General features: G+C 61.1%; 49 protein-coding genes. 29 read left to right on the top strand and 20 right to left on the bottom strand.

From position 1 onward, the window contains the following. The first annotated feature begins 136 nt into the window (after positions 1-136). The 4 genes from QRN20_RS20465 to QRN20_RS20450 all read left to right on the top strand — a co-directional run bounded on the left by QRN20_RS20465 (position 137) and on the right by QRN20_RS20450 (position 4,632). On the top strand, positions 137-1,462 hold the full coding sequence (locus tag QRN20_RS20465; protein ID WP_285361083.1) for an MFS transporter: 1,326 nt from the start codon (positions 137-139) through the stop codon (positions 1,460-1,462). Positions 1,463-1,499: 37 nt separating this feature from the next. Beyond that, the gene (gene gudD, locus QRN20_RS20460) at positions 1,500-2,852 is read left to right on the top strand and encodes a glucarate dehydratase (protein WP_058430559.1); all 1,353 of its coding nucleotides are present in this window, start codon (positions 1,500-1,502) and stop codon (positions 2,850-2,852) included. Between the two features lie 133 nt (positions 2,853-2,985). Then, positions 2,986-3,639, top strand: coding sequence for a DUF1345 domain-containing protein (locus tag QRN20_RS20455; RefSeq protein WP_058430558.1), 654 nt, complete (start codon positions 2,986-2,988; stop codon positions 3,637-3,639). A 36-nt stretch (positions 3,640-3,675) separates the two neighbouring features. After that, complete coding sequence (locus QRN20_RS20450) at positions 3,676-4,632, top strand: D-2-hydroxyacid dehydrogenase family protein (protein WP_285361079.1); 957 nt, start codon at positions 3,676-3,678, stop codon at positions 4,630-4,632. Positions 4,633-4,647: 15 nt separating this feature from the next. Here the strand turns inward: QRN20_RS20450 and QRN20_RS20445 are convergent, their stop codons facing one another. Beyond that, positions 4,648-6,771 (bottom strand): TonB-dependent siderophore receptor, encoded by a 2,124-nt coding sequence (locus QRN20_RS20445; protein WP_285361078.1) that lies wholly within the window; start codon positions 6,769-6,771, stop codon positions 4,648-4,650. Positions 6,772-7,049: 278 nt separating this feature from the next. Between QRN20_RS20445 and QRN20_RS20440 the strand changes: the two genes are divergently transcribed. From QRN20_RS20440 to QRN20_RS20405, 8 genes are all read left to right on the top strand, one after another. After that, positions 7,050-7,985, top strand: a complete 936-nt coding sequence (locus tag QRN20_RS20440; RefSeq protein ID WP_004885205.1) for a formate/nitrite transporter family protein — start codon at positions 7,050-7,052, stop codon at positions 7,983-7,985. An 86-nt stretch (positions 7,986-8,071) separates the two neighbouring features. Beyond that, positions 8,072-8,755, top strand: a complete 684-nt coding sequence (locus QRN20_RS20435) for a response regulator transcription factor (RefSeq protein WP_029242861.1) — start codon at positions 8,072-8,074, stop codon at positions 8,753-8,755. After that, entirely contained in the window at positions 8,733-10,130 is a 1,398-nt protein-coding gene (locus QRN20_RS20430) for a sensor histidine kinase (protein ID WP_088235480.1), read from the top strand. Before QRN20_RS20435 ends, QRN20_RS20430 begins: the two co-directional genes overlap by 23 nt. Positions 10,131-10,539: 409 nt before the next feature. Continuing rightward, positions 10,540-11,469, top strand: a complete 930-nt coding sequence (locus tag QRN20_RS20425; RefSeq protein WP_029242862.1) for an alpha/beta fold hydrolase — start codon at positions 10,540-10,542, stop codon at positions 11,467-11,469. 76 nt (positions 11,470-11,545) lie between these two features. After that, positions 11,546-12,754: an efflux RND transporter periplasmic adaptor subunit gene (locus QRN20_RS20420; RefSeq protein WP_285361075.1), complete on the top strand. Its 1,209-nt coding sequence runs from the start codon at positions 11,546-11,548 to the stop codon at positions 12,752-12,754. After that, positions 12,751-13,851, top strand: a complete 1,101-nt coding sequence (locus QRN20_RS20415; RefSeq protein WP_285361073.1) for an efflux RND transporter periplasmic adaptor subunit — start codon at positions 12,751-12,753, stop codon at positions 13,849-13,851. The genes QRN20_RS20420 and QRN20_RS20415 overlap by 4 nt, the downstream gene beginning before the upstream one ends. After that, positions 13,848-16,895 (top strand): efflux RND transporter permease subunit, encoded by a 3,048-nt coding sequence (locus tag QRN20_RS20410; protein WP_285361072.1) that lies wholly within the window; start codon positions 13,848-13,850, stop codon positions 16,893-16,895. Before QRN20_RS20415 ends, QRN20_RS20410 begins: the two co-directional genes overlap by 4 nt. A gap of 181 nt (positions 16,896-17,076) precedes the next feature. After that, on the top strand, positions 17,077-18,291 hold the full coding sequence (locus QRN20_RS20405; RefSeq protein WP_096768479.1) for an MFS transporter: 1,215 nt from the start codon (positions 17,077-17,079) through the stop codon (positions 18,289-18,291). Between the two features lie 249 nt (positions 18,292-18,540). Here QRN20_RS20405 and QRN20_RS20400 read toward each other — a convergent pair whose 3' ends face one another. Beyond that, a complete protein-coding gene (locus tag QRN20_RS20400; protein WP_163018627.1) occupies positions 18,541-18,699 on the bottom strand; it encodes a hypothetical protein in 159 nt (52 codons plus the stop codon). 10 nt (positions 18,700-18,709) lie between these two features. Here QRN20_RS20400 and QRN20_RS20395 point away from each other — a divergent pair, with 10 nt between their 5' ends. Beyond that, on the top strand, positions 18,710-19,375 hold the full coding sequence (locus tag QRN20_RS20395; RefSeq protein ID WP_371306714.1) for a hypothetical protein: 666 nt from the start codon (positions 18,710-18,712) through the stop codon (positions 19,373-19,375). A 324-nt stretch (positions 19,376-19,699) separates the two neighbouring features. Here the strand turns inward: QRN20_RS20395 and QRN20_RS20390 are convergent, their stop codons facing one another. The 13 genes from QRN20_RS20390 to QRN20_RS20330 form a co-directional block, all read right to left on the bottom strand. Further along, complete coding sequence (locus QRN20_RS20390; RefSeq protein WP_088235484.1) at positions 19,700-20,419, bottom strand: alpha/beta hydrolase; 720 nt, start codon at positions 20,417-20,419, stop codon at positions 19,700-19,702. A 76-nt stretch (positions 20,420-20,495) separates the two neighbouring features. Further along, positions 20,496-22,826, bottom strand: a complete 2,331-nt coding sequence (gspD, locus tag QRN20_RS20385; protein WP_285361069.1) for a type II secretion system secretin GspD — start codon at positions 22,824-22,826, stop codon at positions 20,496-20,498. After that, entirely contained in the window at positions 22,826-23,356 is a 531-nt protein-coding gene (locus QRN20_RS20380) for a type II secretion system protein, XpsN-like (protein ID WP_122491296.1), read from the bottom strand. The genes gspD and QRN20_RS20380 overlap by 1 nt, the downstream gene beginning before the upstream one ends. After that, positions 23,353-23,964: a type II secretion system protein GspM gene (gene gspM, locus QRN20_RS20375; protein ID WP_004885193.1), complete on the bottom strand. Its 612-nt coding sequence runs from the start codon at positions 23,962-23,964 to the stop codon at positions 23,353-23,355. The genes QRN20_RS20380 and gspM overlap by 4 nt, the downstream gene beginning before the upstream one ends. Next, positions 23,945-25,045 carry a type II secretion system protein GspL gene (locus tag QRN20_RS20370; RefSeq protein WP_122509580.1) on the bottom strand — a complete coding sequence of 367 codons (1,101 nt, stop codon included), beginning with the start codon at positions 25,043-25,045 and terminating at the stop codon, positions 23,945-23,947. Before QRN20_RS20370 ends, gspM begins: the two co-directional genes overlap by 20 nt. Then, a complete protein-coding gene (locus tag QRN20_RS20365) occupies positions 25,042-25,776 on the bottom strand; it encodes a type II secretion system protein GspK (protein WP_043305833.1) in 735 nt (244 codons plus the stop codon). Before QRN20_RS20365 ends, QRN20_RS20370 begins: the two co-directional genes overlap by 4 nt. Continuing rightward, the gene (locus QRN20_RS20360; RefSeq protein WP_096767812.1) at positions 25,773-26,405 is read right to left on the bottom strand and encodes a type II secretion system protein GspJ; all 633 of its coding nucleotides are present in this window, start codon (positions 26,403-26,405) and stop codon (positions 25,773-25,775) included. Before QRN20_RS20360 ends, QRN20_RS20365 begins: the two co-directional genes overlap by 4 nt. After that, positions 26,402-26,773 (bottom strand): type II secretion system protein, encoded by a 372-nt coding sequence (locus QRN20_RS20355; RefSeq protein ID WP_285361064.1) that lies wholly within the window; start codon positions 26,771-26,773, stop codon positions 26,402-26,404. Before QRN20_RS20355 ends, QRN20_RS20360 begins: the two co-directional genes overlap by 4 nt. Beyond that, complete coding sequence (locus QRN20_RS20350; RefSeq protein WP_004885188.1) at positions 26,773-27,207, bottom strand: prepilin-type N-terminal cleavage/methylation domain-containing protein; 435 nt, start codon at positions 27,205-27,207, stop codon at positions 26,773-26,775. The genes QRN20_RS20355 and QRN20_RS20350 overlap by 1 nt, the downstream gene beginning before the upstream one ends. 8 nt (positions 27,208-27,215) lie before the next feature. After that, positions 27,216-27,647 (bottom strand): type II secretion system major pseudopilin GspG, encoded by a 432-nt coding sequence (gene gspG / locus QRN20_RS20345; RefSeq protein WP_004885187.1) that lies wholly within the window; start codon positions 27,645-27,647, stop codon positions 27,216-27,218. 25 nt (positions 27,648-27,672) lie between these two features. Then, the gene (gene gspF, locus QRN20_RS20340) at positions 27,673-28,875 is read right to left on the bottom strand and encodes a type II secretion system inner membrane protein GspF (protein ID WP_004885186.1); all 1,203 of its coding nucleotides are present in this window, start codon (positions 28,873-28,875) and stop codon (positions 27,673-27,675) included. Further along, complete coding sequence (gene gspE / locus QRN20_RS20335; protein ID WP_122413161.1) at positions 28,872-30,596, bottom strand: type II secretion system ATPase GspE; 1,725 nt, start codon at positions 30,594-30,596, stop codon at positions 28,872-28,874. Before gspE ends, gspF begins: the two co-directional genes overlap by 4 nt. Positions 30,597-30,690: 94 nt before the next feature. After that, on the bottom strand, positions 30,691-30,918 hold the full coding sequence (locus tag QRN20_RS20330) for a hypothetical protein (protein ID WP_162864903.1): 228 nt from the start codon (positions 30,916-30,918) through the stop codon (positions 30,691-30,693). Positions 30,919-31,400: 482 nt separating this feature from the next. On the opposite strand from QRN20_RS20330, the gene QRN20_RS20325 reads away from it, so the two are divergent. Then, a complete protein-coding gene (locus QRN20_RS20325; RefSeq protein ID WP_025994870.1) occupies positions 31,401-34,142 on the top strand; it encodes a beta-glucosidase in 2,742 nt (913 codons plus the stop codon). A 41-nt stretch (positions 34,143-34,183) separates the two neighbouring features. Here QRN20_RS20325 and QRN20_RS20320 read toward each other — a convergent pair whose 3' ends face one another. The 3 genes from QRN20_RS20320 to QRN20_RS20310 all read right to left on the bottom strand — a co-directional run bounded on the left by QRN20_RS20320 (position 34,184) and on the right by QRN20_RS20310 (position 36,634). Further along, a complete protein-coding gene (locus tag QRN20_RS20320; RefSeq protein ID WP_122559627.1) occupies positions 34,184-34,828 on the bottom strand; it encodes a TetR/AcrR family transcriptional regulator in 645 nt (214 codons plus the stop codon). Between the two features lie 79 nt (positions 34,829-34,907). Further along, positions 34,908-36,086: an MFS transporter gene (locus QRN20_RS20315; RefSeq protein ID WP_122413156.1), complete on the bottom strand. Its 1,179-nt coding sequence runs from the start codon at positions 36,084-36,086 to the stop codon at positions 34,908-34,910. 5 nt (positions 36,087-36,091) lie between these two features. Continuing rightward, entirely contained in the window at positions 36,092-36,634 is a 543-nt protein-coding gene (locus tag QRN20_RS20310) for a GNAT family N-acetyltransferase (protein WP_029242879.1), read from the bottom strand. A gap of 103 nt (positions 36,635-36,737) precedes the next feature. On the opposite strand from QRN20_RS20310, the gene QRN20_RS20305 reads away from it, so the two are divergent. Continuing rightward, positions 36,738-37,628 carry a LysR family transcriptional regulator gene (locus tag QRN20_RS20305; RefSeq protein ID WP_285361062.1) on the top strand — a complete coding sequence of 297 codons (891 nt, stop codon included), beginning with the start codon at positions 36,738-36,740 and terminating at the stop codon, positions 37,626-37,628. Between the two features lie 275 nt (positions 37,629-37,903). Then, positions 37,904-39,487, top strand: coding sequence for an aldehyde dehydrogenase (NADP(+)) (locus QRN20_RS20300; protein WP_285361061.1), 1,584 nt, complete (start codon positions 37,904-37,906; stop codon positions 39,485-39,487). Positions 39,488-39,605: 118 nt separating this feature from the next. On the opposite strand, the gene QRN20_RS20295 is transcribed toward QRN20_RS20300, so the two are convergent. Continuing rightward, on the bottom strand, positions 39,606-40,187 hold the full coding sequence (locus tag QRN20_RS20295; RefSeq protein WP_004885177.1) for a GNAT family N-acetyltransferase: 582 nt from the start codon (positions 40,185-40,187) through the stop codon (positions 39,606-39,608). Then, positions 40,187-40,741, bottom strand: a complete 555-nt coding sequence (locus tag QRN20_RS20290) for an RNA polymerase sigma factor (RefSeq protein ID WP_029242882.1) — start codon at positions 40,739-40,741, stop codon at positions 40,187-40,189. Before QRN20_RS20290 ends, QRN20_RS20295 begins: the two co-directional genes overlap by 1 nt. A gap of 261 nt (positions 40,742-41,002) precedes the next feature. Between QRN20_RS20290 and sctW the strand changes: the two genes are divergently transcribed. From sctW to QRN20_RS20225, 13 genes are all read left to right on the top strand, one after another. After that, positions 41,003-42,112: a type III secretion system gatekeeper subunit SctW gene (gene sctW, locus QRN20_RS20285; RefSeq protein WP_029242883.1), complete on the top strand. Its 1,110-nt coding sequence runs from the start codon at positions 41,003-41,005 to the stop codon at positions 42,110-42,112. Then, positions 42,109-44,199, top strand: a complete 2,091-nt coding sequence (gene sctV, locus QRN20_RS20280) for a type III secretion system export apparatus subunit SctV (protein WP_285361059.1) — start codon at positions 42,109-42,111, stop codon at positions 44,197-44,199. The genes sctW and sctV overlap by 4 nt, the downstream gene beginning before the upstream one ends. A gap of 10 nt (positions 44,200-44,209) precedes the next feature. Next, on the top strand, positions 44,210-45,139 hold the full coding sequence (locus QRN20_RS20275; protein ID WP_122518291.1) for an FHA domain-containing protein: 930 nt from the start codon (positions 44,210-44,212) through the stop codon (positions 45,137-45,139). Beyond that, positions 45,139-46,494, top strand: coding sequence for a FliI/YscN family ATPase (locus QRN20_RS20270; RefSeq protein ID WP_122518292.1), 1,356 nt, complete (start codon positions 45,139-45,141; stop codon positions 46,492-46,494). Before QRN20_RS20275 ends, QRN20_RS20270 begins: the two co-directional genes overlap by 1 nt. Further along, the gene (locus QRN20_RS20265; RefSeq protein ID WP_122413152.1) at positions 46,481-46,945 is read left to right on the top strand and encodes a type III secretion protein; all 465 of its coding nucleotides are present in this window, start codon (positions 46,481-46,483) and stop codon (positions 46,943-46,945) included. The genes QRN20_RS20270 and QRN20_RS20265 overlap by 14 nt, the downstream gene beginning before the upstream one ends. Continuing rightward, positions 46,942-47,502 (top strand): type III secretion system HrpP C-terminal domain-containing protein, encoded by a 561-nt coding sequence (locus QRN20_RS20260; protein WP_122414543.1) that lies wholly within the window; start codon positions 46,942-46,944, stop codon positions 47,500-47,502. The genes QRN20_RS20265 and QRN20_RS20260 overlap by 4 nt, the downstream gene beginning before the upstream one ends. 1 nt (position 47,503) lies before the next feature. Beyond that, positions 47,504-48,568, top strand: coding sequence for a type III secretion system cytoplasmic ring protein SctQ (gene sctQ, locus QRN20_RS20255; RefSeq protein ID WP_122518293.1), 1,065 nt, complete (start codon positions 47,504-47,506; stop codon positions 48,566-48,568). Then, a complete protein-coding gene (gene sctR / locus QRN20_RS20250; RefSeq protein ID WP_004885168.1) occupies positions 48,565-49,218 on the top strand; it encodes a type III secretion system export apparatus subunit SctR in 654 nt (217 codons plus the stop codon). The genes sctQ and sctR overlap by 4 nt, the downstream gene beginning before the upstream one ends. Positions 49,219-49,232: 14 nt before the next feature. After that, positions 49,233-49,493 (top strand): type III secretion system export apparatus subunit SctS, encoded by a 261-nt coding sequence (gene sctS, locus QRN20_RS20245; protein ID WP_004885167.1) that lies wholly within the window; start codon positions 49,233-49,235, stop codon positions 49,491-49,493. Position 49,494: 1 nt separating this feature from the next. Continuing rightward, entirely contained in the window at positions 49,495-50,292 is a 798-nt protein-coding gene (sctT, locus tag QRN20_RS20240; protein ID WP_004885166.1) for a type III secretion system export apparatus subunit SctT, read from the top strand. A gap of 25 nt (positions 50,293-50,317) precedes the next feature. Further along, positions 50,318-51,403 carry a type III secretion system export apparatus subunit SctU gene (gene sctU / locus QRN20_RS20235; RefSeq protein ID WP_004885165.1) on the top strand — a complete coding sequence of 362 codons (1,086 nt, stop codon included), beginning with the start codon at positions 50,318-50,320 and terminating at the stop codon, positions 51,401-51,403. 113 nt (positions 51,404-51,516) lie between these two features. Then, positions 51,517-56,676 (top strand): AvrE-family type 3 secretion system effector, encoded by a 5,160-nt coding sequence (locus QRN20_RS20230; RefSeq protein ID WP_122491316.1) that lies wholly within the window; start codon positions 51,517-51,519, stop codon positions 56,674-56,676. Between the two features lie 96 nt (positions 56,677-56,772). After that, positions 56,773-57,390 (top strand): aspartyl/asparaginyl beta-hydroxylase domain-containing protein, encoded by a 618-nt coding sequence (locus tag QRN20_RS20225; RefSeq protein WP_058430538.1) that lies wholly within the window; start codon positions 56,773-56,775, stop codon positions 57,388-57,390. The last annotated feature ends 281 nt before the right edge of the window (positions 57,391-57,671 follow it).

Here is a 57,671-nt window from a genome sequence, read left to right as displayed (position 1 = left end):
TGATCCGACCGTCGTGGGGGCTTGCGCAAGCGCATCCAACTTGTATGATGACCGACAATGCAAGGGACACACCTTGCACATACCCGCATAAAAACAACGAGTGGGAGATTCAATTGTGAGCACATCCAATTCCGGGATGGCCGCCGGCGCAGATTCGGTCCTGACTTCAGCCGTATCGAAAGTCAAACGTCATGTCCTGGCGCTTTTCGTCATCATGTTTATCGTCAACTACATCGACCGGGTGAACATCGGCTTCGTGCGCTCGCACATGGAGCACGATCTGGGCATCGGTGCTGCGGCCTACGGCCTGGGCGCCGGGCTGTTCTTCATCGGCTATGCGTTGTTCGAGGTCCCTTCCAACATCCTGCTGCAGAAAGTCGGCGCACGCATCTGGCTGACGCGGATCATGCTCACCTGGGGCCTGGTCGCGGCCTGCATGGCCTTCATCCAGAACGAAACCCACTTCTATATCCTGCGCTTTCTGCTGGGCGTGGCCGAAGCAGGCTTCTTTCCAGGCGTGATCTACTACTTCACCCGCTGGCTGCCAGGCGTTGAGCGTGGCAAGGCAATCGCCATCTTCCTCAGCGGCTCGGCCATCGCTTCGCTGATTTCCGGCCCGTTGTCCGGCCTGCTGCTGCAGATCACCGGGTTCGGCCTGAAAGGCTGGCAGTGGATGTACTTCATCGAAGGCATGTTCTCGGTGGGCCTGTGCTTCTTCGTCTGGTTCTGGCTGGACTCCAAACCGCACGATGCCAAGTGGCTGACCCGTGAGGAACAGGACGCACTGGTCAACGCTATCGACGCCGAACAGGCCGCTCGCGAAGCCGCAACGCCAGTCAAGGCGTCCATTGGCAAGCTACTCAAGGACGGCCAGATCATCCTGTTCTGCCTGATCTACTTCTTCATTCAGTTGACCATCTATGCGGCGACCTTCTGGCTGCCGAGCATCATCAGAAAAATGGGCAGCCTGACCGATTTCGAAGTCGGCATGTTCAACTCGATCCCATGGCTGCTGTCGATCATCGGCATGTACGCCTTCGCCACCCTGTCGGCCAAATGGAAACGCCAGCAGGCCTGGGTTGCTGCAGCGCTGCTGATTGCCGCGGCGGGCATGTTCATGTCCACCACGGGCAGCCCGATCTTCGCGTTCGTTGCCATCTGCTTTGCGGCACTGGGCTTCAAGTCGGCCTCATCACTGTTCTGGCCGATTCCCCAGGCTTATCTGGATGCCCGAATCGCCGCTGCGGTCATCGCGCTGATCAACTCGGTCGGCAACCTCGGCGGTTTCGTGGCACCGACCACCTTCGGCCTGCTGGAAGAGCACACCGGCTCGATTCAGGGCGGCCTTTATGGCCTGACCGCCACGTCGCTGATTGCCGCGGTCATTGTCTTCGCCGCCCGCAACACGCCAAAGCCAGGCGCGACGCCGGTCGCCGCTGTGCAGACGCCTGCGACTCACTGACGCTCATTCCAACAACAATTTCGCAAAGGATTTCACCATGAACGCTCAGCACTCCAACATCACTGCCAAGGCCCCTGTCATCACCGAGATGCAGGTCGTGCCGGTAGCGGGCCATGACGACATGCTGCTCAACCTCAGCGGCGCGCACGGCCCCTACTTCACTCGCAACATTGTGATTCTCAAGGACAACGCGGGAAACACCGGCGTCGGCGAAGTGCCGGGCGGCGACCTGATCCGCCAGACCCTGGAAGACGCACGCTCGCTGGTGGTCGGCAGCAGCATCGGTACGTACCAGAAGATCCTCAATGACGTGCGCAAGGCTTTTGCCGAACGCGACTCGGGCGGCCGTGGTCAGCAGACCTTCGACCTGCGTATCACCATCCACGCCGTCACCGCGCTGGAAGCCGCCCTGCTCGACCTGCTCGGCCAGCACCTGGACGTGCCCGTTGCCGCCTTGCTGGGTGAAGGCCAGCAGCGCGATCAGGTGGAGATGCTGGGTTATCTGTTCTATGTGGGCGATCAGCACAAGACCGATCTGGCCTATCGCAGCGAACCGGATGCCGACAACGACTGGTTCCGCCTGCGCCACGAAGTCGCTTTGACCCCTGAGGCGGTAGTGCGTCTGGCTGAAGCCGCGCACCAGCGTTATGGTTTTCAGGACTTCAAACTCAAGGGCGGCGTACTGCGTGGCGACGAGGAAATCGAAGCGGTCACAGCGCTGGCAGAACGCTTCCCCGACGCTCGCATTACCCTGGACCCGAACGGCGCCTGGTCGCTCAAGGAAGCCATCCGTCTGTGCCGCGACCAGCATCATGTGCTGGCCTACGCCGAAGACCCATGCGGAGCGGAAAACGGATTCTCCGGCCGCGAAGTAATGGCCGAGTTCCGCCGCGCCACAGGCCTGAAGACGGCCACCAACATGATCGCCACTGACTGGCGCGAGATGGGTCACGCGATTCAGTTGCAGTCGGTGGACATCCCGCTGGCCGATCCGCATTTCTGGACCATGCAGGGTTCGGTGCGGGTCGCGCAGATGTGCAACGAGTGGGGCCTGACCTGGGGCTCGCATTCCAACAACCACTTCGACATCTCGCTGGCGATGTTTACCCATGTGGCCGCCGCTGCGCCGGGCAATATCACCGCCATCGACACTCACTGGATCTGGCAGGACGGCCAGCGCCTGACCAAGGCCCCGCTGCAAATCGTCGGAGGCAAGGTCGAGGTGCCGAAAAAACCGGGACTGGGTGTCGAGCTGGACATGGATCAACTGGCCAAGGCACACGAGTTGTACAAAGGCATGGGCCTTGGCGCGCGCAACGACGCTGCGGCCATGCAGTTCCTGATCAAGGGCTGGACGTTCAACAACAAGCAGCCTTGCCTGGTGCGCTGAGCCACTTTCCTCTGCTTCAAGAACACTCGCCACACCGTTGGCACACGGCGCGCAACCCCCTTGCGCGCCGTTTTTTCTCGCTTCGCACTGCCGCGTGATACTGTCTTGCAACAATCAGTAACGACTAGCCCGCATGCGCCATCTCGTTCATACCCGTCCCCGCCTGACCATCGCTGCGCTCGTAGGACTGACGTCCGGCGTCGCCTCCGTCTGGGTGCTTCCCGACACCACCGTGACCCAGAATCTGCTCATTGGCTGGGATCTGGGCGTCTGGCTCTACCTGATCCTCATATTCATCCGCACCCTGCACAGCGACGCAAGCGATGTGCAGCGCATCGCCATGATGGAAGACGAGAATGCCGGTGCGATCCTGATGACCGTGTCCATCGCCGCACTGGCCAGCCTGGCCGCGATCATCGTTGAAATCGCAGGCACCAAAGGCCTTTCGCCGCATGCCCAACTGCTCCATCACGCATTCACCGGCATCACCGTCATTGGTTCATGGCTGATGATCGGCGTCGTGTTCAGCCTGCATTACGCCCGCCTGTTCTATACCTGGAAAGGCAAGGAGCCGGCACTGTCTTTCGCCGGTGGCGAGAAAAACCCGGATTACTGGGACTTTCTGTATTTCTCGTTCACCTTGAGCGTTGCGGTCCAGACCTCCGATGTCGGCGTGGCGACGCGCCAGATGCGCCGGATCGTGCTGGCCCAGTCGCTGATCTGTTTTGTGTTCAACACGGCTATTCTGGGGTTCTCGATCAATATCGCAGCCAGCCTGTTCGATTAGCCGCTTCCCCAAACCTGCCCAGGGAGACCACTGCTCATGACCCGATTGACCATTGCTGTGCTTGATGACTGGCAGAACGTGGCCAGCGATGTGGTGGACTGGTCGCCGCTGCACTCCATCGGCGAGGTCAGCTTCCTGCATGACTTCCCTGCCGACACCGCCACCATGGTCCAGCGCCTCCAGCACTTCGACGTGATCTGCGTGATGCGCGAACGAACCCTGTTCGACGACGCCCTGCTAACCCAGCTCCCGCGGCTGAAACTGTTGACCACCGGCGGCATGCGCAATGCGGCTATCGACGTCGCAGCGGCCAAACGGCTGAATATTACGGTGTGCGGCACCGACAGCTACAAGCAGGCAGCGCCGGAGCTGACCTGGGCGCTGATCATGGGCGTCACTCGCAATCTGGTGACCGAAGCCAATGCATTGCGCGCCGGTCACTGGCAAGTCGGGTTGGGCAGCGATCTGTACGGCAAGACACTCGGCATTCTGGGGTTGGGCAGTATCGGCAAGTGGATTGCCCGCTATGGTCAGGCGTTCGGCATGGAGGTCATCGCCTGGAGCCAGAATCTGACACCGGAGGCCGCCGTTGAATGTGGCGTCACTTATGTGAGCAAGCAGGCGCTGTTCGAGCAGGCCGATGTGCTGTCGGTGCATCTGGTGCTCAGCGATCGCAGCCGAGGGCTCGTGGATGCTGAAGCGCTGGGCTGGATGAAGCCCGGCGCGTTCATCGTCAATACCTCGCGCGGACCGATCATCGACGAAGCGGCGCTGATCGAAACCCTGCAACAACGCAGAATCGCCGGAGCCGCTCTGGACGTGTTCGATACCGAGCCGCTCCCGGAAAGCCACCCGTTCCGCACGCTGGACAACGTGCTGGCGACCCCGCATATCGGCTACGTCACCGAAAACAACTACCAGACCTTCTATGGCCTGATGATCGAGAACATCCAGGCTTGGCACGCGGGGACGCCGATCAGGGTGTTCGCCTGATCGCGGCCGTTGACGCTACAGGGTGTAGGCGATTCCGACCTGCACCGTACGCGGGGCGCCCGGATAGGCATACACGTTGCCGAACGCGCCTTCTTCGTAGTCCTTGTCGAAGACGTTCTTCACATCGAGATTGAGCTTCACGTGCTCGTTGACCTTATAGAAGGCCAGCAGATCGAACACGGTGTAGCTGTCCATCGAGAACGCGGTGTTCGCAGTCTGCCCGGCACGCTGATCGACATAGCGACCGCCCGCCCCCAGGCCCAGGCCACGCAGCGCGCCGTCCTGGAATTCGTAGACGTTCAACAGGCTGAATGTCTGCTCGGGGATGTTCAGCAGACGGGTACCGGAGCGCAGGGTGTTGTCCTTGGTGACCTCGGCATCGACGTAGGCATAGCTGCCCATCACACGCCACTCCGGGGTCAGATTGCCAACCACGTTCAAATCCAGACCGCGACTGCGCACTTCGCCCGCTGCCACGCTGAAGGTGGAGTCGACCGGGTCGGTGGTCAGCACGTTCTGTTTCTCGATCTGATACAGCGCAGCGTCGACGCTCAACTGACGGTCCAGCGCTTCCCACTTGACGCCCACTTCATAGGACTTGCCCTCCTCAGCCTTGAAGCCGCCACCCAGACGGCTCGCGCCTGTGTTGGGCTTGAACGAACGAGCCGTGTTGGCGTAGACCGCCACGGTGTCGGTCAGGTCGTAGGTCAGGCCGAGACGCGGGGTCACTGCGTTGTCGCTGTTGGTGAACGGCACGCCGACGCCGAAGGTGTCGTAGTCATGCTCGAAACGCTCGAAACGCACACCGGCCAGCAGTTTCATGCGCTCGGTCAGCGCTACCTGATCCTGCACAAAGGCGGCGTAGGTCTTGAGGTTTTCCTTGTCGTTGGTGGTAGTTCGCGTCAGCGCCGGACGGGCCTGTCCGTAAACCGGATCGAAAATGTCGATGGTGTAGGCGTTCACCGCACCACTGGAGCGTCGGATGATCGACTTGTAGTCGTAATCTTCGTATTCGACGCCTGCCAGCAGCGTATGGTCGAAGCCGCCAGTGGCGAAATGTCCGGTGACGTTCAGTTGCACGTCGCGATCAGTCCATTCCAGTTTGCGGTAATTGAAGTTGCGGCCCAGCGTGCGCCCGTCGGCTGCCAGGCCGTTGGCTTCAATGGCGTCACCCTTGAGCGAGCCGTCGAGCATCTGGATGCCGCCGCCCAGTTTCCAGTCGGCGTTCAGGTCGTGGTCGAAACGGATCTGCGCCATGTTGTTGTCATTGTGCAGCTTGCCCACGTCCTTTTCACCGAAGAACGTGTCCCGCGAAGCGGTGCGGGTCTGCGCGGGATAACGCGTCAGGCCACGGTCCAGCGGCGCGTTGTTGCGCATGAAGTCGCCTTCGAAGGTAATGCGCGTAGCGTCATCGACCTGCCAGCTCAAAACAGGTGTCACACCGTAGCGTTCGGTTTCGACGTGATCGCGAAAGGTATCGCCGCCCTCGCCCACCACGTTCAGGCGATAGGCAAATCGCCCGTCGTCATCCAGAGGACCGGATGCGTCCAGCGTGCCGCGCTTCATCCCTTGATCATTGAGCTGGCTGCCCAGCGTGACCGAACGCTCGGCCAACGGCTGTTTGGACACCACGTTGAACGTGCCGCCCGGATCTCCACGCCCGTAAAGCGTGGCGGCAGGACCGCGCAGCACTTCCAGACGCTCGATGGTGTTGGCGTCCGGCATGTTCGGGTAGCCGCGATTGATCGGGAAGCCGTTGCGATAGAACTCACCCGTGGTGAAGCCGCGTACGGTGAACGTGGTGAGACCCTGACCGCCGAAGTTGTTGGCACGCCCCACGCCGCCTGCGTAATCCAAAGCATCTTGCAGGCGCGTGGCACCGATGTCTTCGACGGCCTCGCGGGTCACGACACTGATCGACTGCGGCGTTTCGTGCAAAGACGTATCGGTACGGGTGGCACTGACAGACCGGGTCGCACGATAGCCCTGGACAGGGCCCTGGGCAGTCTCGATATCCGTGGCGCTCTGGATGTCGATGTTCTGCAGTTCGATCGAGGAATTATTGGCAGTCACCTGATCGGCCCAGGCTGATTGGGAGATTGCTTGAATGACACAAAGAGACAGAAAGGTACGACGCATCGAGGTGCAGCCCTTGGCAAGAAACCAAGCCTCATGGGACCCGGCGGGATTTTTTCGCGAATAGTACACATTCTTATTAGCACTTGATACAAATTACCAAAAAAGACATTCCATCCATTCAAGTGCATAAGCGCACGGGCTCTGTGAGAACTGGCTCATACATTTGCCGATACCGCGGGCAGGCGGCGAACGACGGCGTGCGACGCCTGTCTCAAGCATCGGACCGGCGCAGCCTGCGTCCTCATCTCCAGCGCATCAGCAACGCATCAGGAAACGGTATGGACCACGAAGTAGACGGCAAGACCCCCGGCCTGTCAGCCGAAGAAGAGCGCGAGATCGATGAGAACCAGCCGCCCCGCGCGGCGGTACTGCATGAAACCATCCGCATGCAGGGCGACCATGAGCTGGAACGCAGCGTCGCCGCCCTGTGGTGGTCAGCCCTTGCGGCCGGCCTGACCATGGGCCTGTCGCTGATGGCGATGGGGTTGCTCATGTCACGCCTTGAAGGCATATCCGGCAGCCACGTGATTACCAGCCTGGGTTATTCGGCGGGCTTCCTGGCGGTCATCCTGGCTCGCCAGCAACTGTTCACCGAAAACACCATCACTGCGGTATTGCCGATCATGAGCAAACCGAACCTGGCCAATATCTGGCGGCTGTTGCGCCTGTGGGGCGTGGTGCTGGGTGGCAACCTGATGGGCACTCTGCTGGTGGCCTACGTCATGCTCAACCTGCCGATCTTCGATGCCAAGACCGACCACGCGTTTCTGGAAATCGGCCGCAAGGTCATGGAAAACGATGTCAGCCAGATGTTCTCCAAGGGAATCGTGTCCGGCTGGATGATTGCGACCATGGTCTGGATGATCGCCTCGATGGAAAATGCCAAGATCGCGATCATCGTGCTGATCACCTACCTGATGGCACTCGGCGACTTCACGCACATCGTCGTGGGCTCGGCCGAAGTGTCATACCTGGTGTTCGCAGGCGAGCTGGGCTGGAAGGATTTCTGGTTCACCTTTGCGGGTCCCACGCTGGCGGGCAACATCATTGGCGGCAGTTTTATTTTCGCCCTGATCAGCCACGCGCAGATCCGCAGCGAGAAAGATACCAGCGCCAAACTTGAACGGGACAAGAAACGTCGGTCGGAAGAAAAACGCCTGGCCGACGCACAGAAGCTCAAGGACGGCGATGCCGGAATGCCGAAAGACATATGATCCCCGTCATTAAACTTTCTTTCAGGAACTTCGCCGCCATTTAGGGGCAAACTAGGTCTTTGAACGTACTTATTCAGGCAGGGACCATGACCCGAATTCTGGCAATCGAAGATGATGCCATCACCGCAAAGGAAATCGTCGCAGAGCTCAGCAGCCACGGACTTGAAGTGGACTGGGTGGACAACGGCCGTGACGGTCTGGCGCGTGCAGTGAGTGGCGATTACGACTTGATAACCTTGGACCGCATGCTGCCGGAGATCGATGGCCTGACCATCGTCACCCAGCTACGCGCCCAGGGCATCGCCACGCCGATCCTCATGATCAGCGCGCTGTCCGACGTGGACGAGCGCGTTCGTGGCCTGCGGGCCGGAGGCGATGATTACCTGCCCAAGCCGTTTGCATCCGATGAAATGGCGGCACGCGTCGAAGTGCTGCTGCGTCGCAGCAATCCGGTCAGCGCCGCGAAAACCGTTCTGCAGGTGGCCGACCTTGAGCTCAACCTGATTACCCGTGAAGCCTGTCGGGGTGGCGAGCCGCTTGTGCTGTTGCCGACCGAATTCAAGCTGCTCGAGTTTCTGATGCGCAACAGCGGACAGATCATCACCCGCATGATGATTTTCCAGGAAGTCTGGGGTTACCACTTCGACCCCGGCACCAACCTGATCGATGTACACATCGGTCGCCTTCGCAAAAAGATCGACCAGCCTGGCATCGCACCGCTGATACAAACCGTGCGAGGTTCAGGTTATGTCATTGCCGAACCCGTCTAACGGTTGGCGCTCCTCTTCCAGCAGACTGCTGGCGCTCTACAGCACACTGTTCGTGGCCTGGAGCGCCATCCTGCTGGGGGTTCTGTACTGGGAGGTCAACGGTTACCTGGACAGTCTGGCACGTCGTTCGCTGACCCATCGCCAGCAGTTGTTCACGCGCTTCGAGGGGCAGGCGCTGATCGACGCGCTGGCCACCAGCATGACCTTCGACACTCGTTCCGTAGACGCCTACGGCCTGTTTGATGACCAGTTCCGGCACATCGCCGGGCCGATCACGCACATCCCCAAAGTGCTGCCCATAGACGGTCAGATCCATGAACTGAGCAGTTGCATCGACTCCGAAGACCCGGGACTGCCCAAGGACAGCTGCGACGCGATTGTGTCGCACACCGTCGACGGGCGCTGGCTGGTACTGGTGCGCGAGAACGGTACATTGTTCGCGGTCAGCACGCTGATTCTGCACGCCCTGCTCTGGGGCATCTCGTTGACAATCATTCCCGGAGTCGCCGGTTGGCACTTGCTGCGGCAACGGCCTCTTCGGCGTATCCGCGCCATCCAGCTCAGCGCAGAGTCGATCATCGCCGGAGACATGGCCGGACGCCTGCCCGTTTCCAGCAGACGCGACGAACTGGACATGCTGGCGGTCATCGTCAACGCGATGCTCGACCGCATCGAAAAGCTCATGAACGAGGTCAAGGGTGTCTGCGACAACATCGCCCATGACCTGCGCACGCCACTGACCCGTCTGCGTGCCCAGTTGTATCGCATCCAGCAACAGGCCAAGTACGACTCGCCCTGCGCGTTGCAGATTGCGCAGGTGATCGGTGAAGCGGATACGCTGATGGCGCGTTTCCGAGGCCTGCTGCGCATCTCGGAACTGGAAGACCGGCAGAGGCGCTCTGCCTTTGTCGAACTTGAACTGCGTCCGCTGTTGCAGGAACTCCACGACTTTTACCTGCCGTTGGCCGAAGAAGACGAGATCACCCTGCTCCTGAAGATGGAAGACACGTTGCCGACGCTCGTCGGAGATCGCGCCTTGCTGTTCGAAGCCCTGGCCAATCTGCTGAGCAATGCCATCAAGTTCACGCCAGCGGGCGGAACAGTCATGGTCAGCGCCTACGCGGACAAGGAAGGCAAGAGCCCTTGCGTCGACATACAGGATTCAGGCCCCGGAATTCCGGTGACCGAACGGGCCGCCGTGTTTCAACGCTTTTACCGCAGTGAAGCGGGCAATCAGCACAGCGGTTTCGGTCTGGGCCTGTCAGTGGTAGCGGCCATCGTCAACCTACACGGTTTTACGCTGCAGATCGGCACCAGCCCATATGGCGGCGCTAGCCTGAAACTGACCTGTCGCACGGCACGTCCCCTGGTCTAGAAAAACGGCACGAACATCCATTCGTGCCTGCTTTTTGACGAGGTTAACGCCTCTGGCACAGGCCTTTCAGACGTTTCGATGATAATCTGGCGCGAGTTGCCAAGCGCTAAAGTGTAACATTATGTTTCATAAACAGGCTGTACTGGACCGTTTCAGCCCGCACAAGTTCCCTTCAATAGTTCCGCTTTTCCGCCTTGATCTGTCTCTTTTCCCCGAATAACCCTGTTTCGCTATCAAGTATTCCCACAGCGGCCCGATAGAAGAACGTGAACCAATCGGCATTTTTGTGGCGTCAGCATCTTGTCGGTATACCGACACTGCGTTATCTATGGTCACCGCAAGACGGACTAAAGATGCACCCAAAACAAGAACTCATCGGATTTCGTCCTGAACCGGGCGGGGCTTTGGCATGGTCGCCGAAGCAGAGAATGCTGGAATAAAATTTCGTAGGATCGACATCGGCTGGGAGGCTGTTATGGGCGCACAATCAACTATTTTAAGCGTGGGCGATTACAAGGTTTACACCGAAACCTACTGGAAAGGCAGCCATGTAAAGACCATCATGCTGGTCAACGGCGCATTGTCGACCACGGGCTCTTTCGGGCAGACCGTCAAGTACCTTCAACCGCACTACAACATTGTCCTGTTTGATCTTCCGTTTTCCGGCCAGTCGCGGGCACACAATGCCGACGACATGATCGTGACCAAGGAAGACGAAGTCGGCATCCTGCTTCAGCTCATTGACCGCTTTCAGGTCAACTACCTGCTTTCCGTGTCCTGGGGCGGTGTTTCGGCCCTCCTGGCGCTCTCGGAGTGCCCGGCTTCGGTCGAAAAAGCCATTATCAGTTCGTTCTCGCCTGTGCTGAATGAGCCCATGCTCGATTACATCGACAAGGCTCAGGTGTACCTCGCCGCTCGTGAAAAACGCAAGATTGGCTCCCTGCTCAACGACACGGTCGGCAAGTACTTGCCGCGCCTGTTCAAGTTGTACAACTACAAGCATCTGATCAGTCTCGCCGAGCACGAGTATGGCCAGATCGACTTTCACATCAGCCAGATTCGCCAACTAAGCGCCAGTAACTACGTCGAGCGTTTTTCCTCGATCAAGATCCCGGTATTGTTCGTCAATGGCGAGAAAGATGAATACACCACCGTTGACGATGCGCGCACTTTCGCCGACTACATCCCTCGCAGCACGTTCGACGTAGTTCCCGATACCGGGCACTTTCTCGACCTGGAAAGTAAAGCCGCCTGGCACCACTCGCAGCGCAACGTGCTTGCCTTTCTGGGTACAGAAGCCTGCAACGAGGCATGGCCCAGCGCGACTGCGATGGCCTGAGATCGCCCGCGCCGCGCCCCGTGGCGCAGTGGTTCATGGATGAACGTTTCTTTTTCCGGGCAGTGGCGACTCATTGATGATGTTTTTCTGTGCAAAGGATGTGCGTCGGCTCGGTCATGCGTATGAAAAACGCCGACCGGCACACATTCCCCCTTTTCAGCGCTGGCTGACCCTGAGCTGCACCTTCGCACTGACACTTTCACTGGGTGCCTGCTCTGCCGGCAAAGCCCCGGAAAAAGTGCCGGTCCGCGTTACGGTCCAGACGGTTCAGTCGCAGGAGATCGCCACCCATGTGGTGCTCAGTGGCGATATCCAGGCACGCAAGATCACTGACCAGTCCTTTCGAGTGTCGGGCAAGCTGGTGAAACGGTTCGTGGACGTAGGTGACAGAGTCCACGTCAATCAGGTGCTGGCCAGACTGGACCCGCGCGAGCAGCGCACGGGCCTCGAATCGGCCAGTGCCGACGTGGCAGTGAGAGAATCCCGCCTGCGTCTTGCCGAGCAGAATTATCAACGCCAGCAGCGTTTGCTACCCAAGGGCTACACCAATCTCAGCGAATACCAGCAGGCGCGTTCCAGTCTGGAAAGCGCCCGTGGTGATCTGGCTTCGTTCAAGGCGCAGCTGGCCACCGCCCGCGAGCAGGTCGGCTACACCGAACTGGTTGCCGTCGCCAACGGCGTGATCACTGCCAGGCAGGCCGAGGAAGGTCAGGTGGTGCAGGCCGCCGCGCCGGTGTTCAGCCTGGCGCACGATGGCGAACGCGAAGCAGTGTTCGCCGCCTACGAGTCACTGCTCGGCACTGACCGGATCGGCGAGCGGGTGACGATCAGCCCGGTGGGTCGGCCCGGTGTCGAACTGATCGGCAGGATTCGCGAAATCACCCCTATCGTTTCCGCCGCCAGCGGCACGTTACGCGTGCGGGTCGCCCTGCCAGAGACTTCCGACGCTCCGGGCCTCGGATCAGTGGTGAGCGCCCGCCTCGACAATCGCGTGCAACGCGCCTTCGTCCTGCCGTGGTCGGCGCTGACACGCACACAGGGGCAAGCCGCAGTCTGGCGGGTGGATGACAAGTCCCACGTCTCACTGCAACGAGTCAGGGTATTGCGTTACGAACAGGGTCAGGTGCTCGTCGCAGAAGGACTGTCCGAAGGCGACCAGGTTGTCTCTCAGGGTCTGCAGTTTCTCTACGCAGGGCAGAAGGTCGAAGTGGCCGGGCAGGCCCGTGACAAGGATGGCCTTGCAATCGCTACCTCAGAGATCACCGCCTCGGAACGACCGCGATGAGCGTCAACTCCCCTCAGCCTCGTATCCTGGCCTGCAGTTGGCTGGTCTGCGCAGTGCTGATCGCCCTGCCTGGCTGCCGCGACAAACCGGTTCGCGAAACAGTCGAGCGGCCGGTGCTGTTCACTGAGATTGTCGAGCCGCACAACGCCTTGCATGGCCGCTTCGCGGGCAGCATTCAACCGCAGTACGAAGTGCCGCTGGGGTTTCGCGTCGCCGGACGTATCGCCACTCGTCAGGCAGAAGTCGGCAAGGCCGTGCGCAAGGGCGATCTGCTGGCCACGCTGGAGCCCAGCGAGCAGCAGAATCAGCTGCATGCGCAGCAGGCGGAACTCAGCAAGGCACAGTCTTCATGGCGGCAGGTTCGTGACGAACAGTTGCGCTACCAGCAGCTGTTCGAGCGCGGCGTAGGTTCACGGGCGCGGCTTGATCAATTGAGCAGCGACCTGCGCAATCAGGAGGCGCTGCAGCAACGGGCCGGGATTGCCTTGCAGCAAGCCCGCGATCACCTGTCCTACACACGCCTGCTGGCTGAATTCGACGGTCTGGTGACCGAATGGCGTGCCGAGGTGGGTCAGGTGATGGCCGCCGGAGAGCCGGTGGTCAGCCTGGCGCGTCCGGAAAGCCGCGAAGCGGTGGTCGATCTGCCGGTCGGTCTGGTCGCCTCACTGGCCGACTCTGTACAGATCCGGGTGTTGTCACCCTTGAACGAGCAGATTTCGGTCAGGGCCAGGATTCGTCAAATGTCCCCGCAAATCGATCCCACCACACGCACTCAGCGGGTGCGGCTGGCCCTGAACGAAACGCCGGATTTGTTTCGGCTCGGCTCGACCATCAGTGTCGAGATCAGCGGCGCGGCGCCAGCGTCCCATCAACTGCCTGGCAGTGCTGTCGTGCAACGCGGCGGCAAGGCGCAAGTGTGGGTGATCGATCCGCTGACATCGACCCTGAGTCCGCGGGAGATTCAGGTATTGGCGCGCAATGGCTCAACGGTTCAGGTCGACGGCGAGTTGCACGTCGGCGACAAGGTCGTCACGGCGGGCGTCAACACGATGCAGCCCGGACAGAAAATTCGCGTGCAACGAGAGGTCGGTTTGTGAGGGAGCGCTTCAATCTGTCGGCCTGGGGCCTCAAACATCGCACGCTGGTCTGGTACATGATGTTCGTTTCGCTGCTGATGGGCAGTTGGTCGTTCCTGAATCTGGGTCGCGAGGAAGACCCGTCTTTCGCAATCAAGACCATGGTGATTCAGGCTCGCTGGCCTGGCGCAACCCTGAACGACACGCTGCAGCAGGTGACGGATCGCCTGGAGAAGAAGCTCGAGGAAATCGACGCGCTCGACTACGTGAAAAGCTACACGCTGGCCGGTGAGTCCACCCTGTTTGTGTTTCTCAAGAGCGAAACCCGCAGCGCCGACATTCCCGAGGCCTGGTATCAGGTGCGCAAGAAGATCAGCGACGTTCGTGGCGAACTGCCCGCCGGTATTCAGGGTCCGGCGTTCAATGACGAGTTCGGTGATGTGTTCGGCAGCATCTATGCCTTCACGACCGATGGCCTGTCGTTTCGCCAGTTGCGCGATTACGTCGAGCAGGTACGGGCCGATATCCGCAGCGTACCCAATCTGGGCAAGATCGAACTGCTGGGTGCGCAGCGCGAAGTCATCTACCTGAATTTCTCCATTCGCAAGCTGGCTGCTCTGGGGATCGACCAGCGTCAGGTGCTGCAAAGCCTGCAGGCCCAGAACTCGGTCACGCCGGCAGGCGTTATGGAAGCGGGTCCTGAGCGCATTGCCGTCCGGGCCAGCGGCCAGTTCACCAGCGAGGAAGATCTTCTGGCGGTCAATCTGCGCTTCGGCGACCGCTTCTTCCGCCTCAGCGATCTGGCCACGGTCGAGCGGCGCTACGCCGACCCGCCCTCTTCCCTGTTCCGCTTCAACGGTCAGCCTGCCATCGGTCTGGCGGTGGCCATGAGACAGGGCGGAAACATTCAGGCGTTCGGCACGCAGTTGCAGCAGCGCATCGAGGAACTGACCACCGAATTGCCGCTGGGCATTGATGTGCACTTGGTGTCGAGCCAGGCCGACGTGGTCGAAAAAGCCATCGGCGGCTTCACCCGCGCCCTGTTCGAAGCGATCCTGATCGTACTGGTGGTCAGTTTCATCAGCCTGGGCGTCCGCGCCGGGCTGGTTGTCGCCTGCTCGATCCCGCTGGTGCTGGCGCTGGTCTTCGTCTTCATGGAATACAGCGGCATCACCATGCAGCGCATTTCCCTCGGTGCCCTGATCATTGCCCTGGGACTGCTGGTGGATGACGCGATGATCACAGTGGAGATGATGGTGACCCGCCTGGAGCACGGCGACAGCCGGGAACAGGCCGCCACCTTCGCCTACACCTCGACCGCCTTTCCCATGCTGACCGGTACGCTGGTCACGGTTGCGGGTTTTGTACCGATCGGTCTAAACCATAGCTCGGCGGGCGAATACGTGTTCACCATGTTCGCCGTGATCGCGGTGGCGCTGCTGCTGTCGTGGCTGGTGGCGGTGCTGTTCGCGCCACTGATCGGCGTACACCTGCTCAAGGTCTCCGCCGTGCATGCGGCACCGGGACGCTGGATGCGGGGGTTCAGCCGGGCGCTGGTCAGGGCGCTGGAACACCGCTGGTGGGTGATCGGCATCACCACGCTGATCTTCATCGGCTCGCTGTTCGCCAGCAAGCTGCTGCAGAACCAGTTCTTCCCGGACTCGGACCGCCCGGAAATTCTGGTCGACTTCTACATGCCGCAGAACGGTTCGATCGAAGGCACTCGCCAGACCATGGACCGCTTCGAGTCCACCCTCAAAGACGACCCGGACGTACTGCGCTGGAGCTCCTACGTCGGCAAGGGCGCCGTGCGTTTTTATTTGCCGCTGGACCAGCAACTGAGCAACCCGTTCTACGGCCAGATGGTCATCGTCAGCCACGGTGGCGAAGCCCGCGACCGGCTGATCGAGCGTCTGCGCCAGCGCTTTCGTGATGATTATGTGGGCGTCGGCGGTTACGTGCAGCCGCTGAACATGGGGCCGCCCGTGGGCTGGCCGATTCAATACCGGGTCAGCGGACCGGACATCGAACAGGTCCGTAGCCAGGCTATGGCGCTGGCCGCCCTGCTCGACACCAATCCCAACATCGGCCAGGTGATCTACGATTGGAACGAACCGGGCAAGGTCCTGAAAATCGACATCGCGCAAGACAAGGTGCGTCAGTTTGGCCTGTCCTCCGAGGACGTGGCGCAGATTCTAAACAGCCTGGTCAGCGGCACCACCATCACCCAGTTGCGCGACAACACTTATCTGATCGATCTGGTAGGACGCGCTGAAAGTGATGAGCGCAGCTCGATCCAGACTCTCGGCAGCCTGCAGATCCCGACGCCGAATGGCTCGACCGTACCGCTGCTGTCATTCGCCACCCTCAGCTACGAACAGGAGCAACCGCTGGTATGGCGCCGCGACCGCCTGCCCACCATCACCCTGAAAGCCAGCGTGCTCGGCAAGCTGCAACCGGCGGCATTGGTCAAACAGCTCAAACCGGACGTCGATGCGTTCAGCGCAAGTCTGCCCGTGCGCTATTCGGTGGCCACCGGCGGTGCAGTCGAGGCCAGCGCCCGTTCACAGGGACCGATTCTCAAGGTCGTGCCGCTGATGCTGCTGATGGTGGTGAGCTTTCTGATGGTCCAGTTGCACAGCGTGAAAAAACTGCTGCTGGTGGTCAGTGTGGTGCCGCTGGGGCTGATCGGCGTTGTCGCCGCGCTGCTGATTTCCGGTTATCCGCTGGGCTTTGTGGCGATTCTAGGCGTGCTCGCGCTGATCGGCATCATCATCCGCAACTCGGTGATTCTGGTGACCCAGATCGACGAGTTCATGGCCGCTGGCGAAAGCCCCTGGGCATCCGTCATCAAGGCCACCGAACACCGTTGCCGACCGATCCTGCTCACCGCAGCCGCCGCCAGCCTGGGCATGATCCCCATTGCCCGCGAAGTGTTCTGGGGACCGATGGCCATCGCCATGATCGGCGGCATTGCAGTTGCGACCTTGCTGACGCTGTTCTTTCTGCCTGCGCTTTATCTGGTTTGTTATGGGATCAGGCCTACGGGACATGATCTTAAATAAAGCTTTGGATGGCAGGCGGCGCGAGAGCAGCCTCCAATCATCACTCACAGAAATATCTTGTATCACCTCGGCGTACCTACTTAATTGCGGTCAAAACCATTAGCCTGCTCAGCATTCCATCCTGAACGGCCCGCGCACGGTAAAGCGTGCGCGAAGCCCGATTGCACGAGCGAGATCCGTGATGCCCCACTCGACCCAAACCTCCCACGGCAGCGTGACCATGACCCGTGGTCTGGTGATGCTGTTTGCGTTCTGCTGCGGCGCTATCGTCGCCAATATCTACTACGCCCAGCCGATCATCGAACTGATCGCGCCGGACATTGGCCTGTCCAGTACGGCGGCGAGTCTGATCGTGTCGCTGACGCAGATTGGTTACGCGCTGGGTCTGTTCTTTCTGGTGCCGCTGGGTGACTTGCTGGAAAACCGCAAGCTGATGCTGCTGACCACAGCAGTCGCGACGCTGAGTCTGCTGGGAGCGGCCTTTGCCGAGCAGCCGAATCTGTTTCTGCTGGTCTCGCTACTGGTGGGCTTCAGTTCGGTGTCGGTGCAGATGCTGATCCCGCTGGCGGCGCATCTGGCACCTGAGGAATCGCGGGGCCGCGTGGTCGGCGGGATCATGGGGGGTCTGCTGTTGGGCATTCTGCTGGCAAGGCCCATCTCGAGTCTGGTCGCCGATCACTTCGGCTGGCGGGCGGTGTTCGGCTCGGCGGCTGTGGTGATGATCGGCATCAGCGTCGTTCTCGCGACCACCATGCCCAAACGCGTCCCTGACCACCGAGCCACGTACGGCCAGTTGCTGTTTTCGCTGTGGACCCTGTTGCGCACCCAGCCGGTGCTGCGCCAGCGCGCGTTCTATCAGGCCTGCATGTTCGCGACATTCAGCCTGTTCTGGACGGCCGTGCCGCTTGAGCTGTCGCGCAATCACGGGCTGTCGCAAACCCAGATCGCTATTTTCGCGCTGATCGGTGCCATCGGCGCCATTGCCGCGCCCATCAGTGGCCGACTGGCCGATGCAGGCCATACCCGGATTGTTTCGCTGGCCGCTTTGTTGCTAGGCGCGCTCAGCTTCCTGCCGGGGTTGGTCCACCCTATCTACAGCGTCATCGGACTGGCAGTGACCGGCGTGGTGCTGGATTACTGCGTGCAGACCAGCATGGTGCTGGGCCAGCGCACCGTCTACGCGCTGGACGCTGCCAGCCGCAGCCGACTCAACGCCTTGTACATGACCAGCATCTTTCTCGGCGGCGCGGTCGGTTCGGCAGTAGCCAGCCCGCTGTTCGATCATGGCGGATGGACCTGGGTGATGATCGTTGGCACAGCGCTGCCACTGATCGCATTGCTGGCATTTCTGAAGGATTCATCCGGCGCACGAGCGGCGCGGGTCAGCCAGGGCTGAGTTCAGCCACAGTTCTTTTCGCGGACAGAACAGTCTGTCCGCATCTCTTCCAGCCACGCCCTTGCGCCTGAAACGCTCTATCTCGTTGATTGCGCGACGCAACGCTGCACTTTGCACGAGAATTACCGGATAATCGCGCCGCGACGGCATGGTCCGATCGCCCTTCTGTTTCTTTCCCGCATCAAAAAGTTCGCACTTCCAGCAGCGCGATTGAACACGGACTGTACAAGCGCCTCATGAACAGGCCTTTTATCTGCCATGCAGTTGATCTGTCATCGGCACGCATTTCTCGACACTCGAACAAGGCAAAACAGCAATGGACGCAGCACCACCCGTACCCGCTCCCTCACCCGCCGCGCGCAAGATTTCAGCGATTTTTGCCAGGATATCCTTAGGTATCGGCAGCATGATCGGTGTCCTGTGGAGCATCTTTACCTACCTCTTTCCAGACCCGAGCGTTCTGGGCCTGAACGTCGACTCGATCAACTGGCAGACCCTGATCACCGTCGTCGCCAGCATGACGCTGTGCGGCGGACTGGGCATCGCTATCATGGCCAGAAAACTGCCCGGTTTCCTGAAGCTGGGCGTATGGCTGTTGCTGGCGCTGATCCTTTGCGGGGTGTTCTTCAAGCTGGGCGGCGAGTACGCCAAGCCCTCGGTAGAGTTTGCCCGCAGTCAGAAACTGTTCGTTGAAAACGACAACGCCAATGTGTTCGGCAAGCGTGCCGAGACCGTCGACAACCTGACGCTGGAACTGCTGGAGTGTGATCAGAACGGTCAGGCGCCGACCTGTACACTGGAGTTGCTGAACAAGAGTCCGGACCGTGACTTTCGCTTCCTGAACCCGGTCAGCCTGTTCGACGAAACGGGCGGCGCGCTGAACATGATCCAGATGCGTGTCGGTGATACAAAATTCGATCGCTGGGATTCATTCCAGCTGATTCGTAACGTTCCGACCCGCGTGACGCTGACCTTCGAGGCAGCCAAGGGCCGACTCAAACTGTCTCCCGCGCTCAAGCTCACGTTCCGCGATCGAGAAAGCAAGGAAAACGTGCTCAAGTTCAAGGATGTGAAGGTCAACTGATCATTGGGTACTGGTTGCATCCCTTGCAGCGCGTCAGGGAGGTTGCTGTCGGTGCCCGGCAGATCGCCGGCAAGCCGCCTCTTATCAAACTACCTGTAACTTACTGAAGAAACTGGATTTTGTGGGAGCGGACCGGGCGGCGTTCCGTTTGTCCGCGAATACTGTATTTCAGGCGATGAATATTCGTCGGATGTACTGGCCTTTTCGCGGACAAGTCCGCTCCCACTGAGTTTGCTGCGCGACAGCGCTACGTCGAAGACGTGGTGGGGCCTCCCACAGTCCGGTGTTTGATGAGCGGCAGCACTACGTCAATGAGACAGCCTGTCAGCGGGCCGACCTTTCGAGCCACTCGGCGAGGTTGGCAACTTCGGCGCCACTCAGGCTGTGCCCTACCCCTTTATAGCCATGGAACTCCGGCTTCAGGCCGAGCGCTTTCAAGGCAGAATCCGCATCAGGACCACTCGCGTAGGACACTTGAGGATCTTCCTCGCCGTGACCGATGAAGACCTTCAGACGCTTGAGTGCGTCACTGGGTTTGACTTCCGATTTCACCACCGGCAACAAGCGCCCGCTCAACGCCGCAAAGCCGCCCACCAGCGCTGGCTGACGCAGAGCAACTTCGTAACTCATCATCGCGCCCTGACTGAAACCGATCAGAAAGACCTTGTCCGGTTGAGTCTTGTACGTGGCTGTCGCCTGGCGAATGAATGCCGTGAGTCGCTCGGTACTGCTTTTAAGCTCTTCGGTCACGCCGTCGTACTCGGCAGAGCCGGGCTTGCGGGTAAACCATTTGTAGCTGTCGGATTGCAGCTCGACCGGGGCTTGAACCGACAGGTAATTGTAATCGGCAGGCAGGCGATCCTTGAGGCTGAACAGGTCGGCCGCGTTACTGCCGTAGCCGTGGATGAAAATCACCAGCGGCTTGTCAGGCTTATCCGTGGTGGCCTGGGCCAAGTAATCCAGCGGCAGGTCGGTGTGTAACGTGTCTTGCGCCTGAACCAGCCCAGAACAGACAAACAGCAAAGCGGCGAAAAATTTCAGCATCAGTCAATGACCTCTGGTTGCACGCTGCCCGCAGGCAGCGTCTTCGGTGGACGATGAAACAGAAACTAACACAGCCTCAATTCTGCAGGCTGCCTCGCGAGGCTTCGGGCTTGAGCAATTGCATCTGCTGTCGGTAGTCATCGGTAACCTGACGTGCCTGGCTGCTGCTGGTGATCACGCGCGGGGTAATAAGTACGATCAACTCGGTGCGGTCCTTGGCCCTGCTGGTTCTGCCGAACAGCCATTTCAGGCCCGGAATCCGGCCCAGATAAGGCACGGAGCTGACCGACTCGGCATTGTCCTGTTTGATCAGGCCACCGAGCAGCACGGTCTGTCCACTTTGGGCGGCCACCTGAGTGGCAACCGAGCGTGTCGAAATGCGCGGGTTGCCGTTAAGGTCGGTGGAACCGGTGTCGGCGTCGCTGACCTGCTGCTGGATGTCCATGTACACCAGGCCACCCGGATTGATACGCGGTACTACGTCGAGAATCACACCGGTCTGTACGTATTCCACGCTGCTCAGCGTCGTGGCTGACGCGTTGGTGTTGACCGTGGTCTGGCTGATCGGGATATTGTCGCCGACCTGAATTTGCGCTTGCTGATTGTTCATCACCACCAGCGACGGCGCTGACAGCACCTGGGTGCGGCCGTTGGTTTCCAACGCACGCAGGGCGATCTGCAGGTTATTGCTGACGAACGAATAGAACAGCGAATCGGTGCCTGCCAGCACCGCACCGCCAGCGCCCAGAGCGCCCTGACTGCCTGCGGTGTTGGTGACGTTGCCGGAAGTCCCGGCATTGCCCGCCAGGCGACCGAGATACCACTGCACGCCCATGTCCAGGTCGCCGGTCAGTTTGACCTCAAGAATCCGTGTCTCGATCTGCACCTGAAGCGGCGGGTTGTCGAGGCGCTTGATCGCTGACTCGATTTCCTTCCACTGCGCAGGACGCGTGCGAACCAGCAACTGGTTGCTGCTCTTCTGCGCGGTGATGCGCGTGCTGGCGTCCAGGGATTTGCTATTGCCAGCCGAACCGCCCCCCTCTTCACCGGCCGAATCGGATTCTGCGCCGCCCTGCTCTTCATCGGATTCGCTGACAGTACCGTTCTGGCTGTTCATGCCCTGGCTGTTGCCGAAACCACCCCCACTGCCGTTCATGCCGTTGCCCATGCCACCGCCGCTGCTGATGCCGCCGCTGCCCATGCCATTGGAACTGCTCATGCCATTGCTGCCGGTGCCGTTGAGCGACGACAGACTGGTCGTGCGCAGGCCGGGAGCGACCTTGGCGGCCGAATCGTCCTTGATCGCGCCGGTGCCGTAGATCTGCCGCAGGTATTTGGCCAGATCGGTGGCTTTCATGTTACGCACATCATAGACGTACATCTGCGGCTCATTGCCGCCGCCTTCGTCTATCGTGTGAATCCACTCGCCGACTTCGCGCAGGTACTCAGGCTGCGAGGAGATCGCAACCACCGAATTGGTCCGCTCGATGGGCAGAAAACGCACCATGCCTGCGAGCGGCATGCCGCTGTCGGGGCCGAACATTTTCTGCAGCTCGGGCATCAGCTCGCCGACCGAGGCGCGCTGCAGGCCGAACACGCCCACCGACATGCCCTTGAGCCAGTCCACGTCGAAGGTATCGATGGTGTCCTGATAGTTGGCCAGCTCTTCCGGTGTGCCCGCCATGCTCAACACATTGCGCGCCGGATCAACCAGCAGGAAGGCATTTTCCCGGGCAAACGGCTTGAGCAGTTTCTGCATTTCGTTGGCGGAGATGTAGCGCAACGGGAACAGCCGCGCCGACATGCCGGCCGACGGCTGAGCGACGCGCATTTCCGGCACCAGCTTGCCTGCAACGGCCTGGTTGGACGGCAGGATCACGTAGCGGTTGCCCTGCTTGATCATGGCGTTGTCGGTCCAGGACAGCAGGGTTTCGAGAATCGACAATGCCTGCTGCTTGTTGACCGGCTTGGAGGTCGAGAAGCTCACCTCGCCCTTCACACCCTGGGCGATGCTGTAGTTCTCGTGCAGCAGGTCACCCATGATGCTGTTGATCACCGCCTGAATCGGCTGATTGGTGAAGTTGAAGACGATGTCGCCCGTCTCCCCGGCTTTCGCTGCGGGAGCCGCGGCAGGCTGGCGAATGAACCGCTGGTTGCCCTGAATGATCTGGCGTTGCGGCGAGGCCGTTGGCGACTGAGGCTGTGCCTGCACCGGCAGCTGTTCGCTACGCGGATCTATTGGCGGACGTTGTGAACCGGTTCCCTGGAGCGCTTCCTGCAGCATGCCATTGTCGGGGTCGAGGGTGTCCTGCCGGGACGCGCAGCCGCCAAGGGCGACAGCGGTGGCGAGACAAAGCAAGGGGGTGCGCAAGGTAGCGATGGCGGAAACTCCAGAAAAGGTACCCATCACAGGGTGGAATCGTTGGTAAGGGAAATCGGGGGTGTCGTCGACGGCGGCGGCAGACGCGGCGCAGGCAGGCGCAAGGTCTGCGTGCGGCCGTCGAGACTGAAGGTGGCCTGCATCGGATCGAGCTGTTCCAGGGTCCAGCCGTTGCCCAGCTTGTCACCCTGCTTCACTTTGAGTGCCGGACCGCTGGCCTGCTTGAGCAGCGCCACGCGCAACGTACCGTCGAGAACGACACCGGTCAGCGTCAGGCCGGAAAGGCTGGCGACCTGCACATCGCTCTTGCCCACGGCCTTGTCAGGGCTGCGGTCGGTGCTGAACAGCGGGGTTTCCCAGGTATTGGCCAGACTGTCCAGCGTCGCAGTGGGCGCGCTGTGGGTCTGAGCCGCACGGTCAACCGGGTTGCGCGGTGCCTGCTCGGGCAGCCAGCCCGGCGAATGCGCGGCGCCACTGATAATCAGGGCTGCCAGCGCGGCCAGCAAGGCGGTGATGCCGACCAGGGTCAATTCCAGAGGACGCAATGAACGAATCATTGTTCGGCCTCCCCGGCAGAAGCCGGTTGCAGGTAGCCGCGTACCAGCAGGTGCACCACCAGTTTGCCAGCACCGCCAGTGGCCGGAGCATCGGTGTCGCGACGCAGGCTCATTTCATCGACGAACAGGAACGGACGCTGGTATTCCAGTGCATGCAGAATGGCCGTCAGCGGCTCGATGGCGCAGTCCAGTGTCAGGCTGACCTTCACCTGCCGATAAGGCTCGGAGCTGTCCTGCTCCGGCGTGATCGGCATGCGCTGGGTCAACGCGCAACCACCACCGGTATCGGCCTGATCGCTGATCAGGTCGGCGACACGCTGCATCAGGTCAGCGGCGACTGCGCTTGGATCATCGCCCGGCAGCAGACTGGTGCTGCTGGCCGGGTCACTGCGGGCCTGCTCCAGTTGCTCGCGCAAGCTGTCACCCTGTTTCAGCAACCCGGCATAGCGTTGCTGCTGTTCGCGCAGTTGTTCGGTCTGTTCGCTGATGTCACGCAGAGGGCCGGCGAACCAGCTGTCGATCAGCAGCCAGTAGGCCAGATAAAGGACCAGCGCCAGAATGATCAGCGCCGCACCCCGCCGCTCACGGCTATTGAGTGGACGACGCATCGGCGCTCTCCTGCGAATCTGATTGATCGGACTGCTCGGACTGATCCTGCGGCGGGCTCTGATGCAGATGAGCACGCAACGAGTACTGGTCCTTGCCAGTCTTGCTGTCCGGCTGGATCACACCCTGAAACTGGGCGTTGTCCAGGCTGCGGCAATCCTTGACGCGGGCGATCAGCGCGCTGGCCTTGGCGCTCTGACCGGCAAAGGCCACCTCGGCGCTGTCGCTGATTTCCAGATGGTCGATCCAGGTGTCGGACGGCAGGCAGGCAGTCAGTTCGCTGAGCAGCGCCGACAGGGGCGGTTGGGCAGCCTTGCGTCGCAGCAGGTAATTGGCCGCGCCTCGGGTGTTGGTCAGTTGCTGACGCAATTGCTGCACCTCGCTGACCTGGGCTTTCTGCGCCTTGACCTCGGCCTGCATCTCTTCCAGCAATTGCTGACGGTCGTTGAGCCACAGCAGCATGGTGCCCAGCAAAAGCCCGGCGCATATCCACAGCAGCCAGCGTTGCAGGCGATGGCCTGAATGCGATTGCTGCGGACGCAGCGGTGCTGGCAACAGGTCAACACTCAGGCGTTCATCCGGCGTGCCGACATCCACGGAGTCGGGGCGCAGGCCAAGCGCGACGCATTCTTCCAGAATGGCATCCAGGCGCTTGCGCAGCACGGCCACCAGCCGGACCTGAATGAAGCCGGCATTGCGACTTTCCTGACGGGCAACAAAATACAACTGCCCGGCATCGAACGGCGTAAAACGGTCCAGCTCGTAGCCGACCACTGTCGACAGATTGCGCGCCGCTGCGACCGGCAGTTGCAGGCTCTGCACCAGCACCAGGGAAGAGGGCAACAACAGGATTTTCTGTGCATTGGCGCCGGTTGCGGCAACCGGTTCGACCAGCGGCCAGACATACATCTGTTCGACGGTTTCGCGAACCAGCCATCGACGGACACGCGGCGGCAGGCAGGCGCGCAGTTCTGCGCTCCACCATTGCCAGGCCTGTTGCCCCAGACTGCCACGCCATTGCTGGACGACCCGGTCGCGTAGCGCGATCACCGGTGCCAGACGTGCTGAAACGGATGCATTCATTCTTGCCAACGCAATACCCGATAGGGCTGTGCGCCTCCCTCCGATGGGCTCAATAACACAATGGTCTGTAACAGGGCGACTACGCCGCCCGGTCGTTCTGCGCGACTGTCGATGGCCAGTACCTCACCGGCATCGGCTCCCACCGCGCTCTGGGTCGGCAAGTTCAGCGCCCGGCGCAGCAGCGCCGAGGCAAAAGCGGGATCGGGCCGGTCCAGCCCGCTCCATAACGTCACCTCCGGCAACAGCCGGGTGTACAGCGCCTGCGTCATGCCCGGCAACTGTCGTATTTCTTCAACCACACGCAGTGGCGCCTGACCGTCATCACGTTGTGCTTCAACGGTCTGGGCAATACTGCTGGCCAGATTGCGGTTCGCGCCGCAGGCCTGCAGCAAGCGGGCGATGTCAGCCGCTGGCGCGCTGTTGAGATCCAGCTTGCCACGCTCGCTGCGAATGCTGACCAGCAACTGCGTGTCGTCCATGCGCAACGCCACTGGCCGTCCATCGGCCACCCAGCGTTTGCGCTGTGCAGGGTCCAGCAAACCCTGCACCGCCATGTTCAAGCCGCCCTCCGCTGCCAGCAGCGCGTGAGTGTTCTGGCGCAACCAGAGCGCCTGACGGCTTTCCAGTTGCACCCACCCGGCCAGTCCGCCCAGCAGCAGGCTCAACACCGCCAGGACCCACAGCACCACCAGTAACGCCACGCCCTGCTGGCGCTTGTGAAAATCCTTCACTGGCCGCCCGCCCCACCCGAAAGGTCCAGACGCAGGGCGACCACTTCGCTGACCCAGGGAATCGAGCCCTTGACCTGCGCATCGATGCGCACTGCACCCGGCAGGCGCGTCGGCCAGGGCCATTCGTTCAGCCATCCCGTGGGCTTGCCTTTCGGCGTCAGGCCACGGTAACTGAAATTCAACGACTGCACGTTGTGCAATAACACCTGAGGCTCGCCCCAGGGTTCTAGCGTGATGCCATTGGACGTGGTTCTGATCCGGGAGAACGCCACCTGCAGATCACGATCACCCTCAGGCCCTTTCAGCCCGAGGGTATGCAACTGGATGCCTCCGCCCAACTCGCCCGGCAACGTGGCCACGAACCTGAGATCCTGAGCCGTGCCCTCGAAAAAACCGCTCTTGGCGTCATCTTCGGCGGAGGTGTCCAGCGGCAGTGCCTGACTGATGGACGAGCGCAGAAACGCCTGTGCCGCGCGCATCTCATCCAGTCCCACGGTATAGCGCTCAGCCTTGAGCACCGCGCGATTGCCCCCCAGCAAGGCACCGGCCACCAACACCAGCAACACACCCAGAAGACTGATCACCAGCAGGACTTCCAGCAGGGTGAAACCTCGCTGAGCGCCCTTCAAGACCCGGCACCGGTCACGGCGCCGCGCAGCCGCAACGTACTGAACTGCACGCGCCGCTGATGCTCCAGCAACGTCAGGTCCAGACGAAACAGCCTGGCCTGTTCGTTACCGCCCGAGACCTGGCGGATTTCCAGATTCCAGTCGATACCCGCCATCCGCCCCTTGCGCGTTCCGTTTTCAAGCGGACCGCCGCTTTCCTGATCGAACACCGTACGCGCCGCGTGGCTAAGACGATCGCTGTGCGACACCTGTTGCAAGGAGCGTGCGCTCTGCCCGAAAGCGACCAGCAGCACGCCACTGCACACCGCCATCACAGTCAGCGCGGCAAGCATCTCCAGCAGAGTGAACCCGGACTGCGACGCTTTCATTAAAGGGGACGCACCTGGACGCTGCCGGTGAGCCAGCCGATGTCGATGCGCCAGCGACGATCGCCGTCGGCGACCATCAGGTTGCCGCCGCTGGAACCGCCATCCGGGTAAAACTCCACCGCCGACCCGAGATCGGACGCTGTCTGCATCGTCACCTGCAAATGCGCGGGCCAGTGCTGTTCTCGCTTGCCCGGCGCCTTGAAGGTCAGGTGACGCAGGTCGAATTCGGTGCGTGCCGGTTGACCGGTCACGATGGCCCGGACCCGCGTGGCCCGCAACGCCTCGACCATGTCACCGACCGCACGACGCTCACTGGCAGTGCTCAACCCTTGTTGCAGACCGAAACCCACGAGGCCGACAGCGATGCTCATCAACACGAGCACCACCAGCATTTCCATCAGGGTAAAACCACGGCTTGCAACAGGCGATTTCATACCGGCATCTACTCCCAGTTGCCCAGGTCGGCGCTGTAACCTTCGCCGCCGGGTTGGCCGTCCTGTCCGTAGAAGATCAGGTCGAAGCTGCCATGCTGACCGGGGAAGCGATAGCCGAACGCGTGACCGAACGGGTCTTTCAGGTCCGAAGGCTTGGCGTACGGGCCATTCCAGCCTGCGGCATTGCCGGGTTTGTCGGTTAACTGCTGCAAGGTCTTCGGTGGCGAACCGACGTCCAGCGCATAGCTTTCGATCTTCATGCCCAGGCTAGCCAGCTGCGCCTTGCCTGCGCCGTATTTGCCCTTGTCGACGTTGCCGCCCACCTGGCGCACAACGATGGTCGCCACGATGCCCAGCAGCACGATGACCGCGAGCATTTCCAGCAAGGTGAAGCCGCTTTGTCGGCGTGCAGGGGTAAAGCGTGTACGGCTAAGGTTCATCGGGATGGTTTCCTCGTTCATGAATTCAGATATTGCTGGTCAGGCTCATCAGCGGCAGCATGATCGCCAGCATGATCACAGCTACCATGCCAGCCATGACAACCGTGAGCGCCGGGACCAGTGCGGCGAGCATGCGGTCGATGCCGCGCTTGGCTTCGACGTCGAACACGTCGGCCACTTTGAGCAGCATGCTGTCCAGTTCGCCGGCCTGTTCGCCGACTTCGATCATTTGCAGGGCCAGATCAGGCAGCAGCGGTTGCGCACCAAACGCTGCGGCCAGCGTACCGCCTCCTTTTACCGACTCGGCGGCCTGCTCCACCTGGGCCTGCAGTGCGCGGTTGGTGCAGACCTGACGGGCAATCACCAGCGCCTGCAACAGGGCGACGCCGTTGCTCAACAACGTGCCCAGCGTGCGGGTCAGCCGTGCGGCCTCGATACGTTGCAGCAGCGGGCCGATGACCCGGATGCCCAGCACCCGGCGATCATGACGTTCGCGGCGCTGCGGATCACGCATGCTGATCACCAGCCCCCAGATCAGCACAATCAGACCGGCGAACACCGCCAGCCCGTAACTGCCGAGAAATTGTCCGAGGTTCAGGATCACTTCGGTGATCAACGGGATGGGCACCCCGAGATCCTTGAAAATAGGCACGAACTGCGGCACCACGTACGCCAGCAGCAAGGCCAGCGAACCGAGCACGCCGACCACCAGAAACGCCGGATAGATCAGTGCGTTGATGACTTCGCCGCGCAGCAACTGACTGCGCTCCAGATAATCGCTCAACTGCCGCAGAGTGCTTTCCAACGCGCCACCGGCCTCGCCTGCACGCACCATGCTGATATAGAGCGGCGAGAACTGACTGCCCTCTTCTTCCAGCGCAACGGACAACGGCTTGCCGGCCTTGACCTGTTCGCGAATCCGCTCGATCAACGCACGGGTCTGGGGCTGGCCGGGCTGTTTGAGCAGAATGCCAAGCGAGCGTTCCAGCGGTTGCCCTGCGCCGAGCAAGGTCGCCAGTTGCTGGGTGAAGCTGACCAGCGCTGCACCGTTGAGCATGCCGCTGCCCAGAGCACGACGCAGTCCGCCAAGACCTGCACTGTCGACCTGCAAGACCATCAGGCCGCGCTTTTGCAGGGCAGCGACTGCAGCATTCTGATCCCTGGCTTCCAGGGTGCCGTTCTGCGGCGCGCCCTGCGCGTCCAGCGCGCGGTACTTGAACAGACTCATGAGCCTTCACCCCGTGTGACGCGCAGCACTTCTTCCAGCGAGGTGACCCCGGCCACCGCCTGACGCAGGCCTTCTTCATGCAGCGTGCGCAAACCACCGCGACGGGCCGCCTCTTCCAGCGTGGACGCATCAGCATGGCGCATGAGCAGGCTGCGCAGCTCTTCATTCATGACCAGCAGTTCGGTGATCGCACTGCGGCCGCGATAGCCGCCGCCCGGCGCATCGGATCGCGGCCGGTACAGGCGGATCGGGCGTTCGTCGGTGAACCGTTCGAGGCCATGCTCGGCAATCAGCTCAGGCGGCGCTTCGAAGGCTTCGCGGGTTTCCGGGTCAAGGCGACGCACCAGACGCTGCGCCAGAATGCCGTTGACGGTTGAAGCAATCAGGTAGCTTTCGACGCCCATGTCAAGCAGGCGGGTGATACTCGCCGCCGCACTGTTGGTGTGCAGGGTGGAAAGCACCAGGTGACCGGTCAGCGACGACTGAATGGCGATGCGGCAGGTTTCCAGGTCGCGCATCTCACCAATCATGATCACGTCCGGGTCCTGACGCACGATGGAGCGTAGCGCTCCGGCAAAGTCCAGACCGATGGCCGGTTTGACCTGAATCTGATTGATGCCTTCAAGCTGGTATTCCACCGGATCTTCAACGGTGATGATCTTGCGCTCGGAGGTATTGAGCCGTGACAGCGCGGTGTAGAGCGTGGTGGTCTTGCCGGAGCCGGTGGGGCCGGTAACCAGCAGAATGCCGTGGGGCCGTTCGAGCACATCGAGAAAGTGGTCGAGGCGCTCGCCGTCGAAGCCCAGGCTGGGGAAATCGAAATCGATGGTCTGGCGATCAAGCAGACGCATGACCACGGATTCGCCAAAACTGGTCGGCACGGTCGAGACCCGCAGGTCCAGTTCCTTGCCTTGAATACGCAGCATGATCCGCCCGTCCTGCGGCAGACGGCGCTCGGCGATGTCGAGCCGGGCCATGATCTTCACGCGGGAAATCACTGCCGCAGACGAACTGGACGGCGGCGCTTCGGCTTCGTGAAGCACGCCATCGATGCGGTAACGTACCTTGAGCTGACTTTCGAACGGTTCGATATGAATGTCAGACGCACGCTGCTCGACAGCGCGTTGCAGAATCAGGTTGACCAGGCGAATGACCGGCGCTTCGGACGCCAGGTCCTTTAGGTGCTCGATGTCCTCCAGCGAGCCGCCTTCGTCGTCGAGGTTCTCGATCAGCGTGCCCATCGCCGAGCGGCCCTGGCCGTAATAACGTTCGATCAGGGTTTCCACTTCGTTGCGTGGACCGACTGCCACCTGTACCGGCACTTCACAGGCATAGGCAATTGCTTCAAACGGATACAACACGCTGGGGTTGGCGCTCAGCACTTGCACACCGTCCTCGCTCCAGCCGACCGGCACCACCTGATACTGGCGCATGAATCGTTCAGTCAGCGGTGGCAGCGGATCCAGCATCGGCGGCAGCGCTTCGGCCATTAATAAAGGCGCGTTCAACAGTGCGGCCCAGGCCCGTGCAAGCTCGAACTCGGACACCAGTCCAAGGCGTGTCAGCAATCCCAGCAGCTCAGTGCCTTCGGACTCCTGCTGCAAACGCTGTGCACGTTCCAGATCCTGAGGCTTGAGGCCGGCATTTTCCGTCAGCCAGGCACACACCTGCCCTGCATCGGGGATCAGTATTCGAGTGGCATCGACGGGAATTGGCTGCATGGGCAAGAACATCTACTACTCGGAGGGACAGGTTCACGACCCTCACCCGCCTTGAAAAGGCACCGAGAGAGTCGTGGTCAGAAGCATCAAACGGTCAGTTTGACTGTTTCTGAGGCGTTGCGTTCTGTGGACGACCACCTTTTGTGGTTTGAGTCTTCTGCTGCTGCGCCTTTTGCGCCGCTTTTGCATCGGTGGTCTGGGTCATTACGGTCGAATCAGTGGCACCCGACGCTGCATCGGTATCAGTCGCTTCGGCTGCGAAAACAGCACCACTCAATGCCAGACCCGCAATCACACCTGCTGCCATGTTGGACAACTTCATAACAATTACTCCACTGGATAAAACAATAAGCCCTCCAACAGGAAGGGCCATTAACGATAAAGGTCAGAAAGAACACCACAGTGCCACTACTGGAAACATAACAGAGACCCGAGCGCACCTGAAAAATCTTAAACCCATCGACCAGTAGGTTTAAGAAGAGTTCCTGAAGTGTAAGAAAAAAACCACAAAAGCAAGAAAAATACGCTTTTGTTTGACATTAACGCCTGAATTTCGACTTAATTGTAACGCTTTGCGAATTCAAAGTGCCATCAATGATAGCTCAATGATATCACTCGCCGCAATATAAAACATAATAACTAAAACGTGAAACTTGATTGAAAAAGTCCACGAATCGCACGCTGCAATAACAGCGTAAGTCGCGATTACGGGTCACTGTTGCCTAAAGAAAAGAACACAGCCAGACGCTTAATAGTGCGGCTGTCTGTGGGAAACTTTTAATTGAAATGTCGTTGGAGAGCTGTATGAATAAGCGAAAGATGATGGGTGCGCATTCCGCACTGGCCTTGCTGGCGCTGGCTGTGTCGCAGGTGCATGCTGCTGACGCTTCGACGCTGCAGGCACGGGAAGCCCGTGCTGAAAAAGCGGCACAGAAGACGCTGGACAAGATGACCCAGGAAGAAAAGCTGGCCTATATCGGTGGTACGGGCGGCTGGGATGTGAAACCCCTCTCCAACTACGGCGTGCCGCAGATTCACGGCGCCGACGGCGGTGTCGGTGTGCGTTACACCAGCGAAGGCAACGCGCAGGGCGTGGTTTATCCGTCCGGCCCCAACCTTGCAGCCACCTGGAACCCACGTCGCGCCATCGACCTGGGCCGTGCGCTGGGCTATGACACTGCAGTCGGCGGCTATCAGTTCGTCACCGGCCCTGGCGTCAACCTGTACCGCATGCCCTACGGCGGCCGTGCGTTCGAATACCTGTCGGGTGAAGATCCGTTCCTCGGCGCCAGCCTGGCGCCAGGCGTGATCAACGGTATCCAGTCCCGTGGTGTGTGGGCCAACGCCAAGCACTACGCGGCCAACGACCAGGAAAGCAACCGCTTCAACCTCGACCAGATCATGAGCGAGCGTGTACTGCGCGAAATGTCGCTGCCTGCGTTCGAATCGGCGTCCAAGAACGGCAACGTCGCGATGATGATGTGCGCGTTCCAGAAAGTGAACGGCGAATTCGCCTGCGAAAACGATCACCTGATCAGCCAGATCCTGAAGAAGGAATGGGGCTACAAGGGCTTCGTGCAGAGCGACTACAACGCTGTGGTTCATGGTCTGGACGCCGCTCAGGCGGGCACCGACCTGGACATGATGGGCTTCCAGATGAACAGCAATGTTCTCAAGCCTTACCTGGACAGCGGTGAGCTGAGCGCGGCAACCATCGACGACAAGGTCCGTCGCATCCTCAAGCAGATCTACCTGTACAAGTTCGACAGCAAGACCCCGTCGACCCTGCACAACATGAACAGCGCAACCAGCAACAAGGTCGCCCTGAACGCTGCCCGTGAAGGCATCGTGCTGCTCAAGAACCAGAACAACCTGCTGCCGCTGGACAAGCAGAAAGCCAAGCGCATCGCCGTGGTCGGCAACCTGGCCAAGTACGCGCCGCCTACCGGTTTCGGCAGCGCCAATGTCATGGCCAGCCATTACATCAGCGAGCTGAGCGGTCTGCAGCAGATGGCGCCAAACGCCAAGGTTGAATTCATCGACGGCCTGTCGCTGGACCCGACCACCACCACCTGGAGCAGCACTGACCAGGCGGGCAAAGACATCCAGGGCATGAAGGCCGAGTACTTCAGCAATGCCAACTGGTCCGGCGATGCTGCCGTGACCCGTACCGAGCAGCATGTCGATCTGGATTGGGCCAACGACAAGGACCTGCCGTTCGAAAGCAACCTGTCCGGTTCCGACCCGTACACCAGCAAAGGCTCGACCGCAGGCTCGCTCAACGGCGACACCTCTTCGACCTCGATCCGCTACACCGGCAAGATCACCCCGACCGAAAGCGGCGAGCAGGTCTTCAAGGTCCGTGCTGACGGCGCCGTGCGCCTGTGGGTCAACGGCAAGCTGATCATCGACAACGGTGACGGCAAGCCACTGCCGGGCAACAGCATTCCGCCAACCATCCCGGAATTCGCCAAGATCAGCCTGCAGGCGGGTCAGTCCTACGACGTGAAGCTTGAATACTCGCGCCGTGCCGGCTACCTGTCGACCATGGGCGGCCTGGTGGGCGTACAGATGAGCTGGGCGTCGCTGAACGCGCCTCAGGATCTGTCGGCCTACGACGCAGTCGTGGTGGCAGTGGGTAACAGCAGCGAATACGAAGGTGAAGGTTTCGACCACAGCTTCGATCTGCCTGAGTACCAGAGCCAGCTGATCCAGAGCATCGCCAAGGTCAACCCGAACACCGTGGTGACCATGTTCGGTGGTACCGGTCTGAAGATGAGCGACTGGATCGAACAGGTTCCGGTAGCGCTGCACGCGTTCTACCCGGGTCAGAACGGCGGCCAGGCACTGGCTGAAATTCTGTTCGGCAAGGTCAACCCGTCGGGCAAGCTGCCGATCAGTATCGAACGCAACATCGAAGACAACCCGATTTTCGAGACTTTCCCGAAATTCGACAACCAGAACTCGCTGGCCGAAATGAGCTACAAGGATGACCTGATGCTGGGTTATCGCGGCTACGAGAAGAAAGGCATCAAGCCGCTGTATCCGTTCGGCTATGGCCTGTCGTACACCACCTTCGGCTACAGCAACATCAGCGTGACGCCTGGCGTTGCGGTGGGCAACACGCCGATCAAGGTGTCGTTCGACCTGACCAACACCGGTAAGGTGGGCGGTTCGGAAGTGGCGCAGCTCTATGTCGGTCAGCAGAACCCGAAAGTCGAGCGTCCGATCAAGGAACTCAAAGGCTACAAGAAGGTGTTCCTCAAGCCGGGTGAAAGCAAGCGCGTGACCATCGAGCTCAACGATCGCTCGCTGGCCTACTTCGACACCAAGACCAACCAGTGGGTGGTCGATGCCGACACCTTCAACCTGTCGCTGGGTGCTTCGTCGCAGGACATTCGCCTGAATGCCAAGCTGACCAACTCGTTCCGTCAGGAACTCTCGACCACCACCAGCAATCCGCTGCCACGTTCGGCGCTGAACTCGGTGAACGTCGAGAAGCCACCGGTGAAGACCGGCGGCGTGTTCGATCAGACTGTCGAGTAAGCGTTAAGCAGTGACTGAGTGAATCAGGGACAGAACAAGGCTCAAGGACGAGCCCTTACTGCTGCATCGACCTGCGCAATGTAGGCATCGAACGTCTTGACCAGATCCACCCGTTCTGGAAAACGCAGCCACTGAATCTGCAACCCGTCCATCATCGACAGGATCTGCTGGATCAGCATGTCCAGATCCACATCCGCCCTCACCTCCCCACGCTCCACCAACGCCTTGAACTGCGCCAGCAGGTGCGCATGTATGCGCGCGTAACGGGTCTGGAACCACTCATAGGCAGGCTGGTTGTCCAGCAGACTTTCGGCATTGAGAATCGAGAACGCCCGCACCACGCCGGGTGCAGTCGAGTTGGATTGATTGATCGCACGCAGACCGCCCAGCAGACCGGTCAGGCTGTCGTCCGTACGCACTTGCGCGGCGATGCGCCCGTTGACTTCGTCGCGTCGTTCCAGCACGCCCATCAGCAGGGAAATCTTGCTCGGAAAGTGATGCAGCAATCCGGCAACCGAAATGCCGACGATGGCCGCCACCTTGGCCACCGACGCACCGGTGTAGCCCTCCAGCGAGAACACCTGCAAGGCGGCATCGAGCAATTCTTCGCGTCTTTTTTCTCCCTTCGGCGCACGTCGTTGCCGAGGTGCCGTGGCAACCGTTTCCCTGGGGTCATGCTGGGTCATATCAGGTTCCTTCTTGAACAGTCGCGTACCCTAACCATTCAGGCAAAAGCTGGCAACGGTATTGACCATGAAGGGTATTTCACACCGGCACGGACAGCCCGGACCGGCAGTGCCGCTGCAGAATCAGCGCCATCAGCAGCGCCACACCACTGATGCCGAGCGACAGCCATAACAGGCCGCGATCACCGGTCGCCTCCTGAACCCGGGCATAGACCCAGGGCGCCGCCGCAGAAAGAAGAAAACCGGGGGCCAGCAGGCGTCCCTGCAAGCGTGCATAGTGATGATGTGCAAAGAGCTCGAACGGCAGACTGGCCCGTAACAACGTGCCCAGCCCGTTCATGGCGCCATAGCCGAAGACAAACAGACAGGCCAGCACCGCCAGCCCCTGGCTGTGCAAGGCCATGACGAAACATAGCGCCATCCCGGCCGCGACCCAGACGTTCAGGCGCAAGGCAGACAGGTTCTGGCCCAAGACGCGGCTCATCAGCCGCGCGCAGGTCTGGCCGATGCCCCACAACGCCACCCAGGCCACCGGCACACCGAGACCTGCCAGCAAGGCCGGCAAATGGGCGGACAGCCCGGCTGACAGGAAACCGATCAACATCATGCACAGCGCGTAACCCGACTGGCGCAGCCAGCTCGCGGTCGTCGATTGCGCTTCCGACGGCTCATTGATCGGCCTGACAGCTGGAGCCGCTGCATCGGGCAGTCCGCTCATCAGCACACCCCCCAGCAGCGCGAAACATCCGTAGACCGCCACCGCGCCGCGCCAGCCGAGCGTCTCCAGCAACACATGGCCCAGCGGCCAGAACACGGCTGACGACAGACCGCCCAGCAAGGTGATCTGCACCATCAACGGACGTGAGCGCGCACCGATCAACCCGGCCAGCGCAGCAAACAGCGCGTCGTAAAGCGACAGACGCATGCCGACGCCCAGCACGGCCCAGCCGAGAAACCAGACCGGCACGGTTTCGCACAACGCCAGCACGCAGCACCCTGCAGCCGCCAGCACGCTGCCCAGTTGCAGCACCTGTCGAGCCCCGAGACGCAGGATCAGCCACGAGACTGCGGGCGATACAAAACCCATGACCAGCAACGCCACCGACAGGCCGGAAAACACCCGCTGTCCGCTCCAGCCCAGATCTGCAGCAATGGCATTACCGAACGCACCCGGCAGATAAAACGTGGTGCCCCAGATGATCAACTGCGCCAGTCCCAGCCTGAAAACGGCGAACCGGGACAGGTCGGGACTGTGCATGTCAGTCAGACCGTGCGATCAACGGGGAGCGTCGAAGCGCCATCGCCCAGCGCACACTGCATCAGTACGGTGTCCACCCAGCGCCCATGCTTGAACCCCACCGACTCGAACACGCCGACGCGGCGGAATCCGAAGCTTTCGTGCAGGCCGATGGATGCGGCGTTTTCGCTGTTGCCGATCACCGCCACCATCTGCCGCCAGCCACCCTGTTCGCAGTGCCAGATCAGATCACCCAGCAGCGCCCGGCCGATGCCCATGCCGCCCATTCCATCGCGGACATAAACAGAGTCTTCCGCGGTAAAGCGATACGCAGGACGAGGCCGGTAAGGCGTGGCATAGCCATAACCGACCACTTCCCCGGCATGCTCGGCCACCCGGTACGGCAAGCCGTTCTCAAGGACCAGCGCGCGGCGACGCATCAGCTCCTCAACGCTGGGCGGTTCCAGTTCGAAGCTGGAGATGCCATGCAACACGTGGTCGGCATAAATTGCCTGAATGACGGGCATGTCGTCTTCGCGGGCGTCGCGCAGTGTAAATATCAGGCTCATGGCAGGCTCTTGGCGGGTGTCTGGAGGTGGCTGTAATGATGCGTTCGTCTTAATCATTAAAAAAGCTATGATTAATCATCCACAGCATAAGAAATACTTTGCCATGCGCCGCCTCAACCTCAATCATCTGCACACCTTCTCACTGGTCATCGCTCATGGCAGCTTCTCCGCCGCCGCCGAGCGGCTTCACCTGACGCAACCTGCAGTGAGTCTGCAAGTGCGGCAATTGGAAGATCAGTTAAACCTGCGCCTGATCGAGCGGGTGGGCAAACGTTTGAAACCCACCTCGGCGGGCGAGACCCTGTTGCAGCACATTTCGCGCATCGATGCCGTGGTCGAGGACGCGCTGCTTGACCTGTCCAGCCACGCCGACGGCATCGCCGGACAAGTCGCCATCGGCACTGGCGCCACGGCGTGCATTCATTTGCTGCCGCCGTTGCTGCAGACCTTGCGCCGGCGTTTCGCACAGCTGGACGTGCGGGTCAGCACCGGCAACACCGACGGCATTCTCAAGGCCGTGGAAGAAAACCGCCTGGACCTGGGGCTCGTCACCCTGCCTGCCTCGGGCCGCAGCCTTGATGTCACCCCATTGCTGGATGACGAGTTCGTGGCCATTTTCGCCAGCAGCTATCAGCCCCTGCCCGGCGCAATGACGCCCGAGCATCTGAGTGAACTGCCGCTGGTGGTGTTCGAAGCCGGAAGCAGCACGCGCCTGCTGATCAATGAGTGGTATCTACAGGCTGGGATTCGTGTCAAGCCGGTGATGGAGCTGGGCAGCATCGAAGCGATCAAGGAAATGGTCGCGGCCGGGCTGGGCTACAGCATCGTGCCACGCATGTCGGTGGCCGCGGTGCATCATCGGCGCGGTCTACAGGTTCACGCGCTGACGCCCGGATTGAGCCGTACTCTGGGCATCGTGCTGCGTCAGGACAAGCCGGTCAGCAAGGCACTTCGTCAGGTGCTTGAAGCATTGCATGCCCTGAAAGGGTCATAAACACGGCTCATGATGACGGGAACAGGGTGCTCCTGCTTTATATACCGCCGCAGCCCTGCGGGCAGTTGTCGTACCGTCACAAACGCTGCCCGGCAGTTGCATCGGCAGCGACTCAAGTTGTACGATGACTGCCGACTTTCCAGAGACTGGATGGCTGGCCTGCTCGACGAATGCCCGCCAACCCCGAACACCGTAAAGCAACTCGGCAACCCATAAGGAGTGCAAGGCCCCGTAACCGGCGCCCGCCTCCACCTTCAAAACAACAGGAGATACCGATGCCTAACATTCTCGGCCAGAACTTCATCGCTGGCGGCCGCAGCGCTCTGGGCCAAAGCCTGCAAAAAAGTCTGGATGCCACCACCGGCGAAGAACTGCCCTACAGCTTTCATCAAGCCACCGACGGCGAGATCGACGCTGCGGCCCTGGCTGCCAAAAACGCCTTCCCTGAATACCGTCAACTGAGCCCGGCCCGCCGCGCCGAGTTCCTCGACGCCATTGCCGACGAGCTGGACAAGCTGGGTGATGATTTCGTCGCCATCGTCTGCCAGGAAACCGCCCTGCCGCAAATGCGCATCCAGGGTGAACGCGGCCGTACCAGCGGCCAGATGCGTCTGTTCGCCAAAGTCCTGCGCCATGGTGACTTCGTCGGTGCGCGCATCGACCAGGCGCTGCCGGACCGCAAGCCGCTGCCGCGTGTCGACCTGCGTCAGTACCGCATCGGCGTCGGCCCGGTCGCCGTATTCGGTGCCAGCAACTTCCCGCTGGCCTTCTCCACCGCTGGCGGCGACACCGCTGCCGCACTGGCCGCCGGTTGCCCAGTGGTGTTCAAGGCCCACAGCGGTCACATGGCCACAGCCGATCTGGTTGCCAGCGCAATCATTCGTGCCGCCGAAGCCACCGGCATGCCGAAAGGCGTGTTCAACATGATCTTCGGCAACGGCGTGGGCGAAGGCCTGGTCAAGCACCCGGCCATCCAGGCTGTCGGCTTCACCGGCTCGCTGAACGGCGGCAACGCCCTGTGCAAAATGGCTGCCGAGCGTCCACAACCGATCCCGGTCTTCGCCGAGATGTCGAGCATCAACCCGGTCATCCTGCTGCCGGGCGCTCTGACCGCGCGTGGCGAAACCGTGGCCAAGGAACTCGCGGCGTCCGTTGTGATGGGTGCCGGCCAGTTCTGCACCAACCCTGGCGTGGTCATTGGTCTGCGCTCCCCGGCCTTCTCTTCGTTCCTCGAGCAACTGACCGAACAGATGGGCAGCCAGGCACCACAGACCATGCTCAACGCGGGCGGTCTGCGCAGCTACAGCAAGGGCGTCGAGCACCTGCTGTCGCACCCGGGCGTCACCCATTTGGCCGGCAAGCCGCAGGAAGGCAAACAGGCTCAGGCACAGCTGTTCAAGGCTGACGTCAGTCTGCTGCTCAATGGCGATCAACTGTTGCAGGAAGAAGTCTTCGGTCCGACCACACTGGTCATCGAAGTCGCTGACGATGCGCAGCTGAAAGACGCGTTGCAGGCCCTGCGCGGTCAACTGACGGCCACCCTGATCGGCGAACCTGCCGACCTGAGCCAATACAGCTGGCTGCAACCGCTGCTGGAGGAGAAAGTCGGCCGTATTCTGTACAACGGCTACCCGACTGGCGTTGAGGTGTGCGAAGCAATGGTTCACGGCGGCCCATACCCGGCCACTTCGGATGCACGCGGTACGTCGGTGGGCACGCTGGCCATCGACCGTTTCCTGCGTCCGGTCTGCTACCAGAACCTGGCTGACAACCTGTTGCCGCCTGCGCTGCAGAACGCCAACCCACTGGGTCTGCGTCGCCTGGTCAACGGCGAATGGAGTGATCAGCCGATCGCCTGATCGCTGACAGCTCACTGAAACAAAAAGCGGCGCGACCCGAAAGGGTGGCGCCGTTCTTTTTCATGCGGGGTCTGCACGCCGACCATCAGCGGTGCAGACCCTTGCGTCGCTCAGCGGATCAGACAGCCTCCGAAACGTGAACCTGTACCGGCACATTGTGCGATCCGGTCAGGGGCAGCCCGAACAGCAGCACGTCCGCACGCTGCTCGCCGAAACGGGCGATGTTCGGCAGGCGCGCCCACAGGTGCGCACCAATGGCCGTCACGATCTTCTGACTCGGCAGGTTGGCTGCCATGATCCACGCCACCAGATTCTCAAGCCCCACCTGTCGCCCCAGCAGCACGGTCGCTTTGCCCAGCACCACACCGATGCCACTGCCATAGTGATCGCCGCGCACGTAGATCGCGGTCTCGCCGGTCTGAAAACACGCCTGCGTCCCCCAACTGAACCGGTTGATCGACAGCCAGCCCAGCACTTCACCCCGCCGTTCATAGACATACACCGGCAGGCCATCGCGCTTGTAGAGATTGACGTAGAACTTCACCTCTTCGTACGTCATGGGCCGGGTTACGGGAGAATTGGCACCGCTGGCCGCGGTCTCGTTGAAGATACTCATCATTGCCGGCAGATCATCGTCGGTCGATTCACGAATGCCGCGTGGCAGGCGTTGCAGTGAGTGCCGGTCGACAAAACTGTTCATCAGTGAACCTCCTTGGAATACACGCTGGACTTGAGCTGTCCCCGGGCACGCGCCAGGCGCGAGCGAATGGTGCCGATCGGGACGGCCAGGTGCCTTGCTGCGTCCTGATAACTGACGTCGGCATCGACGACCAGGTCCAGTACCGCGCGCATGTCCACCGACAGCTCCTCGATGGCCGCCAGGGTTCGTCCCAATGTGCGTTGATGGTCGCTCAGCATGCTCGGGTCATGACCGTGCTCGAAACTCTCCATTTCGGTATCGGTCAGTTCCATGCGCTGAGGCTGGTTGTAGAACGTCTTGAAGTGGTTCCTGACCAGGTTCGCTGCAATGCCGAACAGCCAGGTTTCAGGTCGTGAGGTGCCCATGAACTTGTGCTGATTGCGCCAGGCTTCCAGATACGTCATCTGCATCAGGTCATCCACGTCGGCCTGATTGAACACGCGTTTGCCGATGAATCCCCTGAGTTTCTTCTCGCTTGTCCTCGCGAGCCCACCCAGATCCAGCGCAATTACTCCAATAACAGTTCCGTCTCGCTGAATGTCTTTCCCTTCCACGTTTATCTCCTGATACGCAGTTGTGATGCCACCAATGGCCACTAAGGGAGAGCAGCGAACGTACCAACCTTTTAGTATTTTTAAATTATTGATAAATAACGTTTTTATCTCGGCGAAAACCCCGTTTTGTGCCAGATATGGCATTCCCGACATAAATGCTGTGCCAGTTGTTGCACAACTTTTTACGGTTCCGCTGCGCAGGAACCAGTTGCCCGCAATCGCCACTCAGGACACACCTGTTCCGAGGCGATTGCGCTGCCCATGAAGATCAATTCCTATATCGACATCCGCCCCGAGCCTGACCTGATCCCGCGCCCGCCGGTGCCTGAAACCAAATCGCTGGTTCCGAAAAATCCTTTGCAGGACTCAATGGAAGAAGTGGCGATGAAATTCAGCGAAAGCGTGGAACGCCACAGCAAGGGGCTCGATGAGCGGCATGTGCGTGAAAGCACGAGTTCTCAGCGGGTCGAGCGGGTCGAAAAACTCGCCGAGCTCTACCGCCTGCTCGACAACGCCGACCAGCCCAGCCTGGAACAACAGGCCAGGCGTCTGCAGGGTCAGTTGCAGCAGCAGGGTTCGCTCAAGGACGTGCTTGCCCAGGCCGGCGGTGACCCGACGCGGGCCGACTTGCTGTTGCAACAGGTGGTGCGCATGTCCGCCACCGAAGGCAAGGAGGACACTCACGATCAGGCCATGGCGCTGATCGACGAACTGCGCCTGAGCCACGGCGACAAGATCCGTGCGGGCCTTAACACCGCCAGCGCCATCGCCCTGTTCAGCAGCGATCCCCAGCAACGCAGCGCCATGCGCCTGTTGTATTACAAGGCCATCGTCGGTCAGCAACCGCTGGCCAGCCTGCTGGAGTCGCTGCTGGAGCGCTTCAACGAGGATCAGTTCGCACGCGGCCTGCGCACCCTGCAAAGGGCGCTGGCCGATGACATCGCCGCCCTCGCCCCGTCGATACCCGGCGCCGCATTGCGCGCCATGCTGCGCGGGCTGGGCGCCAGCGGTCAGTTGAACAACCTGATCAAGACATGTCTGGCGCTGTTGCAGCGTCTGGCGCACAAGGCGCCCGACAGCAACATGACCCCGCTGGCCATGAGCAAGCGGGTGCTGCGTTTCTGCGGCAACGGTTTCTTCGCCCGCGACCTGACGCTGCTGGCCGAGGAAACCATCGGCCGCACGCCTACGCTGCAGCCGCTGTTCTTCAACGGCTTGTACCCATTGCTGCAAAACCTGCCGCTAACACTGTGGAAAGACCTCAAGACCCGGCAGAACGGGCTGCGTCTGCTGCAGGGCCTGATGGATGAAATGGCGCGCCACGAACGCAAGGCGCTGGGCATGGACGATGTCGGGAGAGTGTCAGGATGAACGGCATTATTCACCTGCTCAACCGCATGGCACTGGCGGTGATGGGCCGCACTGAAATCGTCGGCGCAGTGATGGTCATGGCCATCGTCTTCATGATGATTCTGCCCCTGCCGACCTGGCTGGTGGACGTGCTGATCGCACTGAACATCTGCATTTCGTCGTTGCTGATCGTGCTGGCCATGTACCTGCCGCGTCCGCTGGCCTTCTCGACCTTTCCGGCAGTGCTGCTGCTGACCACGATGTTTCGTCTTTCGCTGTCGATCGCCACGACCCGTCTGATCCTGCTGCAACAGGACGCCGGACACATCGTCGAAGCCTTCGGCAGCTTCGTGGTGGGCGGCAACCTGGCGGTCGGTCTGGTGATCTTTCTGATTCTGACCATCGTCAACTTTCTGGTCATCACCAAGGGCTCGGAACGGGTGGCCGAGGTGGCTGCGCGCTTCACGCTGGACGCCATGCCGGGCAAACAGATGTCCATCGACAGCGACCTGCGGGCCAACCTGATCAACGTGCGCGAAGCCCGGCACCGACGTGAACAGTTGTCCAAGGAAAGCCAACTGTTCGGTGCCATGGACGGCGCGATGAAGTTCGTCAAGGGCGACGCTATTGCCGGTCTGGTCATCGTGTTCATCAACCTGATCGGCGGCTTCTCGATCGGCGTGCTGCAGAACGGCATGGAGGCCGGTGACGCGATGCACCTGTATTCGGTGCTGACCATCGGCGACGGTCTGATTGCACAGATTCCGGCCCTGCTGATCTCGCTGACAGCGGGCATGATCATTACCCGCGTAGCGCCCGACAGCCAGACGGCCGACGCCAACATCGGTCATGAAATTGCCGAGCAGCTCACCAGCCAGCCCAAGGCATGGGTCTTTTCATCCATCGGCATGATGGGGTTCGGGCTGATTCCAGGCATGCCGACGCTGGTTTTTGCCTGTATCGCCCTGCTGTGCCTGTTCAGCGGCCTGATCCAGCTCTGGCGCATCCGCCAGAAAGAGCTGCATCAGGACAGCATCGGCGCAGCCAGCAAAGGCGCGCCGGAACTGAACGGGCGCGAAGACATTCGCCGTTTCAATCCGTCACGGGCCTACCTGCTGCAATGCCATTCCAGCCATCAGGGCACGGCGGAGCTCGACAGGCTGATACAGGGCATTCGCCAGCGTCGCAACACGCTGGTGCACAACTTCGGCCTGACGCTGCCCTCGTTCGACATGGAGTTCGCCGATCACTTCGAACCCGATGAATTCCGCTTCTGCGTCTACGAAGTGCCGTTCATTCGCGCCACCTTCACCAACGCGCGCCTGGCGGTCGATCATCGGGAAATCGATGAGGACGCCGGTGAGCCGGGCCGTGTCGAACGCGATGAGACTCGCTGGGTCTGGGTGGACATCGATGATCCGTTGCTCAAGGAAGAGGAGCACGCCGGCGTGTCTTCGCTGGAACTGATCCTGGAACGCATGAGCCGAGCCTTTCAGGCCACCGGACCGCAATTCATAGGCCTGCAGGAGAGCAAGGCCATCCTCAGCTGGCTGGAAAGCGAGCAGCCGGAACTGGCGCAGGAGCTGCAGCGCACCTTGCCGCTGGCGCGTTTCGCCGCCGTTCTGCAACGCCTGTCCGCCGAACTGGTGTCCTTGCGTTCGGTCAGGCCAATAGCCGAAACCCTGATCGAGCAGGGCCAGCACGAACGTGATCTCAACGCCCTGACCGATCACGTGCGCATCGCCCTCAAGGCCCAGATCTGCCACCAGCACTGTGAGGAGAACACCCTGCACACCTGGCTGGTGACGCCGGAAACCGAAGTGCTGCTGCGCGACTCCCTGCGCCAGACCCAGAACGAATCCTACTTTGCCCTGGAACCGGAGCTGGGCAACGCGCTGGTTGAGCAACTGCGCGAAGCCTTTCCGCTGCAAGCCAGCCCCCGACCGGTCCTGCTGGTGGCGCAGGACCTGCGCAGCCCTCTGCGCAGCCTGCTGACCGACCAGTTTCACCATGTTCCCGTGCTGTCCTTCGCCGAGCTGATCCCCACGGTTCAGGTCCAGGTGCTGGGGCGGATCGACCTGCAAGAAACCTACGACCTGATGGCCTGACGGAGCACCCATGGAAACCGACAAACTCTACGAATTGCGGGTCCTGACCGGGCTGCATCGCGGCGCAGCACTGCCCCTCAACGGCGAGCAGTGGAGCATTGGCTCGTCCAGCGGTGCAGACCTTGCACTCTATGATCCGGGCATCAAGAACCGGCACTGCACGCTGCGACTGGTCGACGAAACCTGGTCGCTGGCCAGCAGTGAGGGGCCGGTGACCGACAGCGAAGGCCACAAGGTCGAGGCCATCAGTCAACTGGAGCCCGGCACGCCGTTCGCCGTCAACGGCGTGTGGCTGTCGGTGATCAGCGCCAACACCGAATGGCCCGCCGAAGACGACGAAGAAACGTCTCCGGCGACAGAAGACGCAGAACCGCAGCCCGCGATGCTCAGCGCCGAACGCGACGCACAACCGGTCAAAGCGCCACGCTCGCTGCTGGGCCCGATGCTGCTGGTCGCGTCATTGCTGGTGTTCGTGGGCGCCTTGATGTGGCTGCTCAAGCGAGAAGACCCGGCGCCACCCGCGCCGCAGAAACCGTCCCGGGTCGTGCTCAAGGACGCCACCGAGGTCAAGAACGTACTGCTCAAAATGCTCACCGAGCGCGAGCTGCAAAAGCGGGTCACGGTTGCGGAAGAACAGGGCAAGCTCTTTCTGCACGGCGACTTTGACGAGGACGATCTGCTGCAGTCCACCTCGCGCATGCTGCTGCGTTTCGAGCGTCAGTACAGCAGCCCGATCCAGGTGCTGAATGCCCTGCCCACGGCGACCGCCGAGCTGCCGTTCACCATCATCCAGATCAGCAATACCCGGCTGGCAAGCATCCTGACCAGCGATGGCCGACGGTTGTTTCTGGGCGACGAAGTCGATGGCGTGCGCTTTGTGGACATCAACGAGCACAAGCTGGTGTTCGAAGGCGAGCGTCGCGTCGAGGTGAGCTGGTGATGGACGCAGCGCTGGCACGTCTCGACGCCTGGCGACAGGCCCAGAGCGAGCGCTTGTCGCACTGCGCGCCGGTGCAGATCCGCGGCCGGATCGCTGGCGTCAACGGCATTCTGCTCAACAGCTACATGCCCAGGGCGAGGATCGGCGATCTGTGTGAAATCAGCCGGGCCGATGGCAGCGAGGTGATGGCTGAAATCGTCGGTTTCGACCGGCAGCACACCTTGCTGGCTGCGCTGGGACCACTGGACGGCATCGCCATCGGCGCACCGGTCAGGCCGCTGTTTCAGCCGCACAGTCTGGTGGTCGGCGAGTTTCTGCTGGGCGCAGTCCTCGATGGCTTCGGGCGTTCGCTCAGTGGCGACGGCCCGTCGGCGTTTGCCCTGTCCGGTGCCGTGGGTGCACAACCAGTGATCCGCGATGCCCCGCCCGCCACCGAACGGCCCAGAATCGATACACCACTGTCCACCGGGCTGCGCTCCATTGACGGCTTGCTGACACTGGGCGAAGGACAACGTGTTGGCATCTTTGCCGGTGCCGGATGCGGCAAGACCACCCTGCTGGCCGAGATGGCGCGTAACACGCCGTGCGAGGCCATCGTGTTCGGCCTGATCGGTGAACGGGGTCGTGAGCTGCGCGAATTCCTCGACCATGAGCTGGACGAAGAGCTACGCCAGCGCACCGTGCTGGTGTGCTCCACCTCGGACCGCAGCAGCATGGAACGCGCCCGCGCAGCGTTCACTGCCACGGCGATTGCCGAAGGCTTTCGCCAGCAGGGCAAATCCACCCTGCTGATCATCGACTCCCTGACCCGTTTCGCCCGGGCACAACGCGAGATCGGTCTGGCCAGTGGCGAACCGGCCGGACGCGGCGGCCTGCCGCCCTCGGTCTACAGCCTGCTGCCACGCTTGGTGGAGCGCGCCGGCCGCACCCACGATGCGGCGATCACGGCGCTGTATTCGGTCCTGATCGAACAGGACTCGATGAACGACCCCATCGCCGACGAAGTGCGCTCGCTGCTCGACGGCCACATCGTGCTTTCGCGCAAGCTGGCCGAGCGCGGCCACTACCCGGCGGTGGACATTCTCACCAGTCTCAGCCGGACCATGAGCAATGTGGTGGGAACCGAACAGGTCCACGGTGCCACACAGGTACGCAGACTGATGGCGGCTTATCAGCAGGTAGAAATGCTGATCAAGCTGGGCGAGTACCAGCCGGGTAACGACCCGCTGACCGATTTTGCCGTGCAGTCCCGTGACCGGATCATGGGCTTTCTTCAGCAGTCGCTGCGTGACCCGGTGTCGCTCGATGAAACCCTGGACCACCTCATACAGGTAACTGCCGATGTCCCACGATGAACATGATTCGCAGGATTCAGCCAACGACGCGCAACTCAATGGCCTTGGCGAAACGCTGGACGTCCTGGCGCCGATTCGCCGCCACAGGCTGACCCTGGCCGAACAGGCCTGGCGACGCCAGAGTCAGGTGCTCGCGGCCCTGCATGCCCGCCTGCTGAGCATGACTGACGCGCTTGAGGCGCTGCGTGAGGCGCACCGCCACTCTCGCATCGAACAGCGCGAACGGCATGCGCACCGCGCACTGCCGCTCAGTGAAATGAACGATTGGCTGGCCGCCGAGCGTCAGGCGATCCGGCAGATCGAACGCAGTGAAAAGCAACTGAGCGACCTGCAGCATGAGCATCAGCAGCAAAAGCTCTGGGCCGAAGACAGCCAGCGCGAATTGCGCAAACGTCAGCGCGATGTGGAGAAGCTGGACTTCCTCGTCGATCTGGCGCGGGAGGCGTCATGACCGCAAAGCCTGCCCTTCACAAACCGGTGCCGCCGCGCCCACCAGAGCCCAAGCCTCGCCCGACCGGCAGCTCCGGCAACGAGACAGCCCAGCCAACGACCCGCTTCGAACGTCGCGAGCATGAACCCAGCGAAACCCGTCACGAAGGTGAATTGTTCGAAGCCATGATGAGCGCGCCGAACGATATCGGTTTCTGGGGCGGTGCCGACCTGCCACAGACGCTGCCCGATCCCTGGCGCGACGGTGAGCGACAGGGCGGACATGCAGGGACACCGCCCTCCCCGGTAACACCCTTGTGGGACCCGCTGATCGAACCGATCGAAGAGCACCTCAACGCCGACGACCAGATGCCCATGGAAGCGACCTTTGAACTGCCCGAACTGGGCAAGGTGATCGTGCAGGTGGTGCCGCGTGCCGACGGGCTGGACATCGCACTGCGCTTTGCAAGAGACGTTGCCTTGCAGCGTTGCCAGGAATATCGCGAGGCTAGCCGTGAGTGGCTCAGCCAGCGACTCGGCCGCCGCATACGCCTCACCCTCGGACAGGCAGACCAGTGACATGAATGCACATGCACTTGATTTACGCGCCATCAGCAACGCCGAGGCCAGCGCCCGGCAAAGGATCGGCAGCGGCCTGAGCCTGCCGTTCGAACTGGATCAGCAGCAAGGCTGGCTGGACCTGCGCCTGAGCGCGTCACCGAACCCGGCACGCCATGAAAGCCAGCTGGACAGCGCGGCCGGGGCCTTGCGACTGACCGAGGCTGAAGCTCTGCTGGGACTGTTGTCCAGTTGCCCGGCCCTGATGCCGCACGCGGATTCGGCCAACGATGAACATCATTGGTACTGGCAGTTGTACAACCACTACCTGAGCCCGGAACTGCAGGACCTGTTCGGCGACCTGCAACCCCTTGATGCACCGCCAGCGCAGGGACTGGACTGCCTGCTGCAGGCAAGGATCAACGGCCTGCGGGTCAGCGCACGCCTGTCTGCGGCTCCCGCGACGCTGCTTGACCTGCTCGACCGGGGCCAATGGCAGGCCGAATCTGCCGCCATGCCGTGGCAATGGCCGATCAGCGTACCGCTGCTGCTGGGTCATCTGAACCTGAGCCCTTCGCAACTGGCCAGCCTGCGCCCGGGCGATGTGCTGTTGCCTGATCACTCGCTGTTCACACCGGACGGCCAGGGCACCCTGCAACTGGGCGGGTGCCGCTTGAGTCTGGCCCAGACCAGCGCCGACGCACTGTGCTTCACCCTCACCGAACTGGAGCAAATCCCCATGAACGCCACGATCGACCACTTCTCTGCCGCCGACGATCATCCGCTGCACCTGGATGATATCGACGAGCACGAGCACCACCCGGAAGCAGACAGCACCGACGCCAACGAAGACGGCCTGCAGCGCTTCAATGACCTGAGCATGGCGCTGACAGTGCGGGCCGGCAACCTCTCCCTGAGTCTGGGGCAATTGCGCTCGCTGGCTGTGGGTTCTGTGCTGACCTTCAACGGCTGCACGCCCGGCCACGCCATGCTTCACCATGGCGAACGGGTTCTGGCGCACGGCGAACTGGTCGACGTCGAAGGCCGCCTGGGTCTTCAGATCACCCGCATGGAAGCGCTGCGGTGAACCTGCAGGATGCCAATCCACTGACGCTGGCGCTGTTTCTCGGTGCCCTGTCACTGGCGCCCCTGCTGATGATCATCTGCACCGCGTTCCTGAAAATCGCCATGGTGCTGCTGATCACGCGCAACGCCATCGGCGTCCAGCAGGCGCCGCCCAACATGGCCCTGTACGGCATCGCTCTGGCCGCCACGCTGTTCATCATGGCGCCGGTGTTCAGTGAAATGGGTGACCGGGTCAAAAAGCTGCCCGAGCACCTGGACACGTTCGCGGCCATGGAAAGCGCCGGCAAGCATGTGGTGGAGCCCTTGCGCACCTTCATGACGCGCAATCTGGACCCTGACATCCAGACCCACCTGCTGGAAAACACCCAGCGCATGTGGCCCAAGGAAATGGCCGACAAGGCCAGCCGCGACGACCTTCTGCTCGTGGTCCCGGCCTTTGTGCTGTCCGAGCTGCAGGCCGGTTTCCAGATCGGCTTTCTGATCTACATCCCGTTCATCGTCATCGACCTGATTGTCTCGAACATTCTGCTGGCGCTGGGCATGCAGATGGTTGCCCCCATGACCATTTCGCTGCCGTTGAAAATTCTGCTGTTCGTGCTGGTGGATGGCTGGACGCGCCTGCTCGACGGACTCTTCTACAGCTACATGTGATCGCGCGAGGCACTATGGAAACCCTGACGCTGTTCAAGCAGGCGATGATGCTGGTCGTGGTGCTGTCTGCGCCGCCGCTGATCGTGGCCGTCGTGGTCGGCGTCATCACCTCGCTGCTCCAGGCGGTGATGCAGTTGCAGGATCAGACCCTGCCGTTCGCCATCAAGCTGGTCGCCGTCGGGCTGGCGCTGGCGCTGACCGGGCGCTGGATCGGCATCGAGTTGATGCAACTGGCCTATCTGTCATTCAGCATGATCAGCCAGACGAGGGCCTGACATGTTCGAGCCCGCGTTCAAGGAACTCAGTGAAACGATCATTGCACTGACCATCGGCATGGCGCGTCTGTACCCCTGTCTGTTTCTGATTCCGGCGTTTGCGTTCACCGAGCTCAAAGGCATGCTGCGCCACGCCATCGTGCTGGCACTGGCGCTGATTCCGATGCCTGCCATTCGCATGGGATTGACCGGGCATGAGCTCGACTGGCTGGATCTCTGCGCCCTGCTGCTCAAGGAAAGCGTAATCGGCCTGCTGCTGGGCCTGTTGCTGGCCATGCCGTTCTGGCTGTTCGAATCGATCGGCTGCCTGTTCGACAACCAGCGCGGTGCGCTGGTCGGCGGGCAGATCAACCCGGCATTGGGCGACAACACATCGGAACTGGGCCACATGCTCAAGCAGGTGCTGATCCTGCTGATGATCCTCGGCGGTGGCTATGCAAGCCTGACGCAGATCATGTGGGACAGCTACCTCGTATGGCCTGCCACGCAATGGGTGCCGGTGACCGGAGCAGCCGGTTTCGAGGTGTACCTCAAGCTGGTGGCCAGTACCTTCCGCTTCATGGTGCTGTATGCCGCGCCGCTGGTGGGTCTGCTGCTGATGATCGAATTCGGCATGGCGATTCTCAGCCTGTACAGCCCGCAGCTTCAGGTGTCGACCCTGGCAATGCCTGCCAAGAGCCTGGCCGGTCTGTTTTTTCTGGTGCTGTACATGCCCATGCTGACGCTGCTCGGCGAAGGCCGCCTGGCCGATCTGAGCGACTTGCGGCATCTGCTGCCGCTGATGCTGCACACCCCCTGAAGCCCTGCCTGCCGGACCTTGAGCCATGAGCGAAAAAACCGAAGAACCCACCCAGAAAAAGCTCGACGACGCGCGCAAGAAGGGTCAGGTCGGACAAAGCCAGGATGTACCCAAGCTGTTCATTTTCGCGGCGCTGATGGAGATGATTCTGGGGCTGGTGGATGGCGGCATGTCGCGCCTCAAGGCCTTGATCGCCCTGCCCCTGACCGAGCTGGACCGGCCGTTCAATGCGGCGCTTGGCGAAGTGCTGACCAAGGCGGGCTGGGAGCTGTTGCTGTTCATGCTGCCGGTGCTGGGGATTGCCGCCGCCATGCGACTGGCGGGCGGCTGGGTGCAGTTCGGCCCCCTGTTCGCAACCGACTCGCTGAAGCTGGATTTCGAGCGCCTGAACCCGATCAACCAGTTCAAGCAGATGTTCTCCTCCAGGCAGCTGTTCAACCTGTTCAACAGCCTGTGCAAGGCCGTGATGATCACCTGCGTGCTCTACGTGCTGCTGCCTCCGGCGCTGGGCGATCTGATCGGTCTTGCCCGCACCGACCTGGACAGTTACTGGATGGCGCTGGTCGAGCTGTTCACTCACCTGTCGCGGACCTGCCTGGGGTTGCTGCTGGTGCTGGCAGGATTGGACTTCGCACTGCAGAAGTACTTCTTCGTCAAGGGCCAGCGAATGAGCCACGAGGACATCCGCAAGGAATACAAGGAGTCCGAAGGCGACCCGCACATGAAATCCCATCGCAAGGCGCTGGCCCGTGAAATCACTGACCAGCCCGGCAGCGCAGCACCCGCCAGGGCACCGGTGGAGGATGCCGACATGTTGCTGGTCAACCCGACGCACTTTGCCGTGGCCCTGTTCTACCGTCCGGATCAGACGCCGCTGCCACGCATCATCTGCAAGGGCCGCGATGCCGAAGCCCGCGAACTGATCGAGCGCGCCCGCGAGGCCGGTGTGCCGGTGGTGCGTTTTGTCTGGCTGGCGCGAACGCTGTACCGCGAGAACGTCGGCCAGTTCATCCCGCGCGCCACCCTGCAGGCAGTGGCTCAGGTGTACCGCCTGCTGCGGGAAATGGACGAGCAACTCAAGGGCGATGTGATCGAAATGCCGCATTACTGAGGACGCGGAACCAGTTCGGCGCGCACTCCACTCAGGCAAAGGAATCCTTCCTTTTACAGCCCGGACATCCATCGCGAGGTTGTCCTGGCCAGCCATGACATTGGAGAACCTCGATGCTTCCAATCAACAACGCGCCCATGACCGGACAGGTTCAGGGCACAACCTCCCAGGGTCACAATCCACACGGGCTGGAGCAGCGCCCCGAGCCGCCGACCCAGCGCGCCTCAGTGTCGGTCGTTCAGTTGGGCAAGCAGCCCGTACAAGTCCCGGTGACGCAACAGTCCGATATCCCCCCGCGCACGTTCGGTTCGACGCCGGGCGCTTCGACGTCGGCGGCAGTGCCCGAGCAGACCGCGCCGCAACTGGACGCCGACGATATCGCTCATATCAGCTCGGCTCGACGCCCGCCGGTCACGCGTTCGTCCTCCACAAGCAGCGAGCGTCCGACAACAGCGCTGCAACGGGAGCTGTCTTTCAAGGATTGGCTACCCAGCCAGGAAAGCTCACCGGCACGCTCCGACCATCCCTCTAGCCCGCCTCGATCAGGCGGCAGCACACCGGCACAGAGCCATGCTTCGGGCAGCACGCAAGACGCGTCTCCAAGACCTCAGTTGACCCGCAGTGCCGCAGGCAATGCTGGAACCTTCCGTATGGAGAACGGCAACCTGGAGCGCAACACACCCTCCATCAACATCATTTCCCTGGACGCCAAAGGTCGACCGGATTTCGATCACTTCATTCCATCCGCACTGGGTAACCTGCTCAAGGACCGGCTGGGCCAACCGGGCAAGAGCTATCTGGCCACAAACTCGGCGAGTGACCGCGATCAAGTGCTGCTCGAGCCCAAAGGTCATCTGGTACAGATAGCCCAGACCGACGCTGCTCTGGCCTTGCTTCGCAGCAGCAAACCGCTGAGTGTTCCGCCTGGCAGCAAACCCGACAGCCTGAAACTGCAACGCGAAGACAACTCGGCAAGCATCGCCGGCCACGACAGTGGCGCCCAGTCATTGCCGGACAGCGCCCACATCGCTCATTTGAGCGGTGCCCATCTGGACAGCAGCGGAAAGCATCTGCGGCTGCAGGACGAGAAGCTCTACGAACTGCATCCGGCAACCGCGACCTGGTCTCCCAGCGAAGACAGCAAGGAGACCACGTTCAGCCACCTTGCGACCCAGGGCGATGGCAAGGTTTACGGCCGGACGGGCGATACGCTGGTCAACCTCTCCAGTAGCGAAAAAAACAAGCCGGAGATGAAACTTGAAGGCCTGACGGCGCATTCGGTCTCTCCGGATGGCACCGTGGCGATGCTCGCCGGTAAAGACACCCAGACCTTGCAGTTGGGCGAAATGGGCAAGGTGCCAGACAAGCACCTGACGCTTGAACTCAACGATGGCAAATCCGAAGCCAAACATGTCGGCCTGACCCGTGACCGCCTGTTCGTGGCCGACGCCGAAGGCCAGCTCTACAGCGCCGCGCGAAAGGACCTGAAAAGCGAAGACGGCATACTGCACCTGCAACCCGAGAAAAATTTTCAGCCTGAAGACTCGACTCTGGGCAAGCGCCAGCAGGTCACAGGCTTCCTGAGCGGTGAAAACGGTCAGTTGCACGCGCTGATCAAAAACGATGTCGGCGACATCCACAGCCACACCCTCGACGAGGCGAATTCCAGCCTGCGCAACGGCTGGAACCTGACCGATGTGGTGGTCGTCGAGAACAGGCGCGGCCTGCCGGAGGGTAAGGTGCCGACCCCGGAAAACACGTTCGATCTGGACCGCAACGGTCGGGTGGGCATCGTAGACAACCGTGTACAGAAATGGGATGCAACCACGGAAGGCTGGAAGGACACCGGCGTCAAGGACATCGACCGGTTGCAGCGCGGCAACAACAGCAGCGCTTACGTGCTCAAGGACGGCAAGATCTCCGAACTGAAGGTCAGCCCCGAATACACCAAGACCTCGTTGAGCGGCACCCACAACCTCAACCAGCCGACCCGCTCGACCAAAGTTGAAATGGGCGATGCCATCGAAGGCCTCGATGACCGCGTCATCAAGGCGTTTGCCATGCTCAACGACAAGCAGTTTGCCGCCGTCGATGATCAGGGCCGCCTGACGGCCCATCACAAGACCGGCGAGCCTACCGAGCTGACCCGCAAGGACCTGTCCGGCGAAGTCGCCTCGCTGACCCTGGACGAGAACCACAACCTGCACGCCACGACCACCACGGGCGAGTTGTACTTCATGTCCAAGGACGACTGGCAGGCACCGGAATCGGACCCCAAGCCTGACGCGAAATGGCAGAAAATCGACACGCCCGGCAATCGTCCGGTCGACAGTATCCGCAAGGAGGGCAACAACACTGTCAGTGTGAAACTCAAGGATGGGGCGCCTGACGAGGGCTCCTTCGTCCTCAAGGACAAGCAGTTCCAGCCGATGGAGCCGCGCAAGGAGCCGGAAAACGGGTTGAACAATCTGTTCGGGCGACTGGATGATGGCTCGAAAAACGTCAAGATTTTCGGCACAGGCAACACGTTGAAAATCAGCAGCACCCTGGCGGGTCGCAGTGACACCTCGCTCAGTCACAAGTCGAGCGTAAAGGAGTTCATTCCGGCTCACATCGTGAAACCCGACCTGAATATTCCTCGGCCGATCATGAACGGGTTCTACCACATCCAGCATCGGATCAAGGGCCGCGAAGGGCTGCAGGAGGTGTATCAGGCAGAGGCACCCGTGTTCAAGGAACTGACCGAGATCAAGAACTCCTCCAGCCCCGCACCTCAGCCTGGTAACACCTTGAAGGAGCGTATATCCCGCCTGGATCTGGGCCCGGAAGGCAAACAGCTGGTCGAGGATCTGGAAACGCTGCGCGATGACCTGGAGAACCACAGCCACGGTGTGGTGCAGCAATTGGGACAGAAGACGGGCGTGCTCAACCTGCACGGCGAATTCATCAAACCCGAGCGCAAACCGACGCAAGCCCAGATCGCAAAAGCGGAACACGCCAAGCCGATCAAGAATGATCTGGCTGCCGATGTACAGGGCGCGTTGAGCAAGGTTGCCCCCTCCTCCGAAAACCCGGCCGGTGCTCTGCTCAAACGACTCAATGACAACGGCATGAAGCTCAAGCACCTGGACGGTGATACGTCTCCCGATCACCGGCGCAGTCAGAGTGACAAGCTCGCCTTGAGCAAGGCGCGTCTGGCGCTGGACGTCGTGACACTGGACAAGGTAGGCAAGCTGCTCGACAAGGCCGAGACGCGCAGCCCTGAAGTGGATAACGCCACCCATGTGAAAACGCTCAAGACCGAGCTGAACGCACTCAACAAGCAGTACAACGACAACCCCGTCAAGGTCGTGACCGAAATGGGCTTCAGCGGACATAAGCAACTGGAAGACGGCTACGACAGCATCAAGTCGTTTCTCAACGGCTTCAAGGACCCGACTCACGCCACCAGTGTGAACATGCGCGCGGCGATGGGTGCGACCAGCCAGGCGGATCTGGCCGACAAGATGAAAAGCGCGCTCAAACACCTTGAGCACCCTGACGATGAAATCGCCATGTCACGCAGCTATGGTGTCACTGCGACCACCCCGTTCTTCAGCCTTGCCAACCTGGGTGCAGGACCCTGGCCCAGCGCGTCGGTCGGCGTGGCACGCAACTACGCGTTCAATGCCGAGCGCGGTGACAAGGGTGTGACGGTCTACATGTTCCACGAAGGCGGTGTCAGCGGCAGCGCGGGCGTGGGCGGCGGTCAGAGACTGGTGCCCAACTTCGGTGAGTACAACATCAATGATCAACGGGGTTTTATGGCCCTTCGACTCGGCGGCGACGGCACCTTACAGGGAACCGGTATGTCGCGCAGTGGCACAGCCTTCACCGTGCCTGACGAAAAAATCGACCAGTTTGTCGACGATCTGTTTGGCGGCAAGGTTACCGCGCTGGACGTGCTCAAGAACGGCACTGCCCACGAAGCGCACTCGATGAAGCGCTTCAATGGCGATGTGACCGGGGGCGTAGGTGTCGAGCTTCGCGTCGAGCTGGGACTGAGCGATCCCAATGAAAAAGAATGGACCGCAGGCGCCCGGGCAGGCATCGGCGCCAACATAAACCTGAACCTGGCCACATTTACCAAGTACTCGGCGACCCAGGAAAACGACAAGGGGCTGCTGGACGAAAAATCCAACAATCGGGTCCGTTTTGCCAACACCGCCGGCGCCACCGCCTATGCACGCGCCCAGATCAACCTAGGCCACACCGACCAGACCGCTGCCGCTCAGCCGGCAACGACGACACAGCCTTCAGCAGCAGCCCCGACGCCTGCTGCAGTGGCACAACCGGGCGCACAGGCCTCTGCATTCGGCCCTAATGCGACGATCACTGCGTCAATCGATTCAAAGACCACCAAACGCACCAAGTTCCAGACCAAGGAAGGGGTGGCCATGACGACCGCTGAGCTGACGAAGCTGAGCAAGCAGCTGGACGGTGCCTTCAAGGACAAGCCTGCACAGAAAGAGCTGACGCGACTGGCCGATGCCAAACAATCCGAATACGCGAACAAGACGCCGAAAGAGAAAATCCAGGCGCACCTGGATGGCCTCAACAAGCTCTTCGAGGACCGTTCTCCGAATAACAGTGCGCAAAAAGCTGCGCTACTGAGCCTGAGCCGCGCAACAACCAAACACGATGCAGCCGTCGATAAACATTCGGTGCTCGACAACGCCCGTCATGAAAGCAACTACACCAACCTCTCGCGTCTGGATGAGCAAAGTGTCGCCTCGAAAATCATGAGCATGCTCGGCAGTCTGCACTCGCCGAGCAACGCCGAGAACATTGCCAAACTGATCGCCGAGGAGCCCAACCTGAAGTCGCTGATCGGCCAGATGAAAGCCAGCCCGGGCACGATGGCACGGGTTCGCCTGGAGCCTAAGGACGAGATGATGCAAAAAATCGACAAGGGTACCCGCGAGGGCCGCATCACCCAGAGTGACATCATCGGCATGCTCAATGACCGCGACAACCTACGGATCAAGGCCATTACGGTGTTCAAGCTGGCGGGCCAGTCCGACGGTTTCACGACCCCGACGCCTCTGCTGAGCGCCAGCAGCTCGGCGGCAGTCAACGTCAACAAGACGCTGGCCAAGATCAACTTCAACTACGGGGAAGATCAGAACAGGCCGAGCAGCTTCAGCGTCGACGGTGAGATGTCTCGCCCGACCAAAGAGGTTATCGCCACGGCGCAAGCCTTGAAAAAGGACGGGATGGAATTCAGGGCCTGACGCGCCTGCGTTTTGTCCAGTGCCTGTTGAATACGCTCGTGGTGCAGCGCTGACTGCACCACGAGCTCTTTTTAGCGTTCTCAAGGAATACCGAAAATGACCACGGCCTTTTATTCGCTCGACGACTTTCCCGCACTCGCTCATCTGGTTGCCAATTGCTCCGTGATTCAGCAAGAGGTCGCCGCAATGGACGCGCCGTTGCTCGACATTGATCGTACCGACAAGTCCCATCAGCAGGTCCACACCGAAATCAGCGAACACCTGCAGCAAGGGGGTGATTACGGCTGGCTCAAGGGTTGGGGGGCAGAAGGCGGCAACCGGGACTGGACGCAATACGCGCTGCTGTTCAGGGACACGCCCATAGGCCCGGCCCAGGCGACCCTGCCGCGCACCCTGGCGCTGTTCGCACCGCTCAAGGGCATCAAGGTGCTGGCGCTGGCCCGTCTGGCACCGCACAGCCTGTTGAGCATTCATCGCCACCCCGAACTGACCGACGAAGGCCTGCTGCAGATGCACATCACCCTGAGCGCAGCAGGCGAAGCGAACTTCTCGTACCTGAATGTGGCGGGCGAGTTCTATCACCAGCAACCGGGAACAGGCGCGATCTTTGACGGCGCGCTGGATCACTTCGCGGTCAACGCAACGCCGGTCCCGCGAACGATCATCTACATGGAGTTCGAAAAAGAGCGCTTCATGAAGCCCGCCACCCACTGACACCTCTCCCGAAGCACCGCTTAACGTTATACACAAATCTGCCTCAACACTGATCGTGCCCATCGCTCTGAAGTGGGCATGCATCCCACGAAGCTCTGCGCCACGTTCGACAGCGGACGCGGAGCGTCTTGAGAGGCGTTGCCACGCGGAGCGTGGTAACGATCAGCGTGCGGTAGCGGATACCGATCGTACCCACGCTCCAGCGCTCATCGTTATACACAAGCCCGCCTCGACACTGATCGTGCCCATCGCTCCGCGTGGGCATGCATCCCGTGACGCTC

The sequence above is a fragment of the Pseudomonas sp. fls2-241-TYG-175 genome (assembly GCF_030209155.1).
Classification (GTDB): domain Bacteria; phylum Pseudomonadota; class Gammaproteobacteria; order Pseudomonadales; family Pseudomonadaceae; genus Aquipseudomonas; species Aquipseudomonas viridiflava.
Note: the sequence above shows the minus strand (reverse complement) of the source record. Positions and strands in the feature narration are given on the sequence as shown.

Excerpts from the sequence above, each read along its gene's own strand:
- sctU (WP_004885165.1), top strand. The coding sequence starts at position 50,318 with ATGAGCGAAAAAACCGAAGAACCCACCCAGAAAAAGCTCGACGACGCG.
- sctT (WP_004885166.1), top strand. The coding sequence starts at position 49,495 with ATGTTCGAGCCCGCGTTCAAGGAACTCAGTGAAACGATCATTGCACTG.
- QRN20_RS20465 (WP_285361083.1), top strand. The coding sequence starts at position 137 with ATGGCCGCCGGCGCAGATTCGGTCCTGACTTCAGCCGTATCGAAAGTC.
- sctS (WP_004885167.1), top strand. The coding sequence starts at position 49,233 with ATGGAAACCCTGACGCTGTTCAAGCAGGCGATGATGCTGGTCGTGGTG.
- QRN20_RS20330 (WP_162864903.1), bottom strand. The coding sequence starts at position 30,918 with ATGAAGTTGTCCAACATGGCAGCAGGTGTGATTGCGGGTCTGGCATTG.
- QRN20_RS20440 (WP_004885205.1), top strand. The coding sequence starts at position 7,050 with ATGGACCACGAAGTAGACGGCAAGACCCCCGGCCTGTCAGCCGAAGAA.
- sctQ (WP_122518293.1), top strand. The coding sequence starts at position 47,504 with ATGAATGCACATGCACTTGATTTACGCGCCATCAGCAACGCCGAGGCC.
- QRN20_RS20370 (WP_122509580.1), bottom strand. The coding sequence starts at position 25,045 with ATGAATGCATCCGTTTCAGCACGTCTGGCACCGGTGATCGCGCTACGC.
- gudD (WP_058430559.1), top strand. The coding sequence starts at position 1,500 with ATGAACGCTCAGCACTCCAACATCACTGCCAAGGCCCCTGTCATCACC.
- gspM (WP_004885193.1), bottom strand. The coding sequence starts at position 23,964 with ATGCGTCGTCCACTCAATAGCCGTGAGCGGCGGGGTGCGGCGCTGATC.
- QRN20_RS20450 (WP_285361079.1), top strand. The coding sequence starts at position 3,676 with ATGACCCGATTGACCATTGCTGTGCTTGATGACTGGCAGAACGTGGCC.
- QRN20_RS20225 (WP_058430538.1), top strand. The coding sequence starts at position 56,773 with ATGACCACGGCCTTTTATTCGCTCGACGACTTTCCCGCACTCGCTCAT.
- sctV (WP_285361059.1), top strand. The coding sequence starts at position 42,109 with ATGAACGGCATTATTCACCTGCTCAACCGCATGGCACTGGCGGTGATG.
- QRN20_RS20420 (WP_285361075.1), top strand. The coding sequence starts at position 11,546 with ATGATGTTTTTCTGTGCAAAGGATGTGCGTCGGCTCGGTCATGCGTAT.
- QRN20_RS20445 (WP_285361078.1), bottom strand. The coding sequence starts at position 6,771 with ATGCGTCGTACCTTTCTGTCTCTTTGTGTCATTCAAGCAATCTCCCAA.
- QRN20_RS20380 (WP_122491296.1), bottom strand. The coding sequence starts at position 23,356 with ATGATTCGTTCATTGCGTCCTCTGGAATTGACCCTGGTCGGCATCACC.
- QRN20_RS20435 (WP_029242861.1), top strand. The coding sequence starts at position 8,072 with ATGACCCGAATTCTGGCAATCGAAGATGATGCCATCACCGCAAAGGAA.
- QRN20_RS20325 (WP_025994870.1), top strand. The coding sequence starts at position 31,401 with ATGAATAAGCGAAAGATGATGGGTGCGCATTCCGCACTGGCCTTGCTG.
- QRN20_RS20425 (WP_029242862.1), top strand. The coding sequence starts at position 10,540 with ATGGTCGCCGAAGCAGAGAATGCTGGAATAAAATTTCGTAGGATCGAC.
- QRN20_RS20275 (WP_122518291.1), top strand. The coding sequence starts at position 44,210 with ATGGAAACCGACAAACTCTACGAATTGCGGGTCCTGACCGGGCTGCAT.
- QRN20_RS20405 (WP_096768479.1), top strand. The coding sequence starts at position 17,077 with ATGCCCCACTCGACCCAAACCTCCCACGGCAGCGTGACCATGACCCGT.
- gspG (WP_004885187.1), bottom strand. The coding sequence starts at position 27,647 with ATGAACCTTAGCCGTACACGCTTTACCCCTGCACGCCGACAAAGCGGC.
- gspE (WP_122413161.1), bottom strand. The coding sequence starts at position 30,596 with ATGCAGCCAATTCCCGTCGATGCCACTCGAATACTGATCCCCGATGCA.
- QRN20_RS20390 (WP_088235484.1), bottom strand. The coding sequence starts at position 20,419 with ATGCTGAAATTTTTCGCCGCTTTGCTGTTTGTCTGTTCTGGGCTGGTT.
- gspD (WP_285361069.1), bottom strand. The coding sequence starts at position 22,826 with ATGGGTACCTTTTCTGGAGTTTCCGCCATCGCTACCTTGCGCACCCCC.
- QRN20_RS20430 (WP_088235480.1), top strand. The coding sequence starts at position 8,733 with ATGTCATTGCCGAACCCGTCTAACGGTTGGCGCTCCTCTTCCAGCAGA.
- gspF (WP_004885186.1), bottom strand. The coding sequence starts at position 28,875 with ATGAGTCTGTTCAAGTACCGCGCGCTGGACGCGCAGGGCGCGCCGCAG.
- QRN20_RS20230 (WP_122491316.1), top strand. The coding sequence starts at position 51,517 with ATGCTTCCAATCAACAACGCGCCCATGACCGGACAGGTTCAGGGCACA.
- QRN20_RS20400 (WP_163018627.1), bottom strand. The coding sequence starts at position 18,699 with ATGCTGCCGATACCTAAGGATATCCTGGCAAAAATCGCTGAAATCTTG.
- QRN20_RS20350 (WP_004885188.1), bottom strand. The coding sequence starts at position 27,207 with ATGAAATCGCCTGTTGCAAGCCGTGGTTTTACCCTGATGGAAATGCTG.
- QRN20_RS20455 (WP_058430558.1), top strand. The coding sequence starts at position 2,986 with ATGCGCCATCTCGTTCATACCCGTCCCCGCCTGACCATCGCTGCGCTC.
- sctW (WP_029242883.1), top strand. The coding sequence starts at position 41,003 with ATGAAGATCAATTCCTATATCGACATCCGCCCCGAGCCTGACCTGATC.
- QRN20_RS20310 (WP_029242879.1), bottom strand. The coding sequence starts at position 36,634 with ATGAGCCTGATATTTACACTGCGCGACGCCCGCGAAGACGACATGCCC.
- QRN20_RS20355 (WP_285361064.1), bottom strand. The coding sequence starts at position 26,773 with ATGAAAGCGTCGCAGTCCGGGTTCACTCTGCTGGAGATGCTTGCCGCG.
- QRN20_RS20295 (WP_004885177.1), bottom strand. The coding sequence starts at position 40,187 with ATGAACAGTTTTGTCGACCGGCACTCACTGCAACGCCTGCCACGCGGC.
- QRN20_RS20415 (WP_285361073.1), top strand. The coding sequence starts at position 12,751 with ATGAGCGTCAACTCCCCTCAGCCTCGTATCCTGGCCTGCAGTTGGCTG.
- QRN20_RS20300 (WP_285361061.1), top strand. The coding sequence starts at position 37,904 with ATGCCTAACATTCTCGGCCAGAACTTCATCGCTGGCGGCCGCAGCGCT.
- QRN20_RS20270 (WP_122518292.1), top strand. The coding sequence starts at position 45,139 with ATGGACGCAGCGCTGGCACGTCTCGACGCCTGGCGACAGGCCCAGAGC.
- QRN20_RS20320 (WP_122559627.1), bottom strand. The coding sequence starts at position 34,828 with ATGACCCAGCATGACCCCAGGGAAACGGTTGCCACGGCACCTCGGCAA.
- QRN20_RS20305 (WP_285361062.1), top strand. The coding sequence starts at position 36,738 with ATGCGCCGCCTCAACCTCAATCATCTGCACACCTTCTCACTGGTCATC.
- QRN20_RS20260 (WP_122414543.1), top strand. The coding sequence starts at position 46,942 with ATGACCGCAAAGCCTGCCCTTCACAAACCGGTGCCGCCGCGCCCACCA.
- QRN20_RS20315 (WP_122413156.1), bottom strand. The coding sequence starts at position 36,086 with ATGCACAGTCCCGACCTGTCCCGGTTCGCCGTTTTCAGGCTGGGACTG.
- QRN20_RS20265 (WP_122413152.1), top strand. The coding sequence starts at position 46,481 with ATGTCCCACGATGAACATGATTCGCAGGATTCAGCCAACGACGCGCAA.